Origin of the sequence: Spirosoma flavum (assembly GCF_042686045.1) — a bacterium.
Lineage (GTDB): Bacteria > Bacteroidota > Bacteroidia > Cytophagales > Spirosomataceae > Spirosoma > Spirosoma flavum.
The window spans coordinates 115,344-173,014 of sequence record NZ_JBHUOM010000019.1 but is presented as its reverse complement, the minus strand read 5'-3'; the positions used below and the strand labels follow the sequence as shown (position 1 = coordinate 173,014).

Annotated in this window: 50 protein-coding genes and 2 tRNA genes (2 of these 52 cut by a window edge); 20 read left to right on the top strand and 32 right to left on the bottom strand. The window is 47.1% G+C overall.

The annotated features are described in order from the left end of the window. A protein-coding gene (locus ACFS25_RS17825; RefSeq protein WP_381503751.1) for a nucleoside hydrolase crosses the window boundary here: on the bottom strand, positions 1-597 show its 5' portion. It extends 342 nt beyond the left edge of the window; only the first 597 of its 939 coding nucleotides appear in the window; it begins with the start codon at positions 595-597; the stop codon falls past the left edge of the window. A gap of 335 nt (positions 598-932) precedes the next feature. Here ACFS25_RS17825 and ACFS25_RS17820 point away from each other — a divergent pair, with 335 nt between their 5' ends. Beyond that, a complete protein-coding gene (locus tag ACFS25_RS17820; protein ID WP_381503749.1) occupies positions 933-2,600 on the top strand; it encodes a M28 family metallopeptidase in 1,668 nt (555 codons plus the stop codon). 12 nt (positions 2,601-2,612) lie between these two features. Here ACFS25_RS17820 and ACFS25_RS17815 read toward each other — a convergent pair whose 3' ends face one another. Then, positions 2,613-3,962 (bottom strand): neutral/alkaline non-lysosomal ceramidase N-terminal domain-containing protein, encoded by a 1,350-nt coding sequence (locus ACFS25_RS17815; RefSeq protein WP_381503747.1) that lies wholly within the window; start codon positions 3,960-3,962, stop codon positions 2,613-2,615. Positions 3,963-4,476: 514 nt separating this feature from the next. Here ACFS25_RS17815 and ACFS25_RS17810 point away from each other — a divergent pair. From ACFS25_RS17810 to ACFS25_RS17800, 3 genes are read left to right on the top strand one after another with little or no spacing between them, the layout of a single operon-like run. Further along, a complete protein-coding gene (locus tag ACFS25_RS17810; RefSeq protein ID WP_381503745.1) occupies positions 4,477-5,679 on the top strand; it encodes a TolC family protein in 1,203 nt (400 codons plus the stop codon). A gap of 2 nt (positions 5,680-5,681) precedes the next feature. Next, on the top strand, positions 5,682-6,638 hold the full coding sequence (locus ACFS25_RS17805; RefSeq protein WP_381503743.1) for an efflux RND transporter periplasmic adaptor subunit: 957 nt from the start codon (positions 5,682-5,684) through the stop codon (positions 6,636-6,638). Positions 6,639-6,692: 54 nt separating this feature from the next. Continuing rightward, the gene (locus ACFS25_RS17800; RefSeq protein ID WP_381503742.1) at positions 6,693-9,875 is read left to right on the top strand and encodes an efflux RND transporter permease subunit; all 3,183 of its coding nucleotides are present in this window, start codon (positions 6,693-6,695) and stop codon (positions 9,873-9,875) included. A 146-nt stretch (positions 9,876-10,021) separates the two neighbouring features. Here ACFS25_RS17800 and ACFS25_RS17795 read toward each other — a convergent pair whose 3' ends face one another. The 3 genes from ACFS25_RS17795 to ACFS25_RS17785 all read right to left on the bottom strand — a co-directional run bounded on the left by ACFS25_RS17795 (position 10,022) and on the right by ACFS25_RS17785 (position 14,397). Continuing rightward, complete coding sequence (locus tag ACFS25_RS17795) at positions 10,022-11,596, bottom strand: Na+/H+ antiporter (RefSeq protein ID WP_381503739.1); 1,575 nt, start codon at positions 11,594-11,596, stop codon at positions 10,022-10,024. Between the two features lie 339 nt (positions 11,597-11,935). Beyond that, positions 11,936-12,931, bottom strand: coding sequence for a hypothetical protein (locus ACFS25_RS17790; protein ID WP_381503737.1), 996 nt, complete (start codon positions 12,929-12,931; stop codon positions 11,936-11,938). A gap of 500 nt (positions 12,932-13,431) precedes the next feature. Then, positions 13,432-14,397 (bottom strand): NAD(P)H-quinone oxidoreductase, encoded by a 966-nt coding sequence (locus ACFS25_RS17785; RefSeq protein WP_381503735.1) that lies wholly within the window; start codon positions 14,395-14,397, stop codon positions 13,432-13,434. A 182-nt stretch (positions 14,398-14,579) separates the two neighbouring features. Here ACFS25_RS17785 and ACFS25_RS17780 point away from each other — a divergent pair, with 182 nt between their 5' ends. Next, positions 14,580-15,083, top strand: a complete 504-nt coding sequence (locus tag ACFS25_RS17780; protein ID WP_381503733.1) for a DinB family protein — start codon at positions 14,580-14,582, stop codon at positions 15,081-15,083. Positions 15,084-15,197: 114 nt separating this feature from the next. Here the strand turns inward: ACFS25_RS17780 and ACFS25_RS17775 are convergent, their stop codons facing one another. From ACFS25_RS17775 to ACFS25_RS17765, 3 genes are all read right to left on the bottom strand, one after another. Then, positions 15,198-15,920: an RluA family pseudouridine synthase gene (locus ACFS25_RS17775; RefSeq protein WP_381504569.1), complete on the bottom strand. Its 723-nt coding sequence runs from the start codon at positions 15,918-15,920 to the stop codon at positions 15,198-15,200. Between the two features lie 164 nt (positions 15,921-16,084). Further along, positions 16,085-16,324, bottom strand: a complete 240-nt coding sequence (rpmB, locus tag ACFS25_RS17770) for a 50S ribosomal protein L28 (protein ID WP_018618206.1) — start codon at positions 16,322-16,324, stop codon at positions 16,085-16,087. A 60-nt stretch (positions 16,325-16,384) separates the two neighbouring features. After that, positions 16,385-16,555, bottom strand: coding sequence for a DUF5522 domain-containing protein (locus tag ACFS25_RS17765; protein ID WP_381503730.1), 171 nt, complete (start codon positions 16,553-16,555; stop codon positions 16,385-16,387). 117 nt (positions 16,556-16,672) lie between these two features. Between ACFS25_RS17765 and rocD the strand changes: the two genes are divergently transcribed. Next, complete coding sequence (gene rocD / locus ACFS25_RS17760) at positions 16,673-17,926, top strand: ornithine--oxo-acid transaminase (RefSeq protein ID WP_381503728.1); 1,254 nt, start codon at positions 16,673-16,675, stop codon at positions 17,924-17,926. 249 nt (positions 17,927-18,175) lie between these two features. Next, complete coding sequence (locus ACFS25_RS17755; protein ID WP_381503727.1) at positions 18,176-18,862, top strand: class I SAM-dependent methyltransferase; 687 nt, start codon at positions 18,176-18,178, stop codon at positions 18,860-18,862. Positions 18,863-18,905: 43 nt separating this feature from the next. Here ACFS25_RS17755 and ACFS25_RS17750 read toward each other — a convergent pair whose 3' ends face one another. The 5 genes from ACFS25_RS17750 to ACFS25_RS17730 form a co-directional block, all read right to left on the bottom strand. Continuing rightward, on the bottom strand, positions 18,906-19,526 hold the full coding sequence (locus ACFS25_RS17750; RefSeq protein ID WP_381503725.1) for an ABC transporter ATP-binding protein: 621 nt from the start codon (positions 19,524-19,526) through the stop codon (positions 18,906-18,908). 124 nt (positions 19,527-19,650) lie between these two features. Continuing rightward, entirely contained in the window at positions 19,651-20,448 is a 798-nt protein-coding gene (gene lpxA / locus ACFS25_RS17745) for an acyl-ACP--UDP-N-acetylglucosamine O-acyltransferase (RefSeq protein WP_381503723.1), read from the bottom strand. A gap of 84 nt (positions 20,449-20,532) precedes the next feature. Beyond that, the gene (locus ACFS25_RS17740) at positions 20,533-21,927 is read right to left on the bottom strand and encodes a bifunctional UDP-3-O-[3-hydroxymyristoyl] N-acetylglucosamine deacetylase/3-hydroxyacyl-ACP dehydratase (RefSeq protein ID WP_381503721.1); all 1,395 of its coding nucleotides are present in this window, start codon (positions 21,925-21,927) and stop codon (positions 20,533-20,535) included. An 83-nt stretch (positions 21,928-22,010) separates the two neighbouring features. Then, entirely contained in the window at positions 22,011-23,045 is a 1,035-nt protein-coding gene (gene lpxD, locus ACFS25_RS17735; protein WP_381503719.1) for a UDP-3-O-(3-hydroxymyristoyl)glucosamine N-acyltransferase, read from the bottom strand. Between the two features lie 152 nt (positions 23,046-23,197). After that, positions 23,198-24,460 (bottom strand): HD domain-containing protein, encoded by a 1,263-nt coding sequence (locus tag ACFS25_RS17730; RefSeq protein WP_381503717.1) that lies wholly within the window; start codon positions 24,458-24,460, stop codon positions 23,198-23,200. Positions 24,461-24,586: 126 nt separating this feature from the next. Between ACFS25_RS17730 and ACFS25_RS17725 the strand changes: the two genes are divergently transcribed. The 3 genes from ACFS25_RS17725 to ACFS25_RS17715 all read left to right on the top strand — a co-directional run bounded on the left by ACFS25_RS17725 (position 24,587) and on the right by ACFS25_RS17715 (position 25,515). Then, positions 24,587-24,660 (top strand) — tRNA-Ile (locus tag ACFS25_RS17725). Positions 24,661-25,063: 403 nt separating this feature from the next. Then, positions 25,064-25,333 (top strand): hypothetical protein, encoded by a 270-nt coding sequence (locus ACFS25_RS17720; protein WP_381503715.1) that lies wholly within the window; start codon positions 25,064-25,066, stop codon positions 25,331-25,333. Continuing rightward, positions 25,309-25,515 carry a hypothetical protein gene (locus ACFS25_RS17715; protein ID WP_381503713.1) on the top strand — a complete coding sequence of 69 codons (207 nt, stop codon included), beginning with the start codon at positions 25,309-25,311 and terminating at the stop codon, positions 25,513-25,515. Before ACFS25_RS17720 ends, ACFS25_RS17715 begins: the two co-directional genes overlap by 25 nt. Positions 25,516-25,698: 183 nt before the next feature. On the opposite strand, the gene ACFS25_RS17710 is transcribed toward ACFS25_RS17715, so the two are convergent. From ACFS25_RS17710 to ACFS25_RS17695, 4 genes are all read right to left on the bottom strand, one after another. Continuing rightward, a complete protein-coding gene (locus tag ACFS25_RS17710; RefSeq protein ID WP_381503710.1) occupies positions 25,699-27,006 on the bottom strand; it encodes a Gfo/Idh/MocA family protein in 1,308 nt (435 codons plus the stop codon). A 90-nt stretch (positions 27,007-27,096) separates the two neighbouring features. Beyond that, a complete protein-coding gene (locus tag ACFS25_RS17705; RefSeq protein ID WP_381503708.1) occupies positions 27,097-27,873 on the bottom strand; it encodes a hypothetical protein in 777 nt (258 codons plus the stop codon). A 17-nt stretch (positions 27,874-27,890) separates the two neighbouring features. After that, complete coding sequence (locus ACFS25_RS17700; protein WP_381503706.1) at positions 27,891-28,316, bottom strand: ABA4-like family protein; 426 nt, start codon at positions 28,314-28,316, stop codon at positions 27,891-27,893. 64 nt (positions 28,317-28,380) lie between these two features. Further along, the gene (locus ACFS25_RS17695) at positions 28,381-29,589 is read right to left on the bottom strand and encodes a dipeptidase (RefSeq protein WP_381503704.1); all 1,209 of its coding nucleotides are present in this window, start codon (positions 29,587-29,589) and stop codon (positions 28,381-28,383) included. A 230-nt stretch (positions 29,590-29,819) separates the two neighbouring features. Between ACFS25_RS17695 and ubiE the strand changes: the two genes are divergently transcribed. The 3 genes from ubiE to ACFS25_RS17680 all read left to right on the top strand — a co-directional run bounded on the left by ubiE (position 29,820) and on the right by ACFS25_RS17680 (position 31,515). Beyond that, entirely contained in the window at positions 29,820-30,557 is a 738-nt protein-coding gene (gene ubiE / locus ACFS25_RS17690) for a bifunctional demethylmenaquinone methyltransferase/2-methoxy-6-polyprenyl-1,4-benzoquinol methylase UbiE (protein ID WP_381503702.1), read from the top strand. A gap of 62 nt (positions 30,558-30,619) precedes the next feature. Further along, the gene (gene porT, locus ACFS25_RS17685) at positions 30,620-31,297 is read left to right on the top strand and encodes a type IX secretion/gliding motility protein PorT/SprT (RefSeq protein WP_381504567.1); all 678 of its coding nucleotides are present in this window, start codon (positions 30,620-30,622) and stop codon (positions 31,295-31,297) included. 143 nt (positions 31,298-31,440) lie between these two features. Further along, a tRNA-Val gene (locus ACFS25_RS17680) sits at positions 31,441-31,515 on the top strand. Between the two features lie 104 nt (positions 31,516-31,619). Here ACFS25_RS17680 and scpA read toward each other — a convergent pair. Together scpA and ACFS25_RS17670 are read right to left on the bottom strand one after the other, a co-directional pair. Then, positions 31,620-33,791: a methylmalonyl-CoA mutase gene (scpA, locus tag ACFS25_RS17675; RefSeq protein ID WP_381503701.1), complete on the bottom strand. Its 2,172-nt coding sequence runs from the start codon at positions 33,789-33,791 to the stop codon at positions 31,620-31,622. A 27-nt stretch (positions 33,792-33,818) separates the two neighbouring features. Next, the gene (locus tag ACFS25_RS17670) at positions 33,819-35,258 is read right to left on the bottom strand and encodes a methylmalonyl-CoA mutase family protein (RefSeq protein ID WP_381503699.1); all 1,440 of its coding nucleotides are present in this window, start codon (positions 35,256-35,258) and stop codon (positions 33,819-33,821) included. A 306-nt stretch (positions 35,259-35,564) separates the two neighbouring features. On the opposite strand from ACFS25_RS17670, the gene dnaA reads away from it, so the two are divergent. Continuing rightward, positions 35,565-36,974, top strand: a complete 1,410-nt coding sequence (dnaA, locus tag ACFS25_RS17665) for a chromosomal replication initiator protein DnaA (RefSeq protein ID WP_381504565.1) — start codon at positions 35,565-35,567, stop codon at positions 36,972-36,974. Between the two features lie 39 nt (positions 36,975-37,013). Further along, positions 37,014-38,039, top strand: a complete 1,026-nt coding sequence (locus ACFS25_RS17660; protein ID WP_381503697.1) for a GNAT family N-acetyltransferase — start codon at positions 37,014-37,016, stop codon at positions 38,037-38,039. Here ACFS25_RS17660 and ACFS25_RS17655 read toward each other — a convergent pair. From ACFS25_RS17655 to ACFS25_RS17605, 11 genes are all read right to left on the bottom strand, one after another. Next, positions 38,025-38,813 carry a DUF3108 domain-containing protein gene (locus tag ACFS25_RS17655; protein WP_381503695.1) on the bottom strand — a complete coding sequence of 263 codons (789 nt, stop codon included), beginning with the start codon at positions 38,811-38,813 and terminating at the stop codon, positions 38,025-38,027. The genes ACFS25_RS17660 and ACFS25_RS17655 overlap by 15 nt on opposite strands. Before the next feature lie 30 nt (positions 38,814-38,843). Further along, the gene (locus ACFS25_RS17650) at positions 38,844-39,890 is read right to left on the bottom strand and encodes an aminopeptidase (protein WP_381503693.1); all 1,047 of its coding nucleotides are present in this window, start codon (positions 39,888-39,890) and stop codon (positions 38,844-38,846) included. Positions 39,891-40,041: 151 nt separating this feature from the next. Then, a complete protein-coding gene (locus ACFS25_RS17645) occupies positions 40,042-40,683 on the bottom strand; it encodes a cysteine hydrolase (protein WP_381503691.1) in 642 nt (213 codons plus the stop codon). Positions 40,684-40,730: 47 nt separating this feature from the next. Further along, the gene (locus ACFS25_RS17640; RefSeq protein ID WP_381504563.1) at positions 40,731-42,014 is read right to left on the bottom strand and encodes a serine hydrolase domain-containing protein; all 1,284 of its coding nucleotides are present in this window, start codon (positions 42,012-42,014) and stop codon (positions 40,731-40,733) included. Positions 42,015-42,112: 98 nt separating this feature from the next. Continuing rightward, the gene (locus ACFS25_RS17635; RefSeq protein ID WP_381503689.1) at positions 42,113-42,676 is read right to left on the bottom strand and encodes a GNAT family N-acetyltransferase; all 564 of its coding nucleotides are present in this window, start codon (positions 42,674-42,676) and stop codon (positions 42,113-42,115) included. A 6-nt stretch (positions 42,677-42,682) separates the two neighbouring features. Then, positions 42,683-43,783 (bottom strand): mandelate racemase/muconate lactonizing enzyme family protein, encoded by a 1,101-nt coding sequence (locus tag ACFS25_RS17630; RefSeq protein WP_381503688.1) that lies wholly within the window; start codon positions 43,781-43,783, stop codon positions 42,683-42,685. Positions 43,784-43,872: 89 nt separating this feature from the next. Beyond that, positions 43,873-45,000 (bottom strand): amidohydrolase family protein, encoded by a 1,128-nt coding sequence (locus ACFS25_RS17625; RefSeq protein WP_381503686.1) that lies wholly within the window; start codon positions 44,998-45,000, stop codon positions 43,873-43,875. 20 nt (positions 45,001-45,020) lie between these two features. After that, the gene (gene ispF, locus ACFS25_RS17620) at positions 45,021-45,500 is read right to left on the bottom strand and encodes a 2-C-methyl-D-erythritol 2,4-cyclodiphosphate synthase (RefSeq protein ID WP_381503684.1); all 480 of its coding nucleotides are present in this window, start codon (positions 45,498-45,500) and stop codon (positions 45,021-45,023) included. 200 nt (positions 45,501-45,700) lie between these two features. Then, positions 45,701-45,898 carry a HEPN domain-containing protein gene (locus tag ACFS25_RS17615; RefSeq protein WP_381503682.1) on the bottom strand — a complete coding sequence of 66 codons (198 nt, stop codon included), beginning with the start codon at positions 45,896-45,898 and terminating at the stop codon, positions 45,701-45,703. Beyond that, on the bottom strand, positions 45,895-46,248 hold the full coding sequence (locus tag ACFS25_RS17610) for a nucleotidyltransferase family protein (RefSeq protein WP_381503679.1): 354 nt from the start codon (positions 46,246-46,248) through the stop codon (positions 45,895-45,897). Before ACFS25_RS17610 ends, ACFS25_RS17615 begins: the two co-directional genes overlap by 4 nt. Positions 46,249-46,269: 21 nt before the next feature. Then, a complete protein-coding gene (locus ACFS25_RS17605; protein ID WP_381503676.1) occupies positions 46,270-47,520 on the bottom strand; it encodes a M16 family metallopeptidase in 1,251 nt (416 codons plus the stop codon). Between the two features lie 88 nt (positions 47,521-47,608). Between ACFS25_RS17605 and ACFS25_RS17600 the strand changes: the two genes are divergently transcribed. Then, positions 47,609-48,742 carry a tetratricopeptide repeat protein gene (locus ACFS25_RS17600; RefSeq protein WP_381503675.1) on the top strand — a complete coding sequence of 378 codons (1,134 nt, stop codon included), beginning with the start codon at positions 47,609-47,611 and terminating at the stop codon, positions 48,740-48,742. Here ACFS25_RS17600 and ACFS25_RS17595 read toward each other — a convergent pair. Together ACFS25_RS17595 and ACFS25_RS17590 are read right to left on the bottom strand one after the other, a co-directional pair. Further along, entirely contained in the window at positions 48,736-50,661 is a 1,926-nt protein-coding gene (locus ACFS25_RS17595; protein WP_381503673.1) for a DNA polymerase III subunit gamma/tau, read from the bottom strand. The two genes, ACFS25_RS17600 and ACFS25_RS17595, sit on opposite strands and share 7 nt — an antisense overlap. Positions 50,662-50,861: 200 nt before the next feature. Then, positions 50,862-52,214 carry an MFS transporter gene (locus ACFS25_RS17590; protein ID WP_381503671.1) on the bottom strand — a complete coding sequence of 451 codons (1,353 nt, stop codon included), beginning with the start codon at positions 52,212-52,214 and terminating at the stop codon, positions 50,862-50,864. 370 nt (positions 52,215-52,584) lie between these two features. On the opposite strand from ACFS25_RS17590, the gene ACFS25_RS17585 reads away from it, so the two are divergent. From ACFS25_RS17585 to ACFS25_RS17570, 4 genes are all read left to right on the top strand, one after another. After that, entirely contained in the window at positions 52,585-53,286 is a 702-nt protein-coding gene (locus ACFS25_RS17585) for a GNAT family N-acetyltransferase (protein ID WP_381503669.1), read from the top strand. Between the two features lie 265 nt (positions 53,287-53,551). After that, entirely contained in the window at positions 53,552-54,868 is a 1,317-nt protein-coding gene (locus tag ACFS25_RS17580; protein ID WP_381503667.1) for a cryptochrome/photolyase family protein, read from the top strand. 240 nt (positions 54,869-55,108) lie between these two features. Then, positions 55,109-57,469 carry a TonB-dependent receptor gene (locus ACFS25_RS17575; protein ID WP_381503665.1) on the top strand — a complete coding sequence of 787 codons (2,361 nt, stop codon included), beginning with the start codon at positions 55,109-55,111 and terminating at the stop codon, positions 57,467-57,469. 2 nt (positions 57,470-57,471) lie between these two features. Continuing rightward, positions 57,472-57,671, top strand: partial view of a DUF4249 domain-containing protein gene (locus tag ACFS25_RS17570; protein ID WP_381503664.1) — the start only. The gene runs 832 nt beyond the window's last position; only the first 200 of its 1,032 coding nucleotides appear in the window; it begins with the start codon at positions 57,472-57,474; its stop codon lies off the right edge, out of view.

Here is a 57,671-nt window from a genome sequence, read left to right as displayed (position 1 = left end):
CTGAAAGACCAAGGCTTTGTGCGTAACATCCAGGCCACACATGGTAATAGGAACGCCTGAGTTGAAGACGATGGAAGCCGCTTCGGGATCGACGTAGATATTGAATTCGGCGGTAGGGGTGATGTTGCCGCGAAACGCTCCGCCACCCATTAACGAGATACGCTCAATTTTAACTTTTAAGTGAGGATAGGCCAGTAGAAATGTGGCAATATTGGTTAGGGGTCCGGTTGGCACAAGAGTTATTTTTTCCGGACTTTCGGCCAAAATTGCGGCCATCGCTTCTACTGCTGATAACGGCTCGTGTTTTAAAACGGGATCTGGCAAAATCGGACCGTCCATTCCCATTTCACCGTGTACATAGTCGGCAATGATGAGTTCACGAAAAAGGGGTTTCTCGCTACCCTTGTAAACCGGAATATCGGCGCCCATCAGTGTGATGATTTTCAGGGCATTTTTCAGCGTTTTTTCCTGTGTTTGATTGCCCGCCGACGTAGTAATTGCTTTGATGTCGAATAAACCACTACCAAATGCAAGCATTAGCATTACGGCATCATCATGGCCGGGGTCGCAGTCAATAAGTATGGGTAATTTCTTCATCGTCTAGTATTTGAGGCTGTGTGCCTGAGTAGTGTTCCAACTTTTGTAGGTGTGTATATATCAACGACTAATATGCCATCATTCGGATAGGTAGGGCTTTCTTATAATGAAACAATTACCAGCTAATTAGACCGGCTATGTGCTCTATGTGATGTCGGTTTTGAGAACCGCGCGGGCGGCCCCGCCGACACCACATAGAGCATTTTTATAAAAAAGCCCTGTTCAGATGGGCGAGTTTATAAACCGCTAAAAGTAGCCGAAGTTGAGTCTAAATTTGATCTACTAAGGCTGCCTGCTATCTTAGCTGACGGTTTTTCTCATTTTAGCGGTGTATTATGCGTTTTTCTACCTCCCTCTCATTTACTGTATTCGTCAGTCTGTTTGGTATCAACCCATTGTTGGCTCAGAATGACGCCATCCCGGCTGACATACAACGCGTTTCTAAAACGGCACGCCCCGAAGCCATCCGGGCCGCCATGCGTTTTCTGGCCGACGACGCGCTCGAAGGCCGCAAGCCTGGTACACGCGGCTTTGCACTGGCAGCCAACTACATGCAAGCCCAACTCGAAGCCCTGGGAATGCAACCCGCTGGAGAAAATAACACTTACCGACAGGCCGTGCCGCTACGCCGTTGGCAGGTACGTGAAAGCAAGAGTTCGCTGACTCTACTATCGAAAGATCGTGAACAACCGCTGACTTATGGGAAGCAGTTTATTCTTAATCCGACCCCCGATCATGCCAATGGCGACGTAACAGCACCCGTTGTTTTTGTTGGCTACGGCGTTTCGGCCCCAGAGTTGGGTTACGATGACTATGCGGGTATCGATGTTAAAGGTAAAATTGTTGCTTATGTAAATGGAGCACCATCTACCTTTCCATCCAATCAGCGAGCGTATTTTTCCTCCGCTAAGGCCGAGATCGCCGTGGCACATGGAGCCGTCGGTGTGCTGGCATTTAGCCTGCCAACCGATTTGCGTAACCGCATCGAAACAGCGGCTCCCCGCGCCCGACAGGGTATCTATCGCTGGCTGGATAAACAGGGAAAGCCCCAACGCACATTTCCTGCTCTGCAAGGGGCCGGTTCGTTAAGCGATTCGACAGCTCGATTACTCTTTGCTAATTCGCCAACATCATTCACTAGCGCTATTTCGGCGGCCATGAAAAATCATCCGCAGGCATTTCCGCTGAATATCTCGGTACGGATGCAAACGCAGACTGATGTTGTTGAAGATGTGGCTGGTCAAAATGTGATAGCCTTACTACCGGGTTCTGATCCGGTCCTAAAAAATGAATACATCGTCTTTGTGGCGCACCTCGACCATCTGGGCATTGGCCGCCCTGTGAAAGGAGATTCGATTTATAATGGTGCCCACGATGATGCATCGGGTGTGGCCATCAATCTCGAAACCGCCCGGCTGTTTGCCTCGTTGCCCAAAGCACCCCGGCGATCTATTTTGTTTGTGGGCGTAACGGGCGAAGAAATGGGACTTCTTGGTTCCGACTATTTTGCTAGTAATCCTACCGTTCCGAAAGATAAAATCGTGGCTAATCTGGCGTTAGATATGCCATTTTTCTTCCATCCACTGCTCGACATTGTGCCTTATGGTGCCGAGCATTCGAGTCTGCATAAGGAAGTCAAACAGGCTGCATCTCTGTTGGGTATGGAGATTAGCCCCGACCCAATTCCTGAACAAACGGTGTTTATGCGAAGTGATCACTTCAGTTTTGTCCGGCAGGGCATACCGGCCCTTTTTATTAAAAGTGGTTCACAAACGGGAAATCCAAACCTCGACGGTACTAAACTCAACCTCGACTGGCGGGCAATGATCTACCATACTCCGCAGGATGACATGAACCAGCCCTTCGATTTTAATGCAGCCACTAAACATGTTCAATTGCAATTTCTAATAGGCTATTTAGTTGCTCAGGCCGACCAGCGCCCCACCTGGAATAAAGACGACTTCTTCGGGACAAAATTCGGTAAGGGTACCGTGATAAAATAGGTAGAACTCTGTCTATTTAAGACTATTCACCAGGCTTTGGGCCATATCCTCAACAAATGCTCCGGTGTATGGCCCAAATCGATTTATATCACGAATTTGATACGGACTCTGAGCGGCATAATAGTAAGTATCTGGTACAATCTGGCCGATGTTTCCTCCGTTAAAACTGGTTATAATCAGATTGTTACGCTCCGCAATTTTTGTTTTTGATAAACTGGGTAGTAGCAGACTAGAAAAAGCACCGGGATAGCCTATAAAAACCGTTTTGCCAATGCGTAACGCCTTTAACTCGGCTGGATAATCGCCGTATAAGGCCTTTGCCAGCCACGGTTTCAGCCGCCATTTTTGACTGATTCGAACTTGTGGGTCATTTTGAATCAGAGGTGTCGTTTGTGCTATTAACGTACTATCAGTGTGTAGTGGCAAGTTGGCCAGCAACGGTGTAATGGATGCAAGCAGGCCGTCAATCTGTTTGGCCGTATCGTTTGCTGGCTTACTGTCTTGTGCTGGCTTATTTCCTTGTTTTTCTCCTTTGGGCGGCTCTATTGCCCCAACCATAAATAGGGTGAAACTCTTTGTCCGTTGCTCCAGTCTGTCTGTCAAAAGTCCCGCATAATCACGGCTCAAGGAGGAAGGCGTTGACACGTTGATACCTGTTTGGCCACCTTCGGATGAGCAAATAAGTGCCGATTCTCCCGTGAGTTTTTGGAGTTTTAGAAAATGAATGTTTTCCGCCGGAGGACTTTTTTCTCCGTCACGAAAATCCATTTTAGTATAGCCAATTTGAGTAGTTGCCCTGTTTCCTTTGGCTAAAGCAACCGCTTTTAAAATGGCTTCCGTAAGCTGAGAAACCACGTGTTCATCGTAGTCTCCCACAGTCTGTTTGCCCATGTAATCAGTTGCCCAGCCGCCCAGACTATGGTGCGAATTAGTAGCGCCCAGATATACATTTTTCCAGTTAAAACCGAGCGTGGGCAACCTTTTTTGCAATTCCAGCGCAACAGACGGAGGCATGATTAGTAAATCAATGGTGATTATAGCGGCTAATGTGGTTCCGTTATCTAGCACGACAGCGCGTGTGTAAATCGAGTCGTGGACAGTCGTCCAGCGTTGAGCCGATTTATCGTTCGCCATAGGTGTCTTAAAATTAGGGGTAACATTGACCTTTGCCCATCCGGCCTTTATGGCATATTTCGGAGGCAAATCGCTTACGATCCAGGCAAACCGCTGGCGGGTGAATCGATAATAAAGAGTGTTCTTATAACTACCCTTATCAACTAATGTAATGCTGAAAGCTAGTACGTTAATGATGATTAGGAGCAGTACGAAAGCTATAATGCGTGTTCTGGAAGAAATTTTCATTAGGTCTACTACTAATCTCTATGATTGAATCAGTTGAAGTTGATTCTATAAATGTATACTCTAGAGGCCAGGAATCACTCAGTTTTATGTGCATAACCTTGTTAGTGTTGGTCCGAATTGTGAATAATCAGGCAGCAGGACGCCTAATTTAGCTTGAAAGAACGTCCCGAAAGCAGAATCGTTTTAGGGTATAATTTAGTATGTTCGTTAAATGTTAATTTATTTGCTGGAGACTTCCTTCTAACTTTAAACCCTTGATCCTTACTTGGCTCCATACCTTCCGCATAAATGATTGAATGACCATAAGGTAGCAATCGCAGGTGGAACGTATAGGTATATTTAACTATTTTTTAATTGTTATTTTACGGCCTTTTAATCGCAATTTTGCGGTTTTTAGGGCACCTGCGTGTTTGTCTATTGAGGCCCTGTTCATCAAATGATTCAGCAAAAAATAATAGTATATCTCCTGTGCGTCTGTACGTTTCTATCAGCTTCTGCACAGACTACGCTGACTTTGCGACAAACACTCCAGCAAGTCCGTGAGAACAGTCCCGCCCTGCGTGTTGAGCGACTGAATATCAATGCAGCCCAGGCTGACCAGACTACGGCCAATCTGCGGCCAAATCCTGTGCTGAACAACCAGACACTATTTCAATTAAGACCAACGCCCGGCGCTGAAGGGGTGGGTCTGCTGAACCGGCAACGGCGGCAGTTCTGGCTACAGGCTACCAAAGAATTCGACATTCACAATAAGCGTACCTACCGAAATCGCTTTGCTGAAGCTAACACAAATCTAGCCGTTCGGGGAGTGGCAGAGACCGAGCGCGGGTTACTTTTCGACGCGGCCAATCGCTACCTCGATGCCTGGTATGCCCGCATCCAGCTTTCGTTGCTACAACGGGCTAAAGCCAACGTGGATACACTGATTCAACTAAACGTTGTGCGGTTAAAAAATCTGGTAATCACCAGTACTGACCTCACCCGAACGCAATTAATATCGGATCAGTACGCTATTCAAACCAGTACGGCTCAGCAGGATCTTCGCAATCGGCTGAATGAACTGCGTTTAGTAATCGGCGCAACCGATAGCATTAACGTGGCTCTAAATGATTCAATTATTAACCCAGCCTTCACAAATCCACTGCGTCTATATCCGGCAGTGAGTGCCAGTGCTGATAGTTTGCTGCAACTGGCTTCTACGACTCGTACTGATGTGCGCGTTGCCGAAGCAAATCTGGAAACGGCCCGGCGGAACGTAGATTTACAACAAGTGCTGGCTAAACCACGGAATGAAGCCGGTTTAATCTGGAACCCCCAAAACGCCGTTCCCTACGCAGGTGTCTTTCTCACGCTCGAATTACCGGTGTACAGCCGTAACCAGGGCGAAATTCAAAAGTCTCGGGTATTGCAGGAACAGGCAGGACAAGCGGCTGCATTGGTGCAGATACGAATACGGTCAGAAATAGAAACGGCCTATCAATCATTTATGATTAGTCGCCAAAATATTGACCGCTATATAGGCATTCGTCGCGATGCCGACCGTGTGCTGGCATCCGTCCGGTACGCCTACCTGCGCGGTGCCACTACACTAATTGATCTGCTTCAAGCACAAAGCTCGTGGTTCGATACGCAAACGGCTTACTACCAATCGCTATATACCCACCGTCAAAACTATGTCCGGCTGCTCTACGTGACCGGGCAAATTAATTCATATTGAGAATGAAATTTCACTCCATATTACTGCTGGTTCTGCTGGTTACTGCCTGTAAAGACAAGCCTAAGCCGGTCGTTAAATCAACACCACGGCCAACGATCAGTACCGATGGCGGACGCATAACTTTCCCGGATTCAGTTATGATTCGCCCTTTTACCACGCAATCTGCTCGTTCGGCCTCCATCCGTACCGATTTTGTCGCTCCTGGCCATGTGGCGGCTATGGTTTTGCGCTCAAGCGAGAACCCGGCTGAACGACTGGTTTTATTCGATGAGCCGAGTTTGTCAGATAATTATACGGCCATTTTGCAGCACCGGAATAATATCCAGACTGAGCGCGGCAACCTGGATCGGGTAAAAGATTTACAGGCTCATGGAGCGGCATCGGGCAAAGAAGTGATTGAGGCCCAGACTCAGTTGGCCAACGAAGAAGCGGCTATCATTTCGGATGAAGCGACTCTCAAACTGGCGGGATTTGACCCCGAAGCACTACGTAAAGCTCGGCCAAATACAATATTAGTTGTCTGTGAAATACCTGAAAATCAGTTCAGTAGTATTCGTAAAGGGCTAATTTGTAACTTAAATTTTACGGCGTTTCCTAATGAACGATTTGCTGGTCGCATTGACAATGTCAACGACTATGTAGACAATACCACACGCCAGATTAAACTACGTATTTCCGTAGCTAATCCCGATGGGCGGCTCAAAGCGGGCATGTTTGCAACGGCAGAATTTGGCGTTATGGAAGGCCAGTTTATGACTGTCTCGCGCGATGCTATCGTAACCGTGCAGGGGCGGGATTATGTATTTGTGCAAACGGGGCCGCAAGCGATTGAACGGCGGGCCGTACAACTCGGCCAGCAGCGTGCCGACCGGGTGATGGTGCAGAATGGACTAAAGGAAAACGATCAGGTTGTAACAGCGAATGTCCTGCAATTGAAAGGGCTAAGCTTTGGATACTAATTAAAGGGCCAATCCAAAATGGTCGCCGTAGCAGGTTTATCCAGCCGAAAATAAATGATTCAGAAACTAATAATATTCTCCCTCAAAAACCGCTGGGTCGTTGTTGGACTGGCAGTGGCCGTAATGGGACTGGGGTTGTGGTGCTTCAAACTGCTGAAGATTGAAGCCTACCCCGATATTGCCGATACCAATGTTATCGTCATCGCAAAATATGATGGTCGGGCGGCAGAAGAGGTTGAGCAGCAGGTAACTATTCCGCTTGAGCGGGTGCTGAACAGTGTACCCCACGTAACTGATCGCCGGTCGAGAACCATCTTCGGATTATCAGTAGTTCAGTTGAACTTCGATGAAACTGTTACGGATTACTTTGCCCGTCAGCAAGTTATTGAACGGCTTACCGGTGCCCAACTACCCGATGGTGTTGCACCTGAACTGGCTCCGCTTACAACGGCTGTCGGCGAGATTTATCGCTATGTGATTGAGGCTCCCCTGAGCATGACACCCATGCAACTGCGTGATTTGCAGGACTGGGTTATCATTCCGCAATTGCTTCAAGTACCCGGTCTGGCCGATGTAACAACATTTGGTGGACCGATCAAGCAGTTTCAGGTTATTCCTGACCCGGCTAAATTACGCAAGTTCGATCTGACGTTGCAGGATGTGATCGAGGCTGTTCAGAAGAACAATCAGAATACAGGAGGCAATGTCATTTCGAGAGGAGGGCAGGGCTTTGCCGTGCGGGGATTAGGGGCTCTCAAAACCCCCGACGATGTAGAACATATCGTTCTGAAATCCAATGAAGGTGTGCCCATTTTGGTCCGCGATATAGCCAGCGTAGAAATTAACCCGCCCTCGCCGTCTGGTATTCTGGGTTACCGAATTCCCGATGAAAATCTGGACGTAATTGGCGCAACAGAAGGTATTGTTCTGCTACGCCGGGGTGAAAATCCCAGTGAAGTGCTGGAACTACTCAAAGAGAAAATAGCCGATCTCGAAGCGCGCGAACTGCCCAAAGGCGTTCACTTGCGGGTACTTTACGACCGGGGTTTTTTAATTGATCACTCCCTCGAAACGGTTGCCCATACACTTATTGAAGGTATTTCGATAGTAGCTATACTGCTCGTGTTGTTTCTGGGCAGTCTGCGGGCGGCTTTGGTCGTTACAGTTACGATTCCATTCTCGCTGTTATTTGCGTTCATCCTGATGAAGCTGGTTGGTATTCCCGCTAACCTGCTATCGTTGGGGGCGATCGACTTTGGTATTATTGTCGATGGGGCCAGTGTAATGGCCGAGCATCTTCTCAGACGATACCGGTCGGCAGGGCCCGCAGACCGCAATCAGGGCGTAGTAAACGTTACAGCACGGTCGGCGGGTGAGGTAGCACGTGAAATTTTCTTTTCCGTTACCATCATCATTCTGGCCTACATGCCGATTTTGCTGATGCAACGCGTTGAAGGAAAGTTATTTAGTCCAATGGCGTTGACCCTGTCATTTGCGGTAATTGGGTCGTTAATCTGTGCGCTGACGATTATTCCGGTCCTCATTTCGTTTGCCTTTCGCAAGGCACTTTCGCCCAACGGTAAGCCACTGAAAGAACACAAGAACTTCCTTTTGTCACCGTTGGAACGAGGTTATCAGTGGCTGCTAAAGTCGGCGTTGATGCGTGCGCCAGGGATAGTAGTCGGCGTTGGAATGACTATTGTAGTTATCATGATTGGCTTCGGGTTGAAACTCGGTACTGAATTTTTGCCTGAACTCGACGAAGGATCCATTTTCATGCGCGCGTTTATGCCATCGGGTATCACGATTCAGGAAAATGCGAAGATTGCGCCTAAAATTCGGGACATCATTAGCACGCATAAACCTGTCAGTTTCGTGATTACGCAGACGGGCCGCAACGACGATGGAACAGACCCGTTCCCAACCGACCGTACCGAAATATTGATTGGGTTAAAAGACTATAGTACGTGGTCGGATACAATTGCGAAAAAAGAAATTGTGCGTTCGATGCAAAGTGAATTACAGGAAGCGTTTCCGGGGGCATTCTTTTCATCGGGTCAGCCAATTATTGACCAGGTAATGGAAATCGTGACGGGTAGTGCAGCCGATTTAGCCATTTCTATAGTCGGTAACGATTTGACATTGATGCGTACTAAAGCTGATAGTATTTCCGCTTTGGTAAAGGGTATGAACGGTGCGGTATCTGTCAATATTGAGCAGGAAGGCCCGCAAGACCAGTTGGCTATAAAAATCAACCGACCGGCAGCCGCTCGTTATGGTATCAATGTAGCAGAAATTGAAAATATGATTGAAGCCGCCATCGGCGGTAAAGCGATTGGTTCTATCTATGACGAAGCCAAACGCTACGACGTTGTGGTACGCTTCACCCCCGAGAGCCGGGGTAGTATTGATGCCATTCGGCTGCTTCAGGTACCCTCAGCAACGGGCGCACTGATTCCCATGAGCGAACTGGCCGACATCCGGTACGTGCAGGGACAGACAAACATCTACCGAATCAACGGCAAACGTATGGTTACGGTTAGAACTAACATTCGGGGACGCGATCAGGGTGGTTTTGTCAAAGAAATCAGTGAGAAAGTCCGCCAGCATGTTAAAATTCCCGAAGGCTACAGCATCATCTACGGCGGCCAATACGAAAACCTCGAACGGGCAGGTGGTCAGTTGGCTATCTCCATTCCGCTGACTATTGTGGTTGTGTTTCTGTTTCTTTTTATGCTTTACGGAAACGTTCGCGACACGTTGTTAACGCTTACCTGTCTGTTGTTTGCGTTGGGTGGAGGCATTGGCGCTTTGTTGTTGCGGGGTTATAATTTCAATGTATCAGCGGGTGTGGGCTTCGTATCGATCTTTGGCATTTCGGTGATGGCGGGCGTCTTACTCGTGTCTGCCCTGAATCGAAACCTGATTGACAATCCGAAGTCGCTAAAGGAAATCACCATCGAAACGGCACAGGAGCAATTTCGGGCTATTATGGCCATTATGGTCGTGGCTATTATTGGCCTTGTGCCAGCCGCCATTTCGAGCGGTATTGGTTCCGATGTGCAACGGCCACTCGCTACGGTGATTATTGGTGGATTAACGACAACGTTGTTCTTTGCCCCCCTTATTATTCCGCCTTTATTTTACCTCGTCAATCGCAAACGCCCTCGTCCAACACCAGTTGACTCGACAGGGCATCACATTCCGGAGCCGATTGAAGAAGGAACGGAGATGTAAGGAAAGGAGGGGTTGAGTGGGTATTACGGCATTTTACCCCACCCCTTGAACTAAGGTGAGGGGCTAAAAAAAGTCCGCAAGTCACCCCTCCCCTGTTTTTCAGGGGAGGGGCCGGGGGTGGGGTAGATTACCATAAGTTATTCCCATTAGCGCAGGAACAGCCGCTCCTCTTCGTGATCCAGATAGTAGAGATGCTTGCGAACAATGTCTTCATCGAGGGTCATGATACTCCTGTTTTTGTTAACCAGCCATTGCCGTTGCCGGTCCAGAATATGCCGGTAAAGGTCTTTTACCGGCTCGCTTAGGGTAAACGCTTCATCGCCCGATAATTGGCGTGAACTGTGGTCGATCAGCTTTTTATAAATGGGTTGGGTAAGTTCGTCCTCGCTCAGATGTTCCCGCATGTATTGCAGGGCCAGGGCGGCAAGTTCTTTTTCGATAAAAGCATCGACCTTCTCCTCTGGCTTGATATAATCCTTTTCTTCGAATCCGAATTTTTTTATAATAGCGGGTAACGTAAGGCCTTGGACAACAAGGGTCAGCAGAATCACGACGAACGTGATGAACAGGATAAGGTTACGCTGCGGGAAAGCGGCTCCGTTACCCATGTGAATGGGAATGGATAAGGCGGCTGCCAGCGAGACCACGCCCCGCATACCGGTCCAACCCAGGAATAGGGGCGTGGTCCAGCCCGGATTTGCGGTATCGGCCACGGTTATAAAATTCCGCATCACCAGGGTTGTGATGACGGCCCCGTAGCACGATAAAATCCGGACAACAATCAAGGCTACTGTAATCAATACGCCATAGCCAATCGCTTCCCCGATACTGGTATGGCCCAGACCGGCAACAATTTCTGGTAGATCGAGCCCGATCAAAATAAATACAAATCCGTTCATGATAAAGGAAGTGCTTTCCCAAAAATTGTAGCCTCTTATTCTGGATCGACCACTCAAAAAATTGAATCGGTGGTAGGACATTAGCAGTCCACCACTCACAACCGCCAGCACCCCCGAGCTATGCGCTTCTTCGGCGGCAATGTACATGGCGTAGGGCGTGAGAATGGATAGAGCCATATCGATATTAACATCCGTCGGGAGTAGTTTATGGGTTTTCATAAACAGCCAGCCAACCAGCAGACCGATCCCTACTCCGCCGATCAGCATCCACAAAAAACTCATAGAAGCATTCTGCACGTCAAACTTACCTGTAGATACGGCTATAAGCGCAAACTGAAAGATAATCAGCGAGGACGCATCGTTGAGCAGGCTCTCGCCCTCCAGAATGGACGAAATACGCTTGGGGACTTTAACGAATTTCATGATGGCGCCCGCGCTGATCGCATCGGGGGGCGACACAATACCGCCCAGCAAAAAGCCCAGTGCCAGGGTAAAGCCGGGAATAAATGTGTAGGCAATCAGGGCGGTACTCAGGGCCGTAACAAAGACGACCAGAAAGGCAAACGAGAGGATAATACGTCGCCATTTCCACAGTTCTTTCCATGAAACGGACCAGGAAGCCTCGTACAACAGCGGTGGTAAAAAGATGATGAAGATCAGCTCCGGGTCCATGTTGAGCATCGGTACGCCGGGAATAAAGCCAATGCCAAGGCCAGCCACTACCAGCAACACCGGATAGGCCACTTTTATTCTCTGAGCCAGGATGATCAGCAACAACATGACCAGCACCATCCCCAGATAAAACGTAACGTGTTCAAGCATCGTAATGAAAATTAGGGTGTAGAAGCCATTAAAATAACATAAAAAAGCAGGCTGGATGCCTGCTTTTTTATGTGCCAATATATTGCTTTTTGAAGGGTCATACCAAATCTTTATGGTTTTAATCTGCTGAATACGTGTAGCTCGGTCACGTCATTACGTAAATTTATCGCGTATAAATCTGAAAGCTGAACGTCACAATTCTATTGTTTTAAAACAACCTTTACCTGTTTTAAAACTTGATACGTGTACGATTTCTTACTCGGATGACTATATGTAATTAAAACATTTATCACTAATTTCAAATATTTTGAGAGTAGTAAATGCGCATCGTTTCTATTATCAATTTAGATATTGTTTTGAAGTTCCTGTAAGTTGATTATTCTCAATCCAGAGAACTTTTATTTCTCTATCCTGCGACAAATACTTAATTATCCAATCACTAAAAGGTCTTTCTGAAAATACAATCCAAAGAGTTGCGTCTTTTAATGAGTAAAGAAATCTATATTCATAAAGTTGGCTTATTGCTGCTCTCACCTGGTCATTTTCATTGTCTTCATTAATACTTTTTATTTCAAATATTGCTGGTAAATTTTTTATAATAGCAAAAGCATCAATATGCTTCGTCTCCGCTACATCATAACCCAATTCTAATAGTTCTTTTTTTAATATTTTAAGGGTCTCTGAATGTTTTTGATTAGCGCTATCAAGTTTCTTTTTTGAAATTTTAGATAATATGTATGGTTGTTGGTCTATTTCTTCAATTTCCTTATTAATACTTGATGCTCCCTTTCTTTTAATTGGCCTTAATTCTAAGTAAATAAAATCCTTTTTCTTTTCGCTTTGCTCTTCATTTATAATATTGAGCGGAGAGGGTAATTCGCTTTGTGTCTGTTTGCTGTCATCAAGTGATAATTCTTCAATTCTACAATTTTCTTCAAGTTTTGCAAATTTTAACTTCCATGCAAAAGCATCTGGTAGATTTCTGTCTTCATGCCAAATTACTGCAGTTGAGATTTCTTCCTCCAATCCATTATAAACTCCGAAACGGTACACTTGCTTTAAAAAAGTAGAATAATCCTTTTTTGTATAAATTATTTTTAAAAGATCTATAATTTGATATTTTGTAAACTGCCCAATCTCATAATATACACTCAAAATAAGTCCTGCATTTTTAATCTCGTATGCTTCGTCTATTGCCGTAAGTAAATCAGGTTTGATAAGTTCCAAGGGAATATCAGACTTTTTCCAACCTTTCACAGCTTTTACAAGCGCACCCTTTTGAAGTCTCTCGTAAAATTTTTTAAGTTTTTCATTATCAATTTCTACTTGAGACATGAATAAAATTGTTAGTGGTTCGAAGTTGTTACATATGAGAGATTATAATCTGCTCAAGAAGGGTAATTAAAATAATATTACACTTATCTATAGGATACTTTTTCGCTTATCAGGATACCAACAAACCGTTAGGACATCTATCAAATCCAACATCTAATCCTAATCACGCAATCAATGCCTCCGACACCCACACCTTATACGTACAGACGAACCGATTACCGAAGATGTGGAATGGAATAGCAATGAAAGATACGGGATTCGTGTATTTATCCGTGGCTTTTTCGGTAATTACGTTGACGTCACACGATGGGCTGGATGCCTGAGCTGATTGAAGAAGGAACGGAGATATGAAAAAGTCTGAAAAGTAGGAAAGGCTGTAAATACTCCTAAATATCCTGAAGGGTATTTACAGTCAGACCTAACTGAAAGAAAATATAGGACGCTATGCCAATATATTGCTTTTTGAGTTAAACTGCACTCCGGTAAAACCTCGACTTAGCTCAGGAAATCTCAAGGACAATTTTGCCGATATGTTCACTGCTGGCCATTAATTCTTGGGCCTGAACTGCTTCTGATAAGGGGAAGGTGCGGTAAACAATCGGTTTTAGCTGACCATCGGCTAACAATGGCCAAACATTCTGCTCGACATCGGCAGTCAGGGCTGCTTTGAAATTATCATTACGCGGTTTGAGCATACTGCCGCCAATCGTAATTCGCTTTTGCATCAGCGTTGGAATGTGAATCTGGCTATCGGCTCCCTGCATAGAATTGATAAACATGAGTCGGCCATCAGTCGCTAGCAGGCGTAGATTTTTTGGCGTGTAATCGCCACCAACCATATCCAGAATGACGTTGATTCCTACCCCAGAAAGCACCTGCTCAAAGTCTTCTCTTTTATAGTTGACGCATTTAACGGCTCCCAACTGTTCGCAAGCGGCACACTTTTCATCACTGCCCGCTGTTGCATATGCATTGGCTCCGAACGCTTTCGCTAGCTGAATGGCGGTTACCCCAATACCGCTGCTGCCACCATGTACCAGTAAATTTTCTCCCTTTGTTAAATGCGCCCACTGAAAAATCGTTGACCAGACGGTCAGTATCGTTTCTGGAAGTGAGGCCGCTTCGACAAACGTTAAATTCGAAGGGACGGGCAGGCAATGTCGTTCGTCAACGGCTACATATTCAGCATAACCACCCTCACGAAGTAGGGCGCACACGGCGTCACCAATCTGCCAGCGGCTAACATTAGGTCCGCACTGCTCAACAACACCTGCCACTTCAAGGCCAGGAATTTGACCCGTTGGGTCAGGACCGTAGCCACCCTGTCGCTGGTGAATATCACTCCGATTAACGCCAGCGGCTCGTACCCGAATAAGGACCTGGCCGCTTGCTGGTTGTGGGGTAGAACGCTCTTGTAGGTGAAGAACGGAGCTATCGCCAGGGCGGGTTATACTGCTTGCTTTCATACGTTAATAACGAAAATACCCGCCTTTTGTCAGTGAAATAAAGGGACGTTTATTGGTAGGTAATGCTAAAAACAATTAAAAGGGCGGGGCTTTAATTGAAAAAAGCGAATTAGATAGATCAGAAAGTCAAACTACTCTGCATGAAAATTAGTAGTTATGGATAACCACTAAATACAACAGTCATGACCCAACAAAATCAACTTGTCGCCGAGACAACTTCTGCTTTACGGGAGCAACTTGTCTCCCTATTGACCGGTAGTAATGCGCACCTGTCGTTTGACGATGCGGTGAACGATCTGGCGCCCGAACTGCGGGGAGTAAAGCCCGACAAACTGCCATATAGTATCTGGCAACTGGTTGACCATGTTCGTATTGCTCAGTGGGACATCCTTGAATTTTCCCGTAACTCAAGTCATACGTCACCCCCCTGGCCGTCAGGATATTGGGCGAAGGAAGTGGCACCGTCGGATGATGCTACCTGGCAACAGGCTCTGGAACAAATTCGGCAGGATCGGAATGCATTTGTTGCATTGCTTCATGATCCTCAGCACGATTTATACGCGCCTTTTGCTCACGGTGAGGGACAGAATCTACTCCGCGAAGCCTTACTGATTGCTGATCATACCGCTTATCACGTTGGCGAAATTATAATTATCCGGCGGCTACTGGATGCGTGGAAGAAGTGATTTTTCCATTTACAATCGCTTATGGCGAGTAATAACGGCGAGGTGAGTTTTGTAAACAAGTAATGGCGCAGAAGTAGAGTAGCTGCTTCTGCGCCATTACTTGTTTTATTGCCTTTAGGCGAATTTCTCTAACTGCTTTACCAGCACATTAATATCCTTCGGATAAGGAGCCACAAACGTTTGCGTCTCGCCATCCAACATCGCAAATGTGAGCGAGTGGGCGTGGAGGGCAACGCGGTTAATGAGGGGTAGTTCTTCGGTGCCCTCTTTCAGATTGAATTTACGCTTCACGTCAGATAGATAGACCGGCTTCCCACCATAAGTCGCGTCGTTGACGATAGGCGCTTTCAGGCACATTAAATGTACTCTAATCTGGTGCATTCGGCCTGTCACGGGCATACACTCCACCAGTGTTGTTGTTCGATAAGCCTGTAACGTATTGAAAATAGTTTCAGCAACTTTGCCGTTCTCACGGTCAATCCGGACGGCAGTGCCGTCTTTAACAGGCGAAATTGGTAAATACACCGAAATGCCTTCAAAGTTATGTACCCCGTTCGTTATTGCATGGTAGCGTTTGGTTACCTCACGGTGCTCAAACTGCATAGCCAGATGCCGATAGGCCTCCGGGTTTTTAGCGATGGCCAGAATACCCGATGTCTCCTTATCCAGCCGATGGCCAAGTTGCGCATCGGCGTGATAGGCTTTTGCCAGTCGCAAAATGCTTTGCCCTCCCCGGTCGGTCGTGCGTTCATCGAGCGAGGCAACACGCGGGGGTTTATTGATGAGTATGTAATCCTCATTTTCGAAAACAATGAGGTCCTCAAAATTCAGTTTCAACATTTGATGTTTGTTGCAGGTCGCCGGAGCGATTTGACGTTGTTGATTAAGGCTCGAAGTAACTGCAAACAACAAACCGTTCTGCAACAAACTTCAAACCAGAAAGTAAACACAAAAAGCCTCCTCCTGATCGGAAGAGGCTCAAAGAAATATCTTGTAAAATACTATAGCGACAGCGTACCGCGTTGATGAGCCTTCTGAAGCGTTGCTTCCAGACCGTTCTTGTTGATGGTCTTGATGGCCGACGTAGCCACTTTCAATGTTATCCATTCGCCTGTTGATTCGACGAAGAACCGCTTCTTTTGCAGGTTCGGGAAAAATTTACGCTTCGTTTTATTATTGGCGTGAGAAACATTGTTTCCCGTGCGTGTGCGCTTTCCTGTGATTTGACAAACTCTGGCCATTACCGTACTCGTTTTCCGTATGAGGGCGCAAAATTCGCTAAATTATTCATAATCTGCAAGTCATTTTTCCTTTTTCTTGAAATCGTAAGGACAATGGCGGCATCCGCTTTGGCAACAATGACCCCTTTTGAGGTGATAGGTCGCCGTAAACACGATAAAACCCTCAGGCGTGTAGTAAAAATCATCGTCGGCTAAACCGGGAATTTTTTTCTTGGACGGTTGCAATCGCATGCTTTTTGGGCGTCTGTAGAAGAAGCCGTATTTTTGAAAGCCAACGGACAGTGCGGCCAGTTAGTTGCATAAAATTAATTAGCTTGTCTAACAAACTCATTTTAAACGCCTTTCACTATGCTACTCGAACCGACAACGCCCATCTCATCTGCCGATCAGGCCATGCAACTGGAATGGAAGTATGGTGCGCATAATTATCATCCCATTCCGGCGGTGCTGACGCGGGGTGAAGGCGTCTTCCTTTGGGACGTAGATGATAAACGCTATTTCGATTTTCTGTCGGCTTATAGTGCCGTTAGTCAGGGCCATTGCCATCCACGTATCATTAACGCTATGATACAGCAAGCTCAGCGGCTAACATTAACATCGCGGGCTTTTTATAACGATAAGACCGGTCTTTGTGAGAAATTTCTCTGTGATTATTTCGGTTTCGACAAGGCATTAATCATGAACTCCGGTGCCGAGGGGGGAGAAACCGCTTTGAAATTGACCCGTAAGTGGGCTTATAAAGTTAAAGGAATTCCGCAGGATCAGGCTAAAGTGGTGTTTGCCGCCGGGAACTTCTGGGGCCGGACACTAGCGGCCATTTCGTCGTCAACGGACCCTAGTAGTACCAACGATTTTGGACCACTATTACCTGGCTATGTTATAATTCCTTACGACGATCTTACTGCCCTGGAGGATACGTTTAAAAGCGATCCTAACATTGCGGGTTTCATGGTGGAGCCAATTCAGGGCGAAGCAGGCGTAGTTGTGCCGCACGAAGGTTATCTGCGTGGTGTGCGCGACTTATGTACCAAATATAACGTACTATTTATTGCCGACGAAGTGCAGACGGGTATCGGACGTACGGGTAAGCGCATCGCCTGCGACCATGAGGGTGTAAAACCTGATTTACTCGTGCTGGGCAAGGCTCTCTCGGGCGGAACAATGCCTGTGTCGGCTGTAATGACGTCTGACGAGGTGATGCTGACCATTAAACCCGGTGAACATGGTTCAACGTACGGTGGCAATCCGCTGGCCTGTGTCGTAACAATGGAAGCGCTTCAAGTGGTTGAGGATGAAAATCTAACGGAGAATGCGGCTGTAATGGGCGACATTTTCCGTGCCCGTATGACGGCTTTAACCCATAAAACAGATCTTGTTAAATCAGTGCGGGGTAGGGGATTACTCAACGCCATTGTCATTACGGAACGCCCTGAACTAGGCGAAGAAACGGCTTGGGAGATATGCCTGAAACTGAAAGATAATGGCTTACTAACCAAGCCAACCCACGGCGACAAAATCCGCTTTGCGCCCCCACTAGTTATCAACGAAGATCAAATGCACGAAGCCTGCGATATTATCGAGAAGACAATACTGGAGTTTTAAACTACCTATATTCTACCAATGGTCAGGGTATAGGTTCAGCCAGTTATTATACGTCTCCCTGACCATTGGTTTCATTACCGGCTCTGAACTGCCTCTATACACAAGTTCAAGTAGTTCCACGCGATATATTGTCGCTCTTCATGAGGGTATCTACGGGTTCGTAAAAGCCGTAGATACGCGCTAAAATCCAGATAAGAGATAGCAGACCTTTGCATCACCAAAACCACGCAAACTCTTCACTCTTTTATCATGGAAAAAGCATTCTGGTTGAATTCTTGGGAATTAGAAGGCCCTCACACTAGTTTTCACCGAAAAGATATTCACCCTTACTTAATAAAATACTTACCTCCGTTTTCGCTGGAAGGCCAGTCCGTATTCGTTCCTCTTTGTGGCAAAAGCATCGATATGATCTACTTTAGCCACTTTGCAAAACGAGTTGTCGGTGTCGAGATCGCTGAAAAAGCAGTACTCCAGTTCTTTGATGAAAACTTACGGCCCTACAAGCGGATTGGAAATAAGTTTATCTCAGGTAATATCACCATTTTTTGTTGCGACTTATTTAGTCTGAAAACTGAAGACCTTGGGCCGATTGATATTGTTTATGACCGGGCGTCGCTAGTCGCTTTACCTTACCCTATGCGGATGCGCTACCTGAAAACCCTCGAACAGTTGACGCCTGTAGGAGCCTTGACTTTTCTGAATACAGTTGAATACGCGCCTATAATGGCAATGCCCCCGTTCAGCATTTCGCCCACGCAGGTAGCCAGTTACTTCCCGAACTATGTGATTGACCATGTAGAAAGTCCAGTCTTGCCCAATCATGGCATGGTACGCAAGTTCAATTTGTCCTTTCTGATCGAACACGGCTTTATGATGCGCAAGTTGTATAACTCACCCGTGCGTATTGACGTCGAAGAATTGGCAGAAGCCGCTTAAGAAGTTGGGTGTGGGAATGACTGTAATGTGAAAAACTACCAGCTCATTTCCACTGCATCACATCAAGCACATTTGGGCAAAAATCGTATTCGTCGGGTTGATTGGAGCCAATTAAGAGAAGTTGGTCGGGGCCGAGCTGTCGTACTTGCTCATGATACCAGGCAGCCCCCTGGCGGTCGAGGTTGGCCGTAGGCTCGTCGAGAATGACGACCGGTGAGTTGGAGAAAAAAGCCAAACCGAGTTTGACACGCTGCTTCATACCCGACGAGAAATATTTGATTTCTTTATGCCGTGCATGCGTTAATAACAGTCGATCTGCAATAGCTTCGGGGGTGAGATTGGCTCTGAACGGTTTGAACGTCTGGTGAAATATAAGTAGTTCGTCCAGCGTCAATTCCTCAACTAATTCCAGATACGGAGCCGCGATACTCACCTGCCGAAACCAGTTATCGGGGTCAATGAGTTTATTATTTAGCGAGAAAATCAGATTGCCTTCAGTGGTTGGTAAACTCCCGGTCAGCAGTTGTAGTAGCGTAGATTTTCCGCTGCCATTTGGTCCCACAAAGGTGTAGCTTGTCCCGGCGTTGAGTGTCAGATTTACCCGCCGAAAAATCCATTCCCGTCGGTATTTCTTACCGATTCCCTCGGCACTGATTGTCAGCATAGTGCGTTATCATGGCCAATGATGATAAAAGCCGCTGTAAAAGTCCGATAGCGCAAGGCGCTAGCCTTGTGCCATCGTGTATACCCACCTATACGATTTTTAAAACCGTATAGGTTTGATTCATTTATTCGCGTTCCACATTCGTGGTTGATGGGCCTTTCATGATACCTCGCTCCGACGACCGGATGAAGTTCACAATTTCGTCGCGCTCATCCGATGGCGGGAGTTCGAGTTCAATTTGTGTCAGGGCGTCGGCATTGTTCAGGCCACGCATATATATATAGCGGTAGATTTCCTGAATCTGGTTAATCTTGTCATTGTCAAACCCGCGCCGACGAAGACCAATTGAGTTTATGCCGGTATAAGACAGTGGTTCGCGGGCGGCTTTCGTAAATGGCGGCACGTCTTTACGCACCAATGAGCCTCCCGAAATCATGGCGTGGGCACCAATTTTTGCCCACTGGTGTACCGAACTGGATCCGCCGATAATTGCCCAATCGCCCATATGAACGTGGCCGCCCATCTGTACATTGTTGATAATCAGGCAGTGGTTACCAATCCGGCAATCATGCGCAACGTGTGCGTAAGCCATTATAAGGCAATCTGAGCCAATTTCTGTTTTCCAATGTTCTTCCGTTCCCCGACTAATAGTGGCATACTCACGAATAGTTGTATTATCACCAATGTAGGTGCGGGTATATTCGTTATTGAATTTTAAATCCTGCGGAGTTGACGAAATAACCGCCCCCGGATAAATTTTACAGTTTCGGCCAATGCGAGCCCCTTCGTTGATAACTGCATGCGAACCGATCCACGATCCTTCAGCAATTTCGACGTCTTTATGGATAATGGCAAACGGCTCTATCACCACATTCTGCGCAATTTTCGCTTCGGGGTGAATATAAGCTAATGGTTGAATCATAACTAAATAGTCGTAAGTCGTAAGTCGTAGGTAATAAGTAGCTGACGGAAGATTTCGCTTACGCCTTCGCTTTATATCTGACGACTATTTCTTTTTAACCAGGCTGGCAATCATATCGGCTTCGCATACCAGCTGGTTTCTAACGTAGCCCCGGCCCTGCATTTTTACGATACCGCGTTTCATGGGCGAGGTAAACTCACATTTAAAGATTACAGTATCTCCGGGCAAAACGTTGCGTCGGAAGCGGCAATTTTCAATACCAACTAAAAATGGCCAATAATTTTCGGGGTCAGGCACTGTGCTAAGTACCAGAATACCACCGGTTTGGGCCATAGATTCGAGTTGCATGACACCCGGCATTACCGGATTTCCTGGAAAGTGCCCTGAAAAAAAAGGCTCATTCATCGTAACGTTCTTAACACCAACTACACTGTTCTCGTCCAAAGCAATGATTTTGTCAACCATTTGAAACGGGTAGCGGTGGGGCAGCAATTGCGAAATCCGATTGATATCCAGCACCGGCGGCTGCATCGGATCATATTGTGGTACTTGATTGGCCGCGTTCTTCTGAATCTGTTTCTTGATTTTTTTGGCAAGGGCTACGTTTGCGGCATGGCCGGGGCGAGCCGCCAGAATCTGCGCCTTGATGGGTCGGCCAATCAAAGCCAGATCACCAACCATATCCAGTAATTTGTGGCGAGCCATTTCATTCGGGTAATGCAACTGAATATTATTCAGAATTCCCTCCTGCTCATTTACGCTCACCCTCGGCTTGTGAAGCAACTCCGCCAGATAATCCAGTTCGCCCTCTTTTACCTCCCGATCTACAATGACAATGGCATTGGTAAGATCACCACCTTTTATGAGATTTTGCTTGTAGAGTGCTTCTAGCTCATGTAGAAAGACAAATGTACGGCAGTTAGCAATCTGCTCAGGAAACAGACTTATGTCGTTCAGGTAAGCGTGCTGGCTACTGATTACCCGCGAGTTGTAATCGACCATCACCGTCAGGCGATAATCATTCAGAGGCAAAGCCGCCAGCTCAATATCTTTTTCCGGATTGCGGTAGTGAACAGATTCCGTAATCTCGTAATAGTTGCGTGTAGCGTTCTGCTCTTCGATACCCGCGTCGCGCAGTGCATTAATGAATTGAATTGACGAGCCATCCAGAATGGGTGGTTCGGGTCCATCCAACTGAATCAGGATGTTGTCTAATTGCAAACCAACCAGCGCGGCCAGTGTGTGTTCGACGGTGTGAATCCGTGCACCACTCTGTTCTATAGTCGTACCCCGCGAAAGATCCACAACGTTATCAACATCGGCATCTACAATGGGTTGACCAGGTAGATCGATGCGTTGAAATTTATAGCCGTGATTCGTTGGCGCGGGCAAAAATGTCATCGTTGCGGAGACACCTGTATGCAGGCCCACTCCCGATACTGACACGGCTTTCTGAATCGTCTGTTGTTTGGTATTCATTAGTAGTTGTTACCGGGTCGCCGGTGCGATCATCAGCTCGTTAGTCATCAGTCATTCGTTTACTACGGACTGGCGGCTATCACTTACGACTCTTTTTTGTTTTTCTTTTCCAGCACTGTCAACCGCTGTTCTAACGCTGGCAATTTTCGAAAAATGGCTAAGGAACGCATGCTTTCTTTCATGCCGAAAGCAGGCGAACAATTGAGGGCTGTGCCTTCTTCCACCACATTTTTACCCACTCCCGACTGCGCTCCGACTTTAGTGCCATCAGCAATGATAAGGTGACCGGCAAAGCCAACCTGCCCACCGATAACACAGTTAGCACCAATTTTCGTTGAGCCCGAAATACCCGTTTGAGCCGCAATCACCGTGTTTCGGCCAATATCAACGTTGTGCCCAATCTGAATTAAATTATCCAGTTTAGCACCCGTTCGAATATAGGTTGAACCCATTGTGGCGCAGTCGATTGTTGTACCAGAGCCAACATTCACGAAGTCCTCCAGAATGACGTTACCGAGTTGTGGAATGGTTTTATATGTGCCATCGGGCTGCGGTGCAAAGCCAAATCCCTCGCTTCCAACAACGGCATTGGGGTGAACAACGCAGTACTGCCCAATAACACAGTTGTCCAGAATACGGGCACCTGGGTGAATTATGGAGTTGTCGCCGATGCAAACGTTGTTGCCAATGTAAGCATGAGGATAAATCTTGACGTTTCGCCCAATCTGGCAGTTCTTACCAATGTAAGAAAAGGCACCCCGGTATATTTGTTCGCCAAGTTGACAGCCGTCGCCGATATACGATGGTTGTTCGACACCAATTCTCGAAAAACTTAATTGCTTGTAGTATTCCTCTAACAGCCTGGTGAAGGCTGAGTAGGAATTTTCCACAAAGATCAAGGCAGAAAGAACAGGCTTTTTAGGCTGAAAGGAATGGTCAACAATCACCGCTGATGCCTGCGTTGTATACAGATACGGTTCATATTTTAGGTTCGACAGAAACGAAATATCGCCTGGTTTCCCTTCTTCAATTTTAGATAACCCGGTGATTGCCAGTGTATCATTTCCGGCTACTTCGCCCTCCAGCAGTGTGGCAATCTGCTTGACTGTAAACTTCATATACGTATGACGGCCGTCTCAAAACGCTCAATATCGACGAGCAATTGGGGCGCTAAGGTAACTAACAAATTGCACTTTGCGGGTAAAATAACCGGAAATAGTTGGCGAGTCATGTAGACACGTAAGCTAGAAAACGGTACAGCGCCGTCTACTCACTGATTTATTGACTTGGTCAGTATGGTCAAATCCTTCGCCCAACAGACATAATATCGGCGTACGATGTTAGTTAATACCTGGATATTCGACAGGTCCGAAGCATCGGCAATATCTATGACCTTACCGGTTTTGAGTTTAATGCTAATGTGGTCTTCAGAGGGTAAGTAGGCGGCATTGGTTGCCTGGCCTTCGACCAGAAAGTAAGAAAGCAACTCATCGGGCAACCCCATTTGATGAAGCTGGCTTTCAACTTCGGTCAATAATTCTCCCGCAAATGGCTCCGTCGATAGCATGATTTTAAACAGCTTCCGGTCGAGCAGCATTTGGCAAAGCGTCGAAAGTACAGGGTCAGGATGCAATGCCCATTGCTTAATACAGAACCAGACATCAATGTCATCTAAATGGGTAAAGGCATCGATATAAGTTCGGCTGGTCTGAAAATCGGCCAGCGAAACACCTTTTTGTAAAAATAACTGAAATGACTCTGGCGCAAAAACGGGTTCTGCCCCATCTTGCCGAATCAGGAATCGTGCCCGGCGCAAAATTTGAATGAGCATTGACTCGGCGCAGATGGACGTTTTATGCAGATAAACCTGCCAGTACATCAACCGGCGTGCGTTCAAAAAATTCTCGATGCTTAGAATACCTTTGGCTTCGACCACCAATTGATCGTCTACCAGATCAAGCATTTTGATAATACGCTCAGCGCCAATAGCGCCCTCTGCCACACCCGTATAATACCCGTCGCGATTGAGGTAGTCCATACGGTCCATATCCAACTGACTCGAAATAAGCTGGTGGAAAAATACCCGCTCGTACGTTCCGTCAAACATGCGAATGGCCATTGCTAAGGCTCCGCCAAATTGCCGGTTGAGATCATGCATGAGTAGCAGCGAAATTTCTTCGTGTGGTACATTGTCTAACAGGCAACTCTCAAGCACGTGCGAAAACGGTCCGTGGCCGATATCGTGTAGTAAAATGGCAATTTGGGCAGCCTCACATTCGTCGTTGCTAATGTAATGTCCTTTGCTTTGCAGCGTACCCATCGCCTGGCCCATGAGGTGCATAGCGCCAAGCGCGTGGTGAAAGCGCGTGTGCAAAGCACCCGGATAAACATACTCCGACAAGCCCAATTGTTTGATACGCCGAAGTCGCTGGAAGTAAGGGTGTTCGACCAAATCGAAAAGCAACTCGGTTGGAATCGTAATAAACCCGTATACGGGATCATTGAGAATTTTCTTCTTATTGGGCGTTGCCATTGAACAAAGATACCAGACAGGGTTACAGCATTAACAGACTAATAACTCGAAAATCCGGCCATTTCTGTTTATCGTGTCAAAAAAGCTGTAAATTTGTACGCTGAATCTGAGCAATCAATCAGCAATGGGCTTGTAACTCAGTTGGTTAGAGTGCCTGACTCATAATCAGTAAGTCGTAGGTTCGAGCCCTACCTGGCCCACTTGATAATCAGCCGCTTAGCAGGAATGTTAGGCGGCTTTTTTATTTGGTTGCTGTAAAAGTTGCAAAACATTTTTTCAATAATGCTCCATCTTTTGCTTTTTATAAAAGTATCTTTTCTTAAATATTGAGTTTATGATGCTTAGAATTTTATTCTGTAGTGGTTCAATAGATTCGTTACACTTAGCACCATTTGAGTTTTCTCGGTACTGTACCAAATTAGAAGACAAAAAAATTAGCTTCTTTAAGAGAGGGGCAAAAACGTAGCTTTATCCTATTTTATCCCCCTTCCCAACTGTAGCATATCTATTGAACTACTACATGTAAATGTCTCTTCTAACATAAATACACTGCCATGTGTTATTCACGAATTAGCCACTTGTGCCAGTTCGAGTCAATAACACATGCCAAATCATAGACAGTTAGTAGAAGGACGTATACTTATTCTGCAAGAGATAATCAGCAAACTATCGAGTGGACTAACAAAAGCCATAGCCGAGAAATGGGCAAGCGAAAATGCAGATAAGCTAGCCGATTGCCAGAAGCGACTAAATGACATAAAGGCTTATTACGATAACCTTTATGTTGGGGATAATACACAGGAACAAACCGGAGAGAGCAAAAGTATTCACCGTAAACAAACACAATCATGTCAACTGCCAAGCAAGAATTAACTGACAAGATCAGTAAACTGAATGATATCATTACCGCTTACACGCAACTTATGGAACGCCACGTGGAATTAGGCGAACCCGAAGAAGCATCTGCCTGGACAGGATCGATTGCTGAGGCCGTTGAGCAGATTACCACAAAGCGTGACGCACTGGTAGCAGAGTCTAGTGCGGTTGCGGAGTAAATGAAACTTGGTTGTATTGAGCGTTGTATCCGGTCATACTACGGCTGATTACAAGAGGATCTCTCGCTATGCCCGACCAGCAGGCATTGACTTAAGCACACTGAAGTGACGACCAGTTGCTAACTAACGATTGTCCAGCCAATAAAAAACTGCCACATTATTTCGATGTGGCAGTTTTTTATTTTACACCGGATATTGCCATTCGCCCCGATAGGCGCGACTGAGTAGTTTATTCGCTTCGGGATCATTGGGAATTTGCTCGCCATCCCAAGCCACACTGCGCCCGAGTTTCATCGACAACATGCCCAGTAGGGCCATATTGGTTGAGCGTTGGCCAATTTCAATGTCGCAGATGGGTAGTTTTTTTGTTTTGATGCTATCGAGAAAGTTAGTCCAGAGTTGCGCGATATTCTGATCGTCGGGTTTGTTAAGTTGAGGGTCCTGATGAATCGTTGGTTTTTTGGGGTCCGATGGGTAGAATGTCCAGCCGTCCAGCCAACCCATGTGAAACGTACCTTCAGTTCCGTAGAAGTAAACGCCAACCGCCTGATTAGGCATAGTTTTCTCGGCGGTATTACCCGCGAATGCCCGCTGTTCCCACACGACGGTAAAGTTCTCAAACTCGTAGGTAGCTACCTGGTGGTCAGGCGCATCGGTACTATCTTTTTTGATGGGCCGCCCACCCGTTGAATATACTTTTCGCGGATGCTTTTCGTCGGTCCACCAAAGAATCTGGTCCATCCAGTGAATGCCCCAGTCGCCGAGAGTGCCATTGCCATAATCCAGAAAATTACGCCAGCCTCTCGGATGCATTGCCGGATTGTAGGCTCGCAACGGAGCAGGTCCACACCACATGTTCCAGTCCATTTCTTTGGGTGCCTCGCCATCAGGTGTAGGCTGACCCGCCCCACCGCCATAACTAACAAACGCCCGCGCCATACCAATTTCTCCAGCCTTTCCCGACTTCAGAAATTCCATACCCGACACATTATGAGGGGATACGCGCCGGTGCATTCCAACCTGACAAATGCGCTCTGTTTGTCGAGCCGCCCGCACCATTGCCTTCCCTTCGTTGATGGTATGGCTAATGGGTTTTTCCACATACACGTGTGCCCCCGCCTGCATGGCTGCGATGGCTATGAGCGGATGCCAGTGGTCGGGAGTGGCCACGATGACAATTTCGGGTTTCTCGGCCACGAGCATTTCACGGTAGTCTCTATATAACTTTGGCTGATCAGATGTTAGCTTACTGAGTTCTTCACTCGTCTTTTTGAGTTGTCGACTATCTACATCACAGAGCGCAACGATTTTCGATTCGCCCGCCTGCACCGCGCAACGCAGAATATTGCCGCCCCACCAACCAGCACCGACTACGGCTGTACGGTATTTTTGTGCGGATTTTCGGGTAATAAATGCCCGGACCTGAACAGGATCAGTGATCAGTGAGGCTCCGGCAATTGCAGACGTTTTTAAAAAATCAGTACGGTTCATCAGGTAAGGAAAGAGTAGACGTTATGACGTTGAGACAGACCTATTATCAGTCCCTATACCATTAAAGAAAAATCCACCCATTTTTTACCATCAGTTATCCAGATTAGCGATTAAGGGTTTACCAGCTAAAGCCTGCATCAGTAAACCAGTAACAAGTATAAAATAGACTGCCGACAGGATAATAACATGGCGCGGTTGGCGGGCGATGTAGTAGCCGAACAGCGGAATCAATTGCAGTGCGTGCATCCCGAAGAAATGGGCAACCCGCAGATCACCATAGCGGGTACTCCAGTTGAGTACGGGTAAGCCCGGCCCTCCATCAGGCGCACCTACTGTGTGGCCTAGATGGGAGACCATCATGAATCCTTCAAAAGCAAAAACAACGAAGAGTAAAATTCCAAGACGAATACCCCACAGGTAGGCCGAACTAATAGTCGCCGTGTCGAGTCGAAAAAATAAGAAACCAATATAAGCCGTCCACACGGTAAACACTGTAATGGCCACGCCCATCAGGCTAAACAAAAGACCGTCTGTTGGGGTCGAGATGTTAAAATGTGACAGTTTACCCCGACTGGCCTGCCAGATAATAATGCCTAGTTCAATAATAAAAACAACGACAAACATCCAGGAATAGGCCCGTACACTGCCCTTTTGGGGAAGTTCGGCCATATACCAGGCCATCGTCCAGCAAAGGATAGCCGTAGACGCCAGAAACTTAATGGGCTTTATGTAGGCGTTGATGCCCAGCACCTGTGTCGGGGTCGTTAAAGCCATTACGGTGCAAATAAGCACAGCGGCCACACACAGCCAGCCCAACTGGTACAACGTGGCATTTCGTGACTGTATGGAGGTTAATAAATCGCTCATAAGAACTGGTGGTTTCATTAGACCGTTCGAGTCCGCACAATACGAATTAGCCAATACAACAGCAAGCCAACCGGCCCGAGCATAAAGCAAAAAAACAAGGGAATCACGATGAACCAATGCGGAATTGCTTTCTCCTGCGCATCGCGAACAACAACGGTTCCCGCTACCAGATCAAAGGCGAGATAGTGCACCCAACCTGCCAGCATGACCCCATCACCGCCTTTCGCAAACAATGCTTTTACACCCGCTAATGTCCCAAAGGCGGCAAAATCGACCGGCCCTCCGCTGAACAAATAGATTACATAGATGATGGCTAGACACACCGGAATCAAATACGAGTTCATCAACCATTTTGTCACGAACCAGCGTGGGGCAACAATCATGAGCAACCACTGCGGCAATACGAGCGTACTCGCCAGACTAAAAACAGATTCAGGAGCCATGCAGAAAGGATAGTTTAGTTTTTGTTAACCGTACACCGGGTTTAAAACCCGGTGTACGGTTACATCAGTTAACGACCTTGGCCTGACCCAGCACCCGCAGCAAATTGCCACCCCATATTTTTGCAATGTCGGCTTCGGAATATTTCCGGCGAACAAGTTCAAGGGTAAGGTTTTCGATTTCGCTCACGTCTTCGAGGCCATTAACGCCCCCACCTCCGTCAAAATCTGAACCGATGCCAACATGGTCGATGCTGGTTATTTTAACAATGTGATCAATATGATCAGCAATGTCTGACAAACTGGCCCGCTCCGATGCGTAGATTTTAGAAACCGAATCGCTCAAGGCTGTAATCCGGGCTTCCATATCGGGCGTAGCCACTTTACCAACCCGCGACATTCTGATTTTGGTTTTAGCCGCCCGATTGGCATCCGACGGTTTTTTGAGGTAATCGCTAACGAAGTTCACCTGTACAACGCCCCCTTTGGCGGCAATGGCCCGAATCATATCATCAGTCATATTACGGGGGAAATCGCACAAGGCCCGGCAGTTGGAATGCGAGGCAATGACAGGCGCCTTTGAGAGTGCCAGTGCATCGTAAAATGTGCTGTCAGCCACGTGCGACACGTCGATCAGGATACCAAGTCGATTCATTTCCGGCACTACTTTTTTTCCGAACTCACTGAGACCACCATAAATGGGGCCATCAGGATCGGTAGATGAATCACCAATCAGGTTGTTGGCAAAGTGCGTTAACGTAATGTAGCGGCAGCCCAAATCGTAATATGTTTTAAGCATAGATAAGTCACTGCCAATTGGATACCCATTTTCCATACCGATAAAAACGGCCCGTTTACCCGCCTTCTTTATTCGGTAAGCATCGGTCGGGGAGGTAGCTAATTCAGCTTGTTCCGGGTATTTTTTCAGTGCCTGATGAATTAAATCAAACTGGTTTAGCGCATTTCGTTTAGCCTCGGCGTGGCCTTCGTCAGTGCGGGGTCCCTGCGATGTGTACACGGCAAAAAACATGGCATCCATACTGCCGTCTTTCATGCGTGGAAAGTCGATTTGTGACCCATCGCGTTTGGTATCGTGCGAAACGCCCACATCAAAACCGGGTCGCTGCATCATAATTGGCGCGTCGGCGTGGGTGTCGAGCGTCAAAACGTGTTGATGAATCTTACGGGCTTTTTTAGCTAATTTATCATCATCGCCGGGCGACTGAGCCATAAACGAACTCAGGGCGAGTAAGGTTGAAAAAACAAAAGGGAGCATAGTAAATCAGATTGTAGAGAGGAATGACATTCCCTCGAAACTACACATTGCCTACCGGAATATCAAACTTTCGTCTGTAACGTGCTGTTATCCCACTACCTTTGTTGACAAACGAAGGGGCAGATAAACGGATTTAGTAAGCGAATAAACAAAGCTGGCCGTTCATCCTTTATCGCTACGGTAATCTGTTCTTTCAACATTCCTTGCGGCACTCTTCCGCTCAACATCCAATGTCCGTCGTTCCTTACAAAGATAAAGACACCTCTAAGCGCGAACAGGTCGCTGAAATGTTCGATAGTATTTCGCCGAAATATGACTTGCTCAACCACGTCCTGAGTGGTGGTATTGACATTCTCTGGCGCAAACGGGCAATACGTGAACTGCGCAAAGCTGCCACCAAATCGCCCAAACGTATCCTCGACATTGCCACTGGTACGGGTGATTTTGCGCTGGAAGCTCTGGTGCTCAAGCCGGAGAAGATCGTTGGCATGGACATTTCGGAAGGGATGTTATCGGTTGGGCGCGATAAAATGAGAAAGCGTGGTGTCGATCAAATCATTGAAATGCGGACCGGCGATTCAGAAGGTTTACCTTTGTCGGACAATGATTTCGACGCTGTCATCGTTGCATTTGGTGTGCGCAACTTTGAGAACCTGCTTAAAGGCTTGACCGATATGCACCGTGTTACACGCCCCGGTGGTGTGTGCGTGGTACTGGAGTTCTCGAACCCGCGCCAGTTTCCCTTTAAACAACTATACGGTTTTTACTCCCGTACCATCCTGCCGCTCATTGGGCGCGTAGTGAGCAAAGACTCATCGGCTTATACGTACCTGCCCGAATCAGTGCAGGCGTTTCCCGACGGTCCCGACTTTCTGCGTATCTATGAAGCGGCTGGATTCAAAAATACCAAATGGATACCGCTCACCTTCGGCGTTGCGTCAATTTACATCGGTCACAAGCTAAGCTAGCCAAGTCAAATCAAGCTGTGAAAAACCATATTGCCCGGTTGTCGGTGCAGGTTGGCCTCATTATGCTGTTGATTAATCTTTTTCATGTTAAGACACAGGCACAGACAAGCTATAAATACGTCCGCAAGCATCTTGAACGCTACGACGACAAGACGATTCATTACGGCTTTTTCTTTGCCGCGCCCGTTACCCGATTCAGTGTTGGCTATAGCCCGCAGTTTCTAACGGCTGATTCGGCTTACCGAATCTATTCGCCTAATAAACCCGCCTTTCGGGTTGGCTTTGTTGTCAATACCTACCTCAGCAAGCATTTTGACTTACGGCTGACGCCCTCGGTATCTCTTTTTAGCCGCGAGGTGAAGTATGATTATCCTGGAGGAACGTCAAAAACCGAAACGCGCGAATCGACCTGGATTGATTTGCCGCTGCTACTAAAATATAAATCCGAACGACGTAACAACAGTCGGATGTATTTACTGGCGGGTGGTACGTTTAGCGTTGAAAGTAACGTACGCCGAAAGGAGATTCAGGGTGTCAGTAAGCTAAGCACCGGCACGATGGATTTCGCAATTGAGTACGGTATCGGTTTTGAACAGTTTTTTGAATACTTCAAGTTTGCCCCCGAACTCCGCTTCTCCCACGGTCTTGTCAATCTCTATCGCCCTACCAGCAACGTTGCTGGTATTGGCATTAACAGGCTCACTACGCATTCTGTGACGTTGTACTTAAATTTTGAGTAATTGAAGTACCTTGTCAATCAACTGATTGCAAAAAGTTTAAGTTTTTTTTGCGTAGACTTGCAAGAAAGCGATTTAGCCCCTTATCTTTGCACTCCCAAACGACACCAACCACAAGACGGAATCGAAGACGGAAAAATTAAAAAGGGAGTTTAGCTCAGCTGGTTCAGAGCATCTGCCTTACAAGCAGAGGGTCACTGGTTCGAACCCAGTAATTCCCACAAAAATTGCAAAAACCCCTCAGAAATGATTTCTGAGGGGTTTTTGCTTTATTATAACACTAAGTATTTTTTACTTTCTGTTTATTGTATGCTGGTTTGTCCACTCACTCCTTCATTAATTCCTTCAGAATCTTCTGTGCGGCTATCGAGATCACCGTTCCTGGCCCAAAAATTCCTTTTACGCCCGCATCATACAAATACTGATAATCGCCTACCGGAATGACGCCCCCTGCGATAACCATAATGTCGTCGCGGCCAATCTTTTTAAGATCGTCAATGAGTTGTGGGACGAGCGTTTTATGACCCGCTGCCAGACTCGATACGCCTACAATATGAACGTCGTTTTCGGCAGCCTGCCGAGCTACTTCTTCCGGTGTTTGGAACAGAGGGCCCATATCAACATCGAAACCCAGATCAGCAAAACTTGTAGCAATGACTTTGGCACCCCGGTCGTGGCCATCCTGGCCCATTTTAGCCACTAGAATTCGGGGACGTCGCCCATCGAGTTCGGCAAAACGATTACTCATCTCGCGGGCCAGGCGGAAATTTTCATCGTCAGAAACTTCAGCTGCGTAAATACCGGATATAGCCCGAATTGTAGCCTTATGGCGACCAAATGCTTTTTCCATAGCGTCAGAGATTTCGCCAAGAGTAGCGCGGTGGCGAGCCGCTTCAACAGCGAGGGCGAGCAAATTTTCGGGTTTATCAGTCGATGTTGGTTGACAGGCTTTCGTAATGGCATTCAGAGCTGCTTCTACTGTTTTGTTGTCTCTCGTTTCCTTTATTCCTTCCAACCTTGCTACCTGCGTTTCGCGCACAGCCTGATTGTCAATTGTTAATACATCAATCTCAGTCTTAAACTCCGTTTTGTATTTGTTTACGCCCAGAATCACATCTTTGCCTGAGTCAATACGAGCCTGTTTGCGGGCGGCTGCTTCCTCAATACGGAGTTTGGGTAAACCAGTTTCAATAGCTTTAGTCATACCACCCAATAGCTCCACTTCTTCTATCAAGGCCCATGCTTTTTCAACTAATTCTTTCGTCAGAAACTCGACATAATAGGACCCGCCCCAGGGGTCAACGGCGCGGGTAATGTCGGTTTCGTGTTGTAAATAAAGTTGTGTGTTACGGGCAATCCGGGCCGAAAAATCAGTTGGAAGGGCAATCGCTTCGTCCAATGAATTCGTATGCAAACTTTGCGTTCCACCCAGCACGGCAGCCAGGGCTTCAATCGTTGTTCGGGCCACATTGTTGAACGGGTCTTGCTCCGTCAAGCTATAACCGGACGTTTGGCAGTGCGTTCGTAGAGCCAGCGATTTTGAATTTTTAGGGTCAAACTGCTTCACAATTTTGGCCCACAGCAGTCGGCCCGCTCGGAGTTTGGCGATTTCCATAAAATGGTTCATGCCAATTCCCCAAAAGAACGATAGGCGCGGAGCAAAATCGTCTATGCCCATACCCGCACGTAACCCCGTCCGGATATATTCCAGACCATCTGCCAGGGTGTAAGCTAGTTCAAGATGGGCCGGTGCGCCCGCTTCGTGCATGTGATACCCGCTGATGCTTATAGAGTTGAATTTCGGCATATGCCGGGCCGTATAAGCGAAAATGTCGCCGACGATGCGCATGGATGGTTCGGGTGGGTAGATGTAGGTGTTCCGCACCATGAACTCCTTCAGAATATCATTTTGAATCGTGCCGGATAATTTTTCGGGTGGAACGCCCTGCTCTTGGGCGGCTACAATGAAAAACGCCATAATAGGGAGCACTGCCCCGTTCATAGTCATCGATACCGACATTTGATCGAGGGGAATCTGGTCGAACAGAATCTTTATATCCTCAACCGAATCAATGGCCACGCCCGCTTTCCCTACATCGCCAACGACGCGTGGATGGTCGGAATCATAGCCACGGTGCGTAGCCAGATCGAACGCGACAGATAAGCCTTTTTGCCCCGCTGCCAGGTTCCGTCGGTAGAAAGCATTTGATTCTTCGGCGGTTGAAAATCCCGCATATTGACGAATTGTCCAGGGTTGCCGAACATACATGCTGGCGTATGGTCCCCGCAGAAACGGCGGAACACCAGCCGTGTAGTTCAGGTGATCAGCCGTAGCAACGTCAACAACTGTAAAGCTGGCTCTCAGTTTAATGCCTTCGGCTGTCAGGAAGTAGGCTGGCGTTCCGGGTTTTTCGACCGCTTCTGCCGACTGCTTATCGCCATGCGATTCTGTAGCGGTTACTGACTGATTCGGTATGTTGGTGAAGTCGGGTCTCATGCTTGTTGGTGATACAATACAATGGGTTTATTCGAACTCCTCGGCCAGCCGGTGTTCAGGTAACGAACCGACAAGACGGGCCGCTGGGTGATTTTTTGATAGCTTGTCTTTTTGATTCGATGGTTCATCAAACCGGAACTTTGTTACACCCACCAAAACCTTTCCATTTCGTACCGCGTCGATCTTTGCCTTATACGCTCTCTCAATTTCAGCCTGAATAAATCCGTTGGTCAATGCTTTAGAAAAACCTCCTTGTTTTTCGACATCCAGAAATAATGCCCAAGCCGCTTCGACCAACATATGTGTTAGCGTCTCAATATAATATGACCCTGCCGACGGATCGGCCACTTTATCCAAATAACTTTCGTCTTTCAACAAAACCGATATGTTGCGGGCAATGCGGTCAGAAAAGCCACTATCCGGCGATTTTTGGTCCGGCAGTCCGTGGTTCAGCAATTCGTTATCCGGTATCTCGTGGTCCGGCAGTCCGGTTGACTTACCCAAAACCGCATCGTACGGATGAACCGTTAGCACATCGCAACCGCCGATAACAGCCGCCATTGCTTCGGTAGTGGCTCGAAGCAAGTTTGTGTTATACGTAGTTGTGGCGTCGTAAAACGTTGAGGTTTGGCAATGAACAAAAAGTGGTGAGAATAGGGAAAACGAGTACGCAGACAGGAAGCGGGTTAGCAACACCCTGAGCGCGCGGAGTTTCGCGATTTCTAAAAAATAACTTGTACCGACAGACATGGACACCATCGTTTTATGAACGAGTTGTTCAATAGTCAGTCCACCACTGGTAAGTTGATCATAAGTATCGGCCAGCGAAGCCAGCGTGAAGGCTAATTCCTGGGTTGCGGTTGCTCCGGCATTGTGGAAAGTATGACTGCTGGCACATATCGTTCGAAACTGGGGCGAATCAGCCGTCAGGCGAGTGGCTTCGGCGGTTGAGTTTCCCGTGTTCATCAACAACCCTCCTTTGAGCTGGTAAGGAGCAACGGTTTTTAATGACTGGATAAAGTCAGTAGCATTTTCGGAAGTCAGGCGAAAAAAAACGGGCGTATCGCTAAGCTTTATACCGTTAAGCAACCGGGACAACAAGTCGCCAATTCGGTTGGCTTGACCGGGTATGTTAAGAACCAATGCATCGGCCCCGCGCGTGAGTGCATCGCGCAAATAGATATTGTCCGCTTTCCCGGTGGTTATGGTTCGTTCTGGCGCGTTGAGCCAACCCGGATTACGCTTCTGGGCAGCTTGGGTTGTCTCTAACGTCAGAGCGGTTAATGGGCCGTCGATAAGGTCGCTAGCCGTATAATAGGGGTCCAGAACGAAGCCTTCCCCTGTATGCCAGCGCAAACTTTCATATCCATCTTCGCCGTTTTGAGCAGGTTTTAGTTCCTTCCGAACCTGTTCCTGCCAGACAGATTTGTCAGTAGCCGGAAATAGCGTTGAAAAAAGTGGCTCCATTCGATTTGCTTAAGACAAAGTACGAGTAAAAGTAAGCTATTTCTCTTTTTGTAGAGAAACCATGTTTCAAGGTGTCAACTTGCTACCTCGATTGCATTATTCAAAGGGATTTCATCTGGACCTTGACGTTCTGTTTGAATCGCGTAATTTTAGCTTAACATTGAAAATAGGAAGACAGACTCTTTCAAAAAACGTGACCTTTTCTGCATGGCCTGGTCAGTTATTTTCCTACATTTGTCTCCCTTTTTTGATATCCAACAACGTAACTGAACTATAATACCCGTGAATGTAACTCCTCAGACAGGCATGCAGCGTGAAGTAACGACGGTGTGGAACCGCTGTCTGAATGTTATCCGGGAAATTGTGCCCGAACAAAGCTTTAATACGTGGTTTGAACCCATTGTTCCGTTGCGGCTCAATGGCCACGTACTAACAATTCAGGTGCCGAGTGAATTCTTCTACGAATGGCTTGAAGAAAACTTTGTTCACGCCCTGCGTAAGGCGCTCGACACGGCCATCGGGCGCGATGGGCAACTGGAATACTCAATCATTGTAGACAAGGGTAACGAGCAGAATCGTCCGCTTACGGTAAATGTACCTACGACAAAATCGACCCACACATCCAAACCTGATAATGTCAATCCCGACATTCTAAAGAGCCCGTTTCTGCTCAAAGATCTTGATTCACTTACCCTCGACTCGTATTTGAATCCAAGTTATACGTTCGATAACTACGTTGAAGGTGACTGCAATCGGTTGGCGCGTTCGGCGGGGTATGCCGTAGCCGAACGGCCGGGCATCACGTCGTTTAATCCCCTGATGATTTATGGGGGCGTTGGGTTGGGTAAAACTCATCTGGTGCAGGCCATTGGTAACTTTATCAAGAATAATAACCAGAACAAGTTTGTCCTGTATGTAACGTCGGAAAAGTTCACCAACCAGTTTCTGAATGCAGTTCGTTCAGATGGTATTCGCGACTTCACGGCTTTTTATATGCAGGTGGATGTGCTGGTGATTGACGACGTTCAGTTTTTGCAGAAGAAAGAGAAAACGCAGGAAATTTTCTTCCATATATTTAACCATCTCCACCAATCGGGTAAGCAGATTATCATGACTTCCGACCGTGCGCCGAGAGCGTTAGATGGATTGGAAGATCGACTATTGTCGCGGTTTAAGTGGGGCTTATCGGCTGATTTACAGACGCCCGACCTTGAAACGCGCATTGTTATTATCCAGAAAAAACTTCAGGCTGAAGGCATTTATATCGATGCTAATGTGATTGAATATCTGGCCCATAGTGTCAACACAAACGTCCGTGAACTGGAAGGCGTCATGGTCTCATTGATGGCGCAGGCATCGCTGAATCGCCGTGAGATTGACCTCGAACTAGCCAAGCAAACTTTGCGGAACATTGTGGTTGATTCTGAACGGGAAGTGACAATTGACTCGGTGCAGGAGGCCGTAGCCAGTTATTTCAACGTAACTATTGCTGACCTAAAAGCAAAAAGCCGTAAGCGTGAGTTAGTGCACCCGCGACAGGTGGCTATGTATTTAGCCAAAGAAAAAACTGATTTGTCTCTGAAATCAATTGGCTATCACTTTGGTGGCCGGGACCATAGTACGGTAATCCATGCTGTGCAAACCATAAGTGACCTCGTGGCTAAACACCCCGAAACACGCGAAATTGTTGAGAAACTGAAGGCCATGTTTAAATGATTGTTGTCATACCCTAACGACCCGGCGATAAGGGGCACTGTGGCAATAACTATACGAATTCTTCCCCGAAATAAGATTAACTCCCTCGCCTGGGATGCCTGCATAGCCAATTCTCATCAACGAATTTTGTATGGCTACTCCTGGTATTTGGATATAGTTTTACCTGCCCCTTTCTGGAAATGGGTTGGTGCTGTTATAGCCAACGAAACAGGCCAGTATCAGACGGTTATGCCGATTCCTTTACGACGGAAAGTTGTTGCTGGTATCACCTGTGCCTGGGTAGTTCACCAACCCTTTTTCTGTCAATTTCTTGGTGTTTTTAGTCGTCAGGAAACGCTTGACCCAATGCCATTCTTTCGGGTCATGCAGCAACGTTTCCGATATGGTTCAACCGTCAGTATGCGTCAGCAGCCTGATACTTCGCTTTCTTTTGACACGGTTCGAGCAGCAACAACACACACGCTGGCTCTATCGGTCGGCTACGACACAATTTATCAAAACTATACCCATGACCGTAAGCAAAACCTGCGACGGGCTCGTCGTGAAATGAGTACAGCCGTTAACTGGACGATAGTGGAGTCAACCGATCCAGAACCTTTACTAACTTTATTTCGCGAAAATCACGCGGATAATATTGATGGGGGAGTGACCGACTGGGCCTACGCAGTAGTCAGAAATCTGGTGATCGAATTGAGCAAGCGTAATCTGATCACGTTGCGATATGCCTGTTGTGATGGGCGCATTGAAGCGGGTACGTTATTCGTGCAGGAGGGCAACCGAATTATTTATCTGTTTAATGCAGGGTCGGAAATAGGCCGCCGGAGAAATGCGCGAACGTTGCTAATTGACCAAATGATTCGTGAACAGGCCGGGCATAACGACGCAGATGAACCATTGGTTTTTGACTTCGAAAGCCCCGAAAAATTGGCTATTCGTGAATTTTATCAAAGCTTCGGCACAAGCGAGGAACCATTTTGGGAAATGCGCTGGAACCGGCTGAATCCTGTAGAGAACGTTCTTCGGCGCTTACTAAGCGCCGTTCGATCTGGCTCAAAAATATTTTAGTGGTTGTTTTAATCCGCCATCGCGTTTCAGGTCCATCACCATCGAGCCGACAAAAAAATCGACTTCAATTTTTACCGGTACTTTGTTCGCATCGTCAGAAACGAAGATTCGAATAGATTCTTCTTCCTTAATCAATTTGTTCTGCGGCAAGACAGGGTTTAGTTTAATGACATTAATCTTCCCTTGCTTCGTTTTTATAACGTCTTTCCCCCGGTAACGAACTTTCATATTGTAGATCGTATCGTCGTAAAACGCCGGAACTTCAATTACCTGACCACTACTCAGTTTACTGAAATCAATCGTCCGTAAAAAATAGTATCCACTAATTAAATCATGCACGTTGTCGGGTACTTTGAATACGTCTTTTTCTGTGCGTTCTTCGGCTTTTACCGTATTTGCTTCGTGGTTAAACGTGATATTTTCTTCCTTGCGATAGCTATTTTCCTGAAGGTTAGTATAAAATTTCTGCGGCAAAATCGCTGACGTATCTATATACGACCGCCACGTATCGCGAATACGCGTTATGAGGTCAAAGGCGCCCAATGTACGGGCATCTACATTAACACGATAGCAGGGCCGCTCATTGACTTTATAAAGGGTAGGACTAACGTCCACAACAGCTTCGGCAGCGTTGAGAAAACCATAGTGAACCCGATATTCGAGGTGCTCACCTGGTCCGAAACTGGTATTTACAACACGCCGGTATGCATTCAGAGCCACAAATCCAGTGCTCAGAACAGATAGAATACCGATGCCAATTAATAGCTTCTTCATACGAACAGCCGCCCGCCCTCCGGGCTTCGTTTAGAACGATGGATAGGTTTGTTTGAGGTAGGTTAGATACCGGTTGAAATCCCCTCCGAACCGATTTTTAAATTCCTGCCGAAACTGGTTCTGCTGTTTTCGATAGGTAAGATAACCGATAAAGTACGCATTATTAGGTAGGTTTAGTTTGCCAAGTGGCCTCTTTTTTATTTTACGTACACGTATTGAACTCCGTTGATCGCTGATTGTATCTGATGATTCAACAATTTGTCGGATGGTCTGCCATTTCAACGAATCTTTGATCACCGTTTGCGTGGTAGGTTTAAACGTTCTGTACAAACTATCGAGCATTCGGGTACCGCGCAAAATGTGTTCATCGTAGTTGTCATAAAACACTTTTGTGGCTAAATAGTCCCGGTAAGGGATCGAATTTGTGCCGTATTTCTGAGCCAGGAACTGTAACGTACCATATTCGCCCACAAAATCGGCTAAATTTTCGTTGTATTCCAGGCTATTTTTCACAAATAATGTACCGTGTGTCAGTTCGTGGATAATCAACTCCGCAAGACTTCCTTCAGGTCTATTTAAGAAACTGGATAAAATAGGATCGTTCAAAAATCCTAATGTTGACCAGGCAGATACTTCACCGATACGCGTATCTAGTCCTTCTCGTTGCAGGTCTGTTACTGTTGAATCAGCACGATCTTTTTCGAAAAAGCCTTTATAAGAAAACGTACCAATTATAGGAAAATTCCACTGTCTGGCAACGAGTTGATAGGGTTGAGCAGCTGTGACTACCCATAGAATTGGTTTTTCCTGTTGATCGTAAAATGATTCGTAACTACCCGATTTGTCTAACCCAAGCGAATCAATAGCAAAACGCTTGATTTCTTGAATTAGTTTTATTTTTTGTTTTAGCGAATCAGGATAAACTGGATCGGATAATACCTCGGTTACCGGCTTTGTATTCCATAAAATTCGTATCTGACCCTTAGCCTGCATCCACCCATAGCTAACTAGCTCCCATTGCCAGATAACTAAGCAAATAAGAAGCCCTAGAATGATAAGAGTAATTTTTTTGAGCATGGGTTGGAACTACCTATTACATTAGTACAAAGCTCAGTACAAACGTAATAACGGCTGGGGAGTGATGAATAAGCAAACCGAACCGGACCACGTATCGAAGTGGACCGGTTCGATCAACAGACTTGTGAGATTGAAAACACGATTAGGGAGGTCAGGCCGCATAGCCCCGCGTTTCTACCTCACCGACGGCCTCACCCTTTAGGTCATCTAAAAACTGATTATGGGTCATGGGCTTGGAAAACATAGGGAAGTTTTTCGCACAGGCAAAGGCTTGCTCTTCTTCGCTTATTGTAGCTGTACAGTCAGTGAGTGTTATTACCTCAAAGCCTTTTTCGTAGCCTGATCGCATGGTAGACTCTACGCAGCAGTTGGTCAAAAAACCGCTTAGCGCGATGGTTTCTATGCCTTTACTACGCAGAATGAAATCAAGGTTAGTACTGGCAAACGCATCTAGACCGCGTTTCCCTTCCAGTACAATATCACCGAGCTGTGGCGTCAGCACATCAATAATATCAACGCCCCACGAGCCTTTTCGAAACGATTTGCTGTCTACTACACCCTTTAGAATGCCATATGGATGCTTCGTGATCTCAAAATATCCCTCCTGGAAGCTAATCGGCGAGTGGATAATTACTGCTCCGGCTTCGCGCGCTTTTTTAACCAGATCGAGGGTGTTCTCCAACATATTCGATGAGTCCATTACACCTTTAACGGCATCGTGCAGGCTGCCCCCCGGCGACGTAAAATCGTTCTGATACTCGATCAGGACAACGGCTGTTTTTTGCGGATTCATAGTGGTTAATTTTATGATTGATGACAAAAGCCTTCCTATACTAACGTTTACTCCAGCGCCTGATATACGGCAATGCGGAATTTCTTAACAAAATCACTGTAATAGGCGTAAGGCTGTACGTTGGTGAAAATGAGCAAGATAAGTTCTTCCTTTGGATCAATTGTAAATTCGGAGCAGTACATGCCACCCCACGTATATGAACCCGGCGTTGCCTGATCGCCATAATGCGAGCCTTCAGTAATTAACTGAAAGCCAAGGCCAAATTTATCTTTTCGGTCCCAGACTTCGGCTGTTCCAATCTGGTTCCGAAGCATCATTTCAACCGTCTTGCGGCCTAGAATCCGTTTGTTATTGAACGTCCCGCCGTTGAGCAACATCTGGCAAAGCTTGGCGTAGTCTTCTACGGTACTAACTAAGCCCGCTCCACCCGAAAAGAATGTCTTCGCGCCCGATGTGGAAAAGTTTCGGTAAGCTTCGTTAGCGTGCAGTGTCAGTGGTTTGTCCATGCTCGATTTATCATACAACTCAACCAACCGACTGGCTTTGCTATCGGGCAAATAAAAATACGTATCGGCCATGCCGAGTGGTTCCAGCACTCGCTCACGCATGGCTACGTCGAACGGTTTGCCGGATAGTACTTCAATCAATCGGCCAATAATATCAATGTTCAGGCCGTAGGTGAAACCCGCGCCGGTTGAATCGGTGCCGGGGTCGCGCAACAAGGGGCGTTTCGCGAGTTTATTGATCACATCTTCGAGTTTATCAGGCGCTGTCGAATTAAAGAAAGGCACTTTAAACTCTGGTCGCTGGTCGAGTGGGTGCTCATAAGGAATACCGGCGTTATGGCTCAGTAACTGCCGAATGGTTATTTCGCCCTTTGCCGGACGGGTGTCATAACTACCACCGGCAGGGTCTTTCTTATCATACTTGACCAGCACTTTAGGATTCTTAAACGCCGGAATATATTTGGAGATGGGGTCGTCGAGAAGAAACTTTTCTTCTTCGTACAAGGTCATCAGCGTCGTGGTTGTGATGGCTTTTGACTGTGATGCGATACGGTATATGTCATCTCGCTTCAGGGGCGTTTTCTTCGCTAGATTGCTATAGCCGAACGCCTTATAATGGACTACCTTTCCCCGATGTGCCACAAATGTCACGGCATTGGGGGCGATTCCCTGATCAATTAATCCTTGTAGCCACGTATCTAGCCGTTTGAGCCGGTCGGTTGAGAAACCAGCTTCAGCGGGCGATTTAACTGTTGTAAATGTCTGCGGTACGGGTTGGGCAAGGAGGGAGGAGGTAACGAGCAACAGGAAGAAGGAGAAGCGCATCATGGGTTTTATGGTTTGCCGTGTACAGTTTATACGTTATAGTTTCTAATTGACCGGCCTACTGACCTATAAACCATAAACCATAAACCATACCTATTTTACTTCTGCCAGTCCCATAGAACGACGACCCATGTTTCACCAATAGTCGAATCGTAAAACTCGTGAATGGCATCAAAACCAACACGGGCATGAGCGCGCAGTGAGCGGGTATTATTGGCCGAAATATCTGTTATCAACAACTGGTAGCGGTCGCCATATACATCTCGGTGGTGTTGAAACATTCGGTCGAATACGCGTTGTCCCCGATAACCTTCGGCAACGCAAACCTGGCCCATTACATAATAATCAACTCGATCCGCAAGCGGCTTCCCAATATAATTGAGTGAGTTAATCAATGCAAAAAGGGGTAGTAATTCCGGTACATCTGCGCCAAATTCGGGCATCATTGTCAGGGCATAACCAACTACTAGATCACCATCTTTAGCAATTACGCTTGGCGCGGCTTTGTTCATACGAGCCAGAACGTCAGGGTCATGCTCAACTGTTACAAAGCCTTGATTGGCCTGAACATCGGCAGATACATTTTTACGAAGATTAGCTTGTTGCAGCGTGAGAATTCCGCGTACATCAGCGTCGGACTGAACGGTGGTAATAGAAATCATGGAACGCTAAGAAATGGTCTTTCGCTCGCATTGAGCCAGAAAAGCAGCGTCTACTTCGGCACCAATGCCCGGCGTTTCGGGCAGTTCGATTTGGTAGCCGTTGTAGGTGATGCCACCAAAAACGGGGTCGTCGGCATGCTCGAAACAACCATCTAGATCACAGAAACGAATATTTTGGCGGGCTGTCGCAAAATGGGCATTCGCCGTCAGCGCCAGCCTCGACTCCGACATGCAGCCAATCATGCAGGGAATCCCGGCGGCTTCGGCAATGGCGTTGATCTTGAGGGCTTCAAAAATCCCTCCGCTTTTGGAAAGTTTAATGTTGAAATAATCGACGGCTTCTTCACGCACCAGTCGGATAGCATCCGGCGCATCGAACAGGCTTTCATCGGCCATGATCGGCACGGTTGCGTTCCGACGAATTTGACGTAAGCCAGCAATATCATGTCGTTTAACGGGTTGCTCGCAGTACTGTACATTCCAATCGCCGATAGCCCGCAATACGCCCGAAGCCGTAACCACATCCCATCCCTGATTGGCATCAGTACGAATAGGGATAGAGTCACCGATGGCTTTTCGAATGGCCTCTATGCGCTCGATGTCGTCACGGAGATTTGTGCCGAGTTTCACCTTGATGGCTTCGGCACCCTTATCCTGAATCCGTAGGGCGTCGTCAACCATCCGTTCTGGCGTGTTGATGTATATGGTCTCGTCGGTTACGAGGGGACGTTTTGCACCACCTAAAAACTGGTAAAGCGGCATTCTTGCGGCCTTGGCGGCAATATCATACAGAGCCATATCGAAGGCCGAGCGCGTGGTTGGATGACCGGGTAGGTAGCGCGTTAGGGAATTGATACAGCCTTCAATGTCGAGTGGATTGCGACCAATCAGGAGCCGGGCCATATCGTCCGCAGCCGCCAGCCCTGATGCCTGCGTTTCACCAACGATCATCCACAGATGCGAGCCTTCGCCCCAGCCCGTAATGCGTTCGTCGGTTTGAATTTCGACCAGTATATTTCGCGCGTTTTCAATCGTACCGAGCGAAATGGCAATGGGCGCTTTCAGTGTAATGTCGTAGCGGTAAAGAGCAATTTGGGTGATTTTCATTTTCTTAAACACAGCGACCACACAAGTTCACAGAGTACGCTGAAAAACCTCCGTGCTCGCTGTATATGGTTTGCCGTAGCGGTTAAACGTTATTTCGGAAACTGACTTTTATCTAAACCCGGAATAATCCGCAGGGCATTTTTGTAGTAGACCTTTTTCAGTACTTCATCCGGCAGTCCCATGCCATACATGCGCCAGAACGCGTGGTACTTTTTGTGATAGGGAAAATATTCATCGTCGGTTTCGAGAACCCGGAAATAGGTTGTGTATTCCGACGGCACCCAACTGTCTTTCCCAAATAAAATGCGGTCTTGGTATTTCTCGAAAAACTTCCGGCTCGCCCGCGGCTGACGGCCCAGTTCGGCGATGACAGCGCCAATTTCTACGTTCATATTCGGGAAAACTTTCATCAGGCTATCGAGCTTGCCCAAGTCGTTTGGATACCAGCCCATGTGCGCAGCAATAAACGTTGTTTTCGGGTGCTTGCGGAATACATTATGCTGTTCGGCGATGAGTTTGTCCCAGGGAACAGGATCGTTAGCCGCGCGTTTGCGACCACCATGCAATTTGAGTTCAAGCCAGCGTTCGTTATAACGGTCCATTGGATCCCAAAATGGTTTGGGATCAGCGGTATGAATTAACACTGGAACGCCCAACTCGCCACATTTTGCCCAGATTGGGTCAAGGCGCGGGTCATCTACCGCAACGCGGTGGCCCGATTCATCCTTGTTATTCAGGCCCAGATTCTTGAAAATCTTGAGTCCATGTGCCCCTTTTTTAATGTCTTCTTCCAGAAGTTTTACTGATTCTTCCGTCCAGCCTTTCCGCCCGATGTCGTCGAAATTAAGATTTGTGAACAGCACTAATCGTTTCGAATTAGATTTATTCGCATTCGCCAGTGCATTATCAAAAAACTGAGTGCCTTGCTCCACATTGCCCCAACCCCGGCCACTGAGATTGATCATAATACCCATGTTCAGGCTATCCATCTGAGCAAGGAGCGGGCGCAGATTGGCCTTGTCCATATCCCATTGGTGGTTGTGCACGTCGATGAAGGGATATTTTGAGTGCGTCAGCTTGTGTTCCGGTACTTTTAGGGTTGAAACGGGATCATACTCTTCGAAGCCCAAGGGCTCGGCAGGTTGGGCTGGTTTCGACTGACCACAAGCTGCTAAGCCTATGAGCAGGAATGCCGGAATGTAAAGCAGATATTTCATGAACAGGTGGTATTTACAAACTAATCTCTAAATATAAGGGCCACACAATGAGCGGCAATACCTTCGCCCCGCCCTACGAACCCAATATGCTCGGAAGTGGTCGCTTTAATCGAAATATCGTCTTCAGGAATAGCCATCACCTCGGCCAGACATGTTTTCATTACCGGTATGTGTGGGTTAAGTTTCGGCTCCTGCAAGACAACCGTCACATCTACATTCGAGATTTCGTAGCCCGCACCCCGCACCATCCGAAGGACTTCGGCCAGAAGTAGTTTGCTATCAATACCTTTCCAGCGAGGGTCTTTATCGGAAAAATGATAGCCAATATTACGCATATTAGCGGCTCCCAGCAGTGCATCGCAGAGTACATGACAAACCACATCGGCGTCGGAGTGGCCCACCGGCCCAAACGTACTCGGAATCTGAATACCCCCCAGCCAGAACGGTCGGCCTTCTTCCAGCCGGTGAACGTCGTATCCTTGTCCTACTCGTATTTTCATGAGGTAAGGCCGGTTGAACGGAGATAGGCTTCGGTTTGGAGAAGGAACGTTGATGCCTGATTCACAGCTGAAGTAGCGTCTTCAATGGAAATGTCAAAATCAATATCATAATCACCACCTTGCCGTAAATTAAATAACTCTGAAATTGCTACGCTAAATGAGTCAGAAAATAAATTGGTTTTTATAAACTGTTTACGAAACTAAGTATGCGCGCCCGTATGCGTTTTGGGAATAGTACTATCTGTAGCGTACAAAAGAGCAATAATACAGTGGAACAATGAATAGTAAGCCCGGTTACAGGTTCCATCAGGGTGGTTAGCATCCAATAAAATTCGTGCTTCCTCTAAGTCTTCCTCTGCCTTTTGTAAATAAGCTCTCGCCCGATTCCGCTCGCTCATGTATAAATACCGTCTTGCTGTACCGCTTTATAGAAATGTGTATATCCTGCGGTGTACTTGGCTCTATCTGTCGGAAATACGGATACCTCTACGTCATACTTCAATGACAAGAAACTAACAATTGGGGCCATCAGTCTAACCTCTTTACCTGATTTTATGTCATCATCCCTTAATATCACCATGTAATCCACATCTGATTCGGCATGGAAATCTCCCCGTGCGTACAACCCAAACAGGATGACCCGATCAAGGCGAGCGCCATAAAGTTCAGTGAGTGCCTGCTTAACCTCCTGCGAAAGGTTTTGCAACTTGTCTGGCGTGAGCGCTTTGGGTTGGTAAGTGGTCTCCATTGTCGTTTAAGTTTAGAGCGCCTAAGACGTAACGTCTTCAGACTTTCTATAATACAACGTTGAACAATTGTCTTTTCGCAATACCTGCCGGGACATTGCCTGAATATCATTAGCTGTGACAGCCTGAATCTGAGCAGCTTCCAGATTGACTAATTCAGGATTGCCCGCATTAGCGGCATAGGCGAGATTCATGGCGCGGTTCAGTAATTCGACTTCAGAGAACGCGAGCGTTGCTTCGGCCTGGTTTTTTACTTTAGCCAACTCCTCGTCTGATACGGACTGGTCAATGAATTCCTGGAGGACAGATTCAACGGCTGCATCGGCTTCTTCCAGGGAAATACCTTCATTCAAGTTTCCCTGAACAACCAGTAAGCCGGGATCAATGGAGGCTGTAATGTAAGCGTTGATGCTACTAAATATAGGATTCGTACGCAGCAGTTGCTGGTATAGCCGGGATGATTTGCTTCGACCAAGTAAATCGCCCAATAGATCGACAGCAGGGAAGCTTGCATCAAAACGTCCCGGCATATGATACGCTTTATATAAGCCATTCAGCGGCACTTTAGCCGATGTTTCCAGTTTTCGAGCTTCGATCTGTCTCGGTTCTGTCGGGAGCTGACGAATATAGGCTTCACCCGCCGGAATGGGGGCAAACCACTTTGTACACAACTGCTTGATCTGCTCGACGGTTACGTTACCGGCTACCACCAGAATAGCATTGTTGGGCAGGTAATATTTAAAGAAAAATGCCTTTACATCATCCAGCGTGGCATTCTCGATATGGCTGATGTCTTTACCGATAGTTGCCCAGCGATAGGGGTGTTGCTGATAAGCCAGCGGACGAAGCTTAAGCCATACATCGCCATAAGGTTGGTTCAGATACCGTTGCTTAAATTCTTCGATCACTACTTTTTGCTGCACATCCAGCACTTGCGGGTCGAATGAAAGCCCCAGCATTCGGTCTGATTCTAACCAGAATGCCGTTTCCAGATTGGCTGCCGGGAGGGTAATATAATAATTGGTAATATCGGGGCTAGTAAAGGCATTGTTTTCGCCACCAACCTTCTGCAACGGCTCATCGTAGCTTGGAATGTGCCTTGATCCACCAAACATTAGGTGTTCAAACAAGTGGGCGAAGCCCGTTTTCGTGGGGTCTTCGTCGCGGGAGCCAACATTATACAGGATATTAACGGCGGCCATCGGTGTAGATTCGTCTTCGTGGACAAATACCTGTAGGCCATTATCTAAAACAAACTGTTCGTAATGAATCATGGGAAAAACTTTTGCGTATAGCTCTCGTTAGATAATACGCCATGAACAAAAGTACGGTTCCGGCTGTATAGAATCAAACGACAACATTTTGGCATCAGGCATATCAGTCCTAAAAAAGTGGCTTTTTTTTATCAGTTTATTGGGTCTGTCATTTTCAGGCCAGTCGCAGGCAGTGACCGACCCGGCTGTTCAACAAACAATTCTGAAAACGCTGGACGACATCTATAATTTTGAATTTGTTGAAGCTGATGGGATGATTCGTCAAATTCAAACCCGATACCCTGAGCACCCCATCGGTCCAATTTTGCGAGCCACCCAGTTAGAACTCCAATACTTACCGCTACACGAAAATAAAGCCGCCACCGCACAATTTATACAGGCTGTTAATCAGGGACTTGCGCTGGCAAAGAAAATGCTCGACAAGGATGAAAATGATCCCGAAGGGGTGTTTTTTGCCCTAACGGCGCATAGCTATTTAGCCTCGCTTCACAACAACAAAAATGAGTCGATGAAGGCCGTTGGGGAGTCTAAAAAAGCCTACAATTACCTCAGAGATGGCTTCGTCTTAATGAATAAAAATCCTGATTTTTATTTCACGACCGGGCTTTATAACTACTATATCGAACGTTATCCGATGGACCATTCGATTGTGAAGCCATTCATGTTTTTTTTCGAGGATGGCGACATGGCACAAGGTCTCAAGCAAATGGACATAGCGGCTAAAAAGGGTCTTTTTATGCGTCCGGCAGCTAATTATTACCTGGCTCATATCTACCTTAAACACGAAATGAACCCAAGTCGGGCGGCTGTTTACGCAAAATACTTAGCCGATAAATACCCAAATAACCCGTTGTTTGGCATGAGCAACGCCGAAGCTCTTTTATTGGCAGGCCGCTATGCCGAAGCCCGACCTTATATACAGCGACTGAAACAGATGCCCAACAAGTTGGTGCCGCTGGCAGTCAATACATTTACGGGAATGCTGGCTGAATATGCCGATAAAAATGATAAAGAAGCCGCTGAATCCTACGAACTAGCGCTTCGGACACCCTTCAATGACCCTTACACGAAAGAATATCACGCTTTCGCCTATGCTGGTTTGGCGCGAATTGCGGCCCGAGCAAACGACCGCAACCGGGCTATAATGTATTACAAAAAAGCCCTCGCCGTTGGGCAGTACAAATCATTGATTCGCGAAGCGAAGGCGTATAAAGATCAATAGTCAACTTCCAGATTCAGTACTTTTCGCAGTTCGTGTAAGAAAGGATTCTTCTCGGCGAGGTAATTGTATTTGTCCTGCGAACTGTAAATCATCTTCTTCGTCTCTTGGACGGTTACCTTGTGTTCAAGCTGAATCTGGCTGTTCTGGAGTTCACTACGCAGATAGGCCATCAACTCGGGCTTTACGTCGGTCAGATAACCCACTTGTAGTGTGTTGTCGAGTGTCAAAAAAATGGTTGTCCCATCAAGAATTAATTCCCGATTGAGTACCATTTGCTCCGTAGCCGAATCGTTTTGCTGCTGCCGGATCTTGGAAAATGATTGCCAGATATCCTGCAATTCATCGAATGTAAATGGCTTGTCAGGACGGGTGGGCGCAACAGGAACGACGGCTTCGTCCGTGTCTGCTGTAGCGACCGTCGGGCTAGAAGTCAAAGCAACTGTTGACCGCAGACGACTGTTGGCTGGGCGTATCGGTGGAGCAATACGTGGTTTTCCGGTTGTGCTTAATTGATCTATTACCTTGGCCGGTCCAGTTGTTGCTGCCAGCTGACCAACCGGTTGAGCTGTTCCATTGGCTGACGCACCAGCAGCGGCTATGGCCGGTCGGTAACCGTTCATCGGTTCACTCGTGATGGAGTGATTTTCAGTTAATTGGTTATCTGAATTAGGCGAGTTTGGGTGTCCATTCGTTGGACTGTTTTTTTTTTTTTCAGAGACCAGAAGTCCCACCGTATCCGCAATTACTTGTCCAATCGTACCAGACTCTCCGGTACGTGTACCGCCGGGAGATAAGTCAGGCAGGTCATCCCAGTTAAGCAGGTTGCGCAGATTTGCCAGTTTCATCAGCCAGAGTTCAGTATGTAACCGTTGATCTTTGGCCTGCTTGTAGTTCATGTCACACTGTCCTCCCAGGCTAAGCGCCGACAGTAAAAATGACATCGGTGCCCGCATTGACTGGTCGAGGTATTGGCGTCGGACACTCTCGGTTACTTGCAGCAGTTGCACCGTAGCGGCATCTTTACACACCAGCAAATCGCGGAAGTGGCGACATAGGCCAACCACAAACTGATGGCCGTCGAAACCCTTGCGAAGAATTTCGTCTATCGTTAGCAGGCTCTGGGGCAAATTTCCTGCCAGCAATAGATCGGTCAGTTTGAAATAGTAATCATAATCGAGAATGTGCAGGTTGTCCAGCACCTCCTTGTAGCGAATAATCCGGTCGGTTGAGAACGTCACGTTCAAGTCGAACATCGATAGCGCATCCCGAAGGCCACCGTCCGCTTTTTGAGCAATAAGATCGAGCGCTTCGGTCTCAGCTGTAATGCCTTCTTTTTGGGCAATGTCGGCAAGGTGAGCTGCAATATGGCCCGGCTGAATTCGGTTGAAATCGAAAATCTGGCAACGTGATAGAATCGTCGGCAGAATTTTGTGTTTTTCGGTCGTTGCCAGAATGAAAATAGCGTAGGAGGGAGGCTCCTCCAACGTTTTCAAAAAGGCATTGAACGCCTGCGTTGAGAGCATATGCACCTCGTCGATGATGTAAATTTTGTATTTCGCGCCAGATTGGGGTGGTGTTCTGACCTGATCAATCAAACTGCGGATATCTTCGACCGAGTTATTCGACGCGGCATCCAGTTCATGAATATTGAAGGAAGCATTACGGTTGAAACTTACACACGACTCGCATGTATCGCAGGCTTCGCCCTCTGGCGTTAGATTTTGGCAGTTAATTGTCTTGGCCAGAATCCGGGCGCAGGTGGTTTTACCAACTCCGCGTGGCCCGCAGAATAAAAACGCCGACGCTAAATGGTTGGTCTTGATGGCATTCTTGAGTGTGGTAGTAATGTGTTCCTGCCCCACTACAGTGTCGAATGTTGCAGGACGGTACTTGCGGGCCGAGACCACGAAATTTTCCATACTCAAAGATAGTAGGGACGGCCATGAAAGGCAAGCAAGAACGTACGGATGGCGTAAGGTTCGTTTATGTTAACCCATAGCATTAACTGTGGATAACATTGTGGATAACTATAAAGGCTGTTTATAAGCTGTCAAAAAGGTCAATGAAAAATGAATCCTGCGTTTTAAATTTCATTAATTCCCACAACCAAAGTTATGGCTCAGCTGGCCACGGTTGAGTTGGTTGAGCTACCAATCGGATAACGTTGCAGGGCAAGCAGTGCTCCAAACATGGCCACACCCGCCAATCCACCGGCAAAAAGCCCAATAGTTGGAGCCGAAACATAAGTCAGTGCATGACCGGCAAGAAATGAACCTGCAATATCAGATAGGTTCACAAAAGCCATATAGGTAGTAAACTGTGAGCCTTCCACCCCTTTTCGACAAATAGCCATCAATACGGGCATAGCCGCTACGCTAATGCTGGGGTCCATAAAATATAACGCAACCAAACCTGTTTGAGCCACTTCGCGCTGAATCCACAGAACCGACATGGCGTTGAAACTGACCAGATAAACGGCTACCATAGCCACTACAATCACGAGTAACCGACGTGGATTAATACGGTCTGCTATATAGCCACCTATCAGGGCCGCGCCCGTAGCCACAAGCATCCCGTAAGTACCAGTCAGCATCGAAACGGAGGTGTCGGCCCAGCCAAGTTTCTGGATTAAATGATAGTTGTACGCCCGCAGAAATAAACTTATACTCACGTAGGCAGTAACCACGGAGCCAAATAATAATAAGCTTCGTTTGGCAAACAGGCCCTTAAATAACTCAGTAAATAGCCATTTAAAATCATGTTCAGCCTGTTCGGTTTGTATGGCTCCTTGCCCTGACCCAAATGCAAATGACGAAGAAACACGGTTGAACGAAGGCAAAAGACGGTCGCCGGGCTTTTCCCGAATGAAAAATGTACACAAGGTTAATGTCAGCAGGCAAAGCGATTGAAGTAGAGCTGCGTTAAAGAAGCCGTACGTACGCAGAAGTTGAGAAAATACGGCAGCACCAGCACCAATGCCAATTAAAAAGCCAGCTCGCATAAAGGCGTTAACACGTCCGCGTTCATCTTCAGGTATAACCGTAATCGCCATCGCATCGACACTGGCATCCTGAATAGCGGCAAAGATACTATGGCCGAAAAAAAACCAAGCCAGTGTCGAAACCTGAGCTATAGGATCTCGAACTAACAAAAGCCCTAATGATGCCAGAAATGCCATGCACTGTGCCCCTACTACCCACGGTTTTCGCCGTCCCATAGACGAGCGTTGATAGCGGTCGATAAGCGGACCCCATACAAATTGAAAGGCCCACGGTAAACCTACAATGGCGGCAAATGAGCCAATGGCTGATGGGCTAACTCCTTCGGCTGTAAGGTAGTTAGCTAGTGCTGTCAGTGAAAATCCCGCCGGAATTCCCTGCATGACATATAGATAGAGAAACACTGTATACCGTAGTGGTCGGCTGCGGCTTAGGGTGAGGGGATAGGCGGGTGAAGGAAGGGCTGTCAGCACAGGTAAGGCTTGATTGTATAATTACACAGAATCAACTGTAGTAGACAAAACATGTAGGACTTAATGATTAAGAAATATGTTTCGACCGTTGACGAACTATCCTGTAAAAAATCCGTTATTTTATTGCAAGACCCGGATAATCTCTCTAACATTGTCCGCGTTTTCAGCGCAAAATCAATGGCAAAGCTCGTTTACTTACCGACCTTCTTTCATACTACGCCATTTCGGTTTAGGTCCGAAAGGACTATATCATTTTGTTTGCCTATGTGGTAAACTATTCTCGCCATTTTCTTCGTTTTATTCACCTAACAAACCAGCTCGGATTACGCTGTCTCCGTTTTGCGGCTTTACAACCGCCCAATAAACGACAATGATCACACCAGAAATAGTTAACGATCTATATATCGTTCAAGTCGCAAATGAAAATCATTTGCGGTTAGCCGAAACAATCTGTCATGAGATGGAAGAAAGCGCGAAAGCCCGGGGAACCGGAATTGCCAAGCGCTCTCCCATTTACGTAATGGAAAAAATGCTTGAAGGTAAAGCCATTGTAGCCATGACACTGTCGGGCGAATGGGTTGGCTTCTGCTACATCGAGACCTGGGAGCACGGCAAGTTTGTCGCCAACTCCGGCCTGATTGTACATCCCGATTACCGTAAAAGCGGTATTGCTACGCGTATCAAAGCCAAGGCGTTTGAATTATCGCGGGCTATGTTCCCCACAGCTAAAATTATTGGTATTACAACGAGTCTGGCGGTGATGAAAATCAACTCCGACTTAGGCTATCAACCAGTAACACTCAGCGAATTGCCAGCCGATGACGCCTTCTGGAAAGGATGTCAAACCTGTGCTAACTTCGATATCCTAACCCGTACTAATCGTAAACATTGTCTCTGCACAGGAATGCAATATGATCCTGAAGAGCATAAGAAAGAGCAGAAAGATGAGAAGTGGAATTTCCTGAAGGAATCGAAACTTTACGAGCGCTGGATGCGTGTTAAGAAGCGCATTTTAATGCGAATCAACCCTTCCGACCGTTCGCGTCGGGAGCATGAGCTAGAAACAGCCTAATTATACGTCATAAACAGGAATAGCCCGGAAGTTGCTTCCGGGCTATTCCTGTTTATGGGCATGGGTATTTTACGATTTCTTTAGGGGGGGCTCGTCTCAACGATTTGGGACGAGCCCCTGATTTACCTAGTAACCAGGCTGAAATCATAAAGAAGAATTTTGTTCTTCTTATTCTGATAGGCTTCCTGGCAACTTCTGAATCTTTCAGGCACTAACATTTGCGGTAAACGATTGGTTAGCCCATGCATAAACTCCATCTGAAATTATGTCTGAACCGCTCTCGCTGGTCTGGCTCCGGCGCGATTTGCGTCTACACGATAATGCGGCCTTATATCATGCCTTAAAAAGTGGCCACCATGTTGTACCTGTTTTCATTTTCGACCGTACTATTCTCGATGCGTTGGAAGACCGTTGCGACCGTCGGGTTGATTTTCTGGTTCAGGAAGTTAATCGTCTGCGTGACGAGTTAGCCAAAATGGGGTCAGCTATTATTGTTCGGTATGGCAAACCGGTTGACGTATGGAAGAAACTAATTGAACAGTATAGCATAGGCGACGTATTTGCTAACCACGATTACGAAGTTTATGCCAAAGAACGTGATAAAGCTGTTGGCGACCTGCTGGCTGAACACGCTATTGGGTTTCATACGAGCAAAGATCAGACAATTTTCGAGCGAGATGAAGTACTCAGTGGTAAGAAAAAGCCCTACACGGTTTTCACTCCCTACAGCCGGAAGTGGCGGGATAAACTGACTGATTTTTATCTGAAATCGTACCCGACAGAACATTACTTTACGCAACTTTGGAAAACCAATCCTCTGCCAGTACCCACGTTGGAGGAGATGGGTTTTCAACCCGAAGAAGAAACGTTTCCTGCTCGAACCGTACCCGACGAAGTACTCGATACGTACAACAAAACGCGTGATTTCCCCGCTTTGCCCCACGGTACGAGTCAACTGAGTATGCACCTGCGTTTCGGCACGATCAGTATCCGCGATCTGGCCCGGCAGGCGAAAGACGCCGATGATAAAACGTTTATGAATGAACTCTGCTGGCGGGACTTTTATTTTCAGGTGCTCGACCATTTTCCGCATGTCGAAAAAAACTCATTCCGGCGTGAGTATGACCAGATTGAATGGCGTAACAATGAAGACGAGTTTGAAAAGTGGTGCCGGGGCGAAACGGGCTACCCTATTGTAGATGCCGGGATGCGCCAGCTAAATACAATTGGCTGGATGCACAATCGCGTTCGGATGATTACCGCCGGTTTTCTCTGTAAACATCTGCTTATTGACTGGCGATGGGGGGAAGCCTATTTCGGTAGAAAACTCCGTGATTATGATCTTTCGGCCAACAACGGCGGCTGGCAATGGGCAGCCGGGTCAGGTGCCGATGCGTCGCCGTATTTCCGGGTATTCAATCCGACGCGACAAGCCCAAAAGTTCGATTCGAAAGCCGCGTATATTCAGCATTGGGTTCCTGACGTTGACCAACCGACCTATCCGCAACCAATAGTTGAGCATACAATGGCTCGTCAACGTGCCATTGATGCGTATAAAAAAGCTGTAGCAAAAGTAAAATAGGAATAGTATTTCCGCACTGCTCAGGAGTCATAACGTTCGCTACCGCCTTACTCGTTTGAGTGGGTGAATGCTACGTAAACGGAGTTTTCCTGATAAATGAAGGTGATGTAGCAACGATAGTAGGACTTTGGAGGTACGCTAATTAACAACTAGTTGATTGTTAATAGGGACTATAGGCCAGACTCAAGCTCTTTTTGTACCTTACGGATCTTTTCATAGACTATTCCTTTACTTGCCGTTATGAAGCTTCGGCTCCTCTTACTTTGTCTCTTTGGCCTGTTTATTCTTCGTTCATCCGTAATAGCCCAACAGCGACTTCGCCTGAGCGTTGTCGTGCGCGACGGTGTTACCAAGAAGCCCATACCGGGAGCCAGTTTGTTTGTTTCCGAAACAAAAGCCGGGGCACGGGCAGACAGTGCAGGCTTTGTTGTGCTTAACCATCCACCGGGGGCTTTGACTATTTACGTTTCGGCGGTAGGTTATTTGCGGGGCCGCGAAACCGTTATACTTGATTTCAACAAACGAGTCGAGTATTTTCTTCAGCCTCGCTCTACCGATTTGGATGAAGTAGATGTACGGGCCAACCGCGAGGATAAAAACATCAAGGACGTGCAGATGGGGCAGATTCAACTGAGTATGCCCGAACTGAAACGGATGCCGGTCGTGCTGGGCGAACCCGACATTCTGAAAGCTCTGACTCTTCAGGCAGGTGTTACGACAGCGGGCGAAGGCGCGGGTGGGTTTAATGTTCGGGGTGGGCGTTCCGACCAGAATCTGGTTTTAGTTGATGGAGCGCCCCTGTTCAATACATCGCATTTGCTCGGTTTCTACACGAACATCAACCCCGATATGGTGCAGGACGTGAGCCTCAACAAAGGTGCTTTTTCGTCGCAGTACGGCGGGCGGGTATCGTCGTTATTGTTGATGAGCACCCGTAATGGTAATAAAGATGGCTGGCGGGTATCGGGCGGGCTGAGTCCGGTTAGTGCACGGGTAGTGGTGGATGGGCCAATCACTAAAAAATTAACGCTGTTGGTTGGCGGGCGTATTGCTTTCCCAAACTATTTATTGCAACTGTTCCCGACGGCAAGTGTAAAAAATAGTCGGGCATCCTTCTATGATGCTAATATCAAACTAACATACACCCCTGATGACCGTAACACCATTTCGATGTCGGCGTATCGCAGTCAGGATAACTTCCGGTTTCCCGGCGATACACTCTACGGCTGGCATTCAAACGTGCTGACAGGTCGCTGGAGTTACCTCATACGGCCTAATCTACAACTGAATCTGGCCGCTCTCTACAGCGGCTATTACCTGAATGTAGATGGTGTAACGCCTAATTTAAACTTTCGTTTTACATCGCACATTGAGCAGCGGGAAGGGAAAGCCGATGTCTTTTATACGCTGAATAGGAAGCATAAAATTCAGATTGGCGTGAACGCTATTATGTACGGTGTTCAGACGGGGGCGATTAAACCAACGGGCGAAAATTCCAGTATTAATCCTAAAGAGATTAATCCGGAGCGGGGCCGTGAAATAGGCACGTATATTAACACCGAGTGGGAATTAACCCCCAGAATTACATTGATGGCTGGTTTACGGTATTCAGCCTTTGCCTTTCTGGGTCCACAGACGGTTTATAGCTACGCGGAAAATGTGCCGATTTCACCCGAAACCGTTGTTGATTCAGTACACTATACGAAGGGAAAAACGGCACAAATGTATAGTGGATTAGAGCCACGGTTTGCCTTACGCGTGCAGGTGGCTAAAAATACGGCTGTCAAAGCCAGCGCGGGCCGAACGCGCCAGTACCTGAATCTTATCTCGAACACAACAGCCATTACACCACTCGATTTCTGGAAATTGAGTGACCATTACGTACCACCCCAAATTGCTGATCAAGTATCGGTAGGCCTGTTTCAGAATTTTCGGAACAACACGATTGAGGTAAGTGTGGAAGGCTACTACAAACGACTTCAGAACCAGATTGACTACCGCTACGGAGCCAATTTGATTTTGAACCCACAACTCGAAACGGCTCTTCTGCAAGCGAATGGGCGTGCCTACGGTGTTGAGTTTGGCCTGAGTAAAAGTGCCGGACGGCTCACGGGGCAGCTTAATTACACGTATGCCCGTTCGCTGATTGCTGTGCAAACGCCTTTTCAATCACTTCGCATCAATGGTGGTGATTACTACCCGTCCTACATCGACCGGCCACATACCTTCAACATTCAGGCCCGCTGGACCATGTCGCACAACTGGTCGTTCTCAACAAATTTTGTGTACTATACCGGCGTTCCGGCTACCTTTCCCGATGGACAATATACCTTTAACGGTGAACCGGTACAAGACTATTCCCGACGAAATGCCGACCGTATTCCCGATTATCACCGTCTGGATGTTGCGTTCTCGAAAGATACTCGTTTCAATAAAGGACAACGGCGTTATGGTATCTGGACACTGGGTATCTATAACGTGTCTGCGCACAAAAATCCGTACTCCATTTATTTTACCCGCTATAATCAGCGTACAGAATCGTATCGGCTGTCGGTATTTGGCACGATGATTCCTTCTATCGCTTACAATTTTTATTTCTGAACATGCGTCAGTTTCTTATCTATAGTCTTATTCTGACCTTTTTTGCCGCCTGTATCGATCAGGTTGAGTTGCCTATTCGTGCCGAAGTGCCACGTTTGGTTGTTGAAGGTCAGATTACGAATGAAGCCCCACCTTATACTGTTCGGCTGACGTATACGGGGAAATATGGCGATAATAGCGGGCAGAACCCGGATAATCAGTA

What these genes read in the sequence shown, in the direction of transcription:
- scpA (WP_381503701.1), bottom strand. Translation starts at nt 33,791, where the DNA reads ATGAGACCCGACTTCACCAACATACCGAATCAGTCAGTAACCGCTACA.
- ACFS25_RS17625 (WP_381503686.1), bottom strand. Translation starts at nt 45,000, where the DNA reads ATGAAATATCTGCTTTACATTCCGGCATTCCTGCTCATAGGCTTAGCA.
- ACFS25_RS17765 (WP_381503730.1), bottom strand. Translation starts at nt 16,555, where the DNA reads ATGCGATTGCAACCGTCCAAGAAAAAAATTCCCGGTTTAGCCGACGAT.
- ACFS25_RS17630 (WP_381503688.1), bottom strand. Translation starts at nt 43,783, where the DNA reads ATGAAAATCACCCAAATTGCTCTTTACCGCTACGACATTACACTGAAA.
- rpmB (WP_018618206.1), bottom strand. Translation starts at nt 16,324, where the DNA reads ATGGCCAGAGTTTGTCAAATCACAGGAAAGCGCACACGCACGGGAAAC.
- lpxD (WP_381503719.1), bottom strand. Translation starts at nt 23,045, where the DNA reads ATGAAGTTTACAGTCAAGCAGATTGCCACACTGCTGGAGGGCGAAGTA.
- ACFS25_RS17650 (WP_381503693.1), bottom strand. Translation starts at nt 39,890, where the DNA reads ATGCTCAAAAAAATTACTCTTATCATTCTAGGGCTTCTTATTTGCTTA.
- ACFS25_RS17785 (WP_381503735.1), bottom strand. Translation starts at nt 14,397, where the DNA reads ATGAAAGCAAGCAGTATAACCCGCCCTGGCGATAGCTCCGTTCTTCAC.
- ispF (WP_381503684.1), bottom strand. Translation starts at nt 45,500, where the DNA reads ATGAAAATACGAGTAGGACAAGGATACGACGTTCACCGGCTGGAAGAA.
- ACFS25_RS17805 (WP_381503743.1), top strand. Translation starts at nt 5,682, where the DNA reads ATGAAATTTCACTCCATATTACTGCTGGTTCTGCTGGTTACTGCCTGT.
- ACFS25_RS17755 (WP_381503727.1), top strand. Translation starts at nt 18,176, where the DNA reads ATGGAAAAAGCATTCTGGTTGAATTCTTGGGAATTAGAAGGCCCTCAC.
- ubiE (WP_381503702.1), top strand. Translation starts at nt 29,820, where the DNA reads ATGTCCGTCGTTCCTTACAAAGATAAAGACACCTCTAAGCGCGAACAG.
- ACFS25_RS17580 (WP_381503667.1), top strand. Translation starts at nt 53,552, where the DNA reads ATGTCTGAACCGCTCTCGCTGGTCTGGCTCCGGCGCGATTTGCGTCTA.
- ACFS25_RS17780 (WP_381503733.1), top strand. Translation starts at nt 14,580, where the DNA reads ATGACCCAACAAAATCAACTTGTCGCCGAGACAACTTCTGCTTTACGG.
- ACFS25_RS17695 (WP_381503704.1), bottom strand. Translation starts at nt 29,589, where the DNA reads ATGCTCCCTTTTGTTTTTTCAACCTTACTCGCCCTGAGTTCGTTTATG.
- ACFS25_RS17710 (WP_381503710.1), bottom strand. Translation starts at nt 27,006, where the DNA reads ATGAACCGTACTGATTTTTTAAAAACGTCTGCAATTGCCGGAGCCTCA.
- dnaA (WP_381504565.1), top strand. Translation starts at nt 35,565, where the DNA reads ATGCAGCGTGAAGTAACGACGGTGTGGAACCGCTGTCTGAATGTTATC.
- ACFS25_RS17740 (WP_381503721.1), bottom strand. Translation starts at nt 21,927, where the DNA reads ATGAATACCAAACAACAGACGATTCAGAAAGCCGTGTCAGTATCGGGA.
- lpxA (WP_381503723.1), bottom strand. Translation starts at nt 20,448, where the DNA reads ATGATTCAACCATTAGCTTATATTCACCCCGAAGCGAAAATTGCGCAG.
- ACFS25_RS17575 (WP_381503665.1), top strand. Translation starts at nt 55,109, where the DNA reads ATGAAGCTTCGGCTCCTCTTACTTTGTCTCTTTGGCCTGTTTATTCTT.
- ACFS25_RS17815 (WP_381503747.1), bottom strand. Translation starts at nt 3,962, where the DNA reads ATGAAAATTTCTTCCAGAACACGCATTATAGCTTTCGTACTGCTCCTA.
- ACFS25_RS17800 (WP_381503742.1), top strand. Translation starts at nt 6,693, where the DNA reads ATGATTCAGAAACTAATAATATTCTCCCTCAAAAACCGCTGGGTCGTT.
- ACFS25_RS17730 (WP_381503717.1), bottom strand. Translation starts at nt 24,460, where the DNA reads ATGGCAACGCCCAATAAGAAGAAAATTCTCAATGATCCCGTATACGGG.
- ACFS25_RS17670 (WP_381503699.1), bottom strand. Translation starts at nt 35,258, where the DNA reads ATGGAGCCACTTTTTTCAACGCTATTTCCGGCTACTGACAAATCTGTC.
- ACFS25_RS17715 (WP_381503713.1), top strand. Translation starts at nt 25,309, where the DNA reads ATGTCAACTGCCAAGCAAGAATTAACTGACAAGATCAGTAAACTGAAT.
- ACFS25_RS17640 (WP_381504563.1), bottom strand. Translation starts at nt 42,014, where the DNA reads ATGCGCTTCTCCTTCTTCCTGTTGCTCGTTACCTCCTCCCTCCTTGCC.
- ACFS25_RS17605 (WP_381503676.1), bottom strand. Translation starts at nt 47,520, where the DNA reads ATGATTCATTACGAACAGTTTGTTTTAGATAATGGCCTACAGGTATTT.
- ACFS25_RS17615 (WP_381503682.1), bottom strand. Translation starts at nt 45,898, where the DNA reads ATGAGCGAGCGGAATCGGGCGAGAGCTTATTTACAAAAGGCAGAGGAA.
- rocD (WP_381503728.1), top strand. Translation starts at nt 16,673, where the DNA reads ATGCTACTCGAACCGACAACGCCCATCTCATCTGCCGATCAGGCCATG.
- ACFS25_RS17820 (WP_381503749.1), top strand. Translation starts at nt 933, where the DNA reads ATGCGTTTTTCTACCTCCCTCTCATTTACTGTATTCGTCAGTCTGTTT.
- ACFS25_RS17750 (WP_381503725.1), bottom strand. Translation starts at nt 19,526, where the DNA reads ATGCTGACAATCAGTGCCGAGGGAATCGGTAAGAAATACCGACGGGAA.
- ACFS25_RS17635 (WP_381503689.1), bottom strand. Translation starts at nt 42,676, where the DNA reads ATGATTTCTATTACCACCGTTCAGTCCGACGCTGATGTACGCGGAATT.
- ACFS25_RS17720 (WP_381503715.1), top strand. Translation starts at nt 25,064, where the DNA reads ATGCCAAATCATAGACAGTTAGTAGAAGGACGTATACTTATTCTGCAA.
- ACFS25_RS17700 (WP_381503706.1), bottom strand. Translation starts at nt 28,316, where the DNA reads ATGGCTCCTGAATCTGTTTTTAGTCTGGCGAGTACGCTCGTATTGCCG.
- ACFS25_RS17655 (WP_381503695.1), bottom strand. Translation starts at nt 38,813, where the DNA reads ATGAAGAAGCTATTAATTGGCATCGGTATTCTATCTGTTCTGAGCACT.
- ACFS25_RS17645 (WP_381503691.1), bottom strand. Translation starts at nt 40,683, where the DNA reads ATGAATCCGCAAAAAACAGCCGTTGTCCTGATCGAGTATCAGAACGAT.
- ACFS25_RS17610 (WP_381503679.1), bottom strand. Translation starts at nt 46,248, where the DNA reads ATGGAGACCACTTACCAACCCAAAGCGCTCACGCCAGACAAGTTGCAA.
- ACFS25_RS17790 (WP_381503737.1), bottom strand. Translation starts at nt 12,931, where the DNA reads ATGTCTCAAGTAGAAATTGATAATGAAAAACTTAAAAAATTTTACGAG.
- ACFS25_RS17705 (WP_381503708.1), bottom strand. Translation starts at nt 27,873, where the DNA reads ATGAGCGATTTATTAACCTCCATACAGTCACGAAATGCCACGTTGTAC.
- ACFS25_RS17595 (WP_381503673.1), bottom strand. Translation starts at nt 50,661, where the DNA reads ATGGAAAATTTCGTGGTCTCGGCCCGCAAGTACCGTCCTGCAACATTC.
- ACFS25_RS17795 (WP_381503739.1), bottom strand. Translation starts at nt 11,596, where the DNA reads ATGCTTGAACACGTTACGTTTTATCTGGGGATGGTGCTGGTCATGTTG.
- ACFS25_RS17585 (WP_381503669.1), top strand. Translation starts at nt 52,585, where the DNA reads ATGATCACACCAGAAATAGTTAACGATCTATATATCGTTCAAGTCGCA.
- porT (WP_381504567.1), top strand. Translation starts at nt 30,620, where the DNA reads ATGCTGTTGATTAATCTTTTTCATGTTAAGACACAGGCACAGACAAGC.